We start from the raw sequence: 57671 nt of genomic DNA on the forward strand, positions 1-57671 counted from the left end.
CGAATGGTGCACTCCCGCACGACGAGCGCGTGCCGTCCCACGAGTCCGACCAGACCGGACGAAGCGCAGACGAGTCCGTTACCGCGCGCGACGCCGACTCGTCGGTCCCCCGGGATGCGGATACCGCCGTTCCCAGCGACGCCGACTCGTCGGCACTCCGCGACGCCGACTCGTCGGCACCCCGCGACGCGGATGCGGGTGCGTCGAACCGCACGGACGAGCCGGGGGTGCGACACGATAAGGCCGACGACGCCGCGGGCACACCGCGCGACGACACCGGCGATCCGGCGCGAGACGGGTCCCACTCCGGCAACTCGCGCGTGGAACATGATGGCACGCAAGAGAAATCGACTGAACAGGACGAACCGCGTCGGCGCCCGGCGGCCGATACGAACCACGACGGTACGGTGCGCAAACCGATCCGCGACGAGTCCGGCGAAGAAGGCACCCGGCACGACCGCGACGACGCGAACGGTGACCGGCCCGAAGACCAGCTGGTGCCCGGGGCCCCGCCGATGCCGGCGCAGGTCGGTGATCATCAGCCGGTGCGGTCCGGGCGGAGCGAGCAGTCCGATCACGCCGGTGCGCCCGAAGCGGCGAAACCGGCCTCCGCTCGTCCGGAGTCGACCCGCGGTCGCTGTGCCGAATTGGCGCTGAAGCTGATTCGCGATCTCACCGGCAGCAAGACGATCCGGCTACCCGAGCGGGCGGTCGGGCCGGAAGGTATGACCGCCGCGGAGGTGCAGGCCGACGCCGGTGGGCGGATGGTGAAGGTCGGCGACCACGACGCGATCGCGCGGCGCCTCTCGCGGATGCGCAAGGGGGCGTCGGCGCTGGTGGTCGACGGTTATCACGCCGGTCCGGGCCGCCGAGTCGTCGGTGCGCACGCCTACGTCATGGTCCACGAGGGCGGCGGGCGGATCGTGGTGCGCGATCCGAGTACGGGGGTGGTGACCGACCACCCGGCGCGCGTGCCTGCGGATCTGCACGACACCCACATGATCCTGTTCGACCACCGTGGGCGTCCCATCCATCCGCTCACCCCGGAACACCGCGAAGCGCTTGCGCGACAGCAGGATCCGTCCGCCGTGCGGATTCGGCAGGCGCTCGACGACAATGTCGGCCGCGTCCACGAACTGCTGCTTCGAACACCCACCGGCAGAAGGATTCTCGGCGAACTCACCGACCGCCGCTACCGGGAGCACATCGATCAGGGGTCGCACAGCGACGGCAGATCCGGGTCGTTCCGGCGCCGCGACATCACGGCGGTTCTGTACGCCGAGGGACGCGGCCAGATCGCTCAGGCACTCACTCTCGCGCACGAGAGTGTGCACGCCGAGCGGTATCTCAACGGCGAATCGCCCGCCGATCGGCCTCTCGAGCTCTCGCGCGACGACTATGTGCGCGAGATGGTGCACGAGGAGGCGATGGCCTCCGGACGCCGATTCCAGTTGGCGGCGGAGTTGCGCGAACTCGGCTACGACATCGCCGAACATCCCGCCGAGGTCGCCTACCGCCATGCCTACGAGCGCGCGCTGCGCGGACTCGAGGGCCCGGGAGCGCACGAGATCGCGCACGAGGTGGCGGTCGACCATCTGCGCGACTACCTCGAACATATCCCGCCCAACGACAGCGGCCGGACCTACGCCGATCACTACCGCGATATCTGGGATCGCGCGCACGACGGCGCCCGCACGCCGACCGACCGGAGCATCCGCTACGTGCCGGACGATCCGGTGGTCCGCGACCGCATCCGCTCGGCCGCTCTCGAACGGCATATCGCCACCGTCCGCCTGAACGAGCATGCGCAGGAGCTGGCCCACGTCGCCGATCGGGTGGCCGATCGCATTCCTTACGACCCGACGATGCGCCGGGATATGTTGCAGCACTTGATCTCCGATCAGCTGCGCACCATCGGCCGCGAACTCGGGCGCGACGGGCTGGCGCCCGAGCGCCGTGCCGAGTTGCAGCGGCTGGCCCACGATCTGCGGCGGATGTCGGATCTCGTCGATCGCCGGCACAACGCCCTGGCCGAGGTCGACCGGCTGCGGGCGAGCGCCGCGGCGGACGTCGCGCGGCGGCTGCTCGGCGACATGATCGCCGACGCCCCGGGTGCGGAATTGGTCGGCGATCACTTCGCGGTGATTCCCGGTGAGCCGGACCGGATCATGGTCGCCGCGGCGCCCGGCGATCACGAGCGGGTCATGCGGGCGGCGCCGCCCGAGATCGTAGAACGACTGGCCCGCCCGGGTGCCGAGGCCGAACACCTGAACGTCGATACCCGCCACAACGGCGAGATCCGCTACGAGCGGGTCGACCAGCCGGGGCTCGCTCGAGACGATCCCGCCGAACCCGTGGAGCCGCAGGACCTCGCGGCCCAGGCGTCCGAGGCGATCATCGGCGAGCTGCGGCGGAAGCTGGCGGAGGTGCCGGTGGGCGCCTGGGCGGTCGACACCCTGCACGCGCGGGGCGTGACCATCGAACACGACTCCGGCGGCGGTCATCGCTACGAGCCCGCCCGCAACCGGCTCACCCTCGACATCGGGGGCACCGACGGCGAACAGATGGCCGCCCTGGTGCATGCCGCCATCCATGCCGAGCGGGCGCACGAGCGCAGCACCGGCGACGGCGTGCTCGACCGCGATCGGATGTCGCGCGACGACTACGTCTCGCACATGCTGGACGAGGAAACCGACGCGCACGCAATGGAATACCACGCGCTCGCGCAGCTGCGCGAGGCGGGGCACGACATCGCGACCAGCCCGCTCGAGCGGATCTACCGCGACGCGTTCACCGCGGCTCGTGAACGGGCGGCCGCGCGGGACGATCTGCCGGGCGATGCGACGACGCGGGCCGCCGAACTGGACCGGATCGCGAACCAGGCCGGCGTCGACGCGATCCGCCCGGCCGTGGGTGATCACGCGCCCGACGGCGGTGCGAGTTACGCGCACGGTTACGGCGAAGCATGGGATTCCGCGCATCCGCCCCGGGAGGACGCGCCCACCGGGCAGCCGCCTCGCCCGCCGGCCGGTCCGCCCGAGCAGCGCGACGGGGGCGGGACAAGCTATGCCAACCACTACGGCGGCGACACCGCTTACGGCATCAAGGGGTGGGTGACCGAGAGCGGCGTGCTGCACGTCGAGGTGCGTGTCGGCCCTGATACTCCGTCCGGGCGCGAGATGTTCCGGGATCTGATGAACGAACTCGGCGACCGCGTCGAGGCGATCCAGGCCGAATGGTTCGACGGCGGGGCGCTCACCGACAATCTGGACAGTTTCAACGCGGGAGTGCAGGAGGGGCTCACGCCGCAGGAGGCCGCGCGCCGGACCTTCACCGGCACCCTCGCCGAGGAGCTGGGCTACACCGAGGTCACCTTCGGGGATCCGGATCTGCCGGGCGATTCCGGGCTCGAAGGACGGTTGGGCGAGAACACCGGCGTCACAGTGCTTTTCCGGCATCCCGAAGGGGTCGACGGCGCACCGCACGTGGACAGTCCGGAGTTGCCCGACGGTGCCGGCGGTGCGGGTCGTCCGCCCGGCGAGACGCCTACGCCGGGTGCGGCCCCCGGCGAGCCACCGCGGCGAGGTGAGGTCGTCGTGACCGTCGACGGTGAGCACGTGCGGTTGCGGCTGGTCGCCGACGGCGGCGGGCGGTGGCGGGTCGAGTCCGTGGAGCCGGTCCGGGAAGGCGAGCAGGCGGCCGGCGGTGAGGTCGAGCCGGCGAAACCCGGCCGGCTGCGTTCGCTGTGGCAGCGGTTCACCGGCGGGTACGAGGGGCACTATCCGAAATATCCGTCGGGCAGTGGTCAGGACGGCAAATATCAGACCGAGATGACCGAGGATTTCGGGCATCTGTTCGATATTCACGCGCTCGAGACCCTCGGCGACCACGACATCAGCATCAATTACGCGCGGTTGCTGAAGGAGTCGTTCACCCTCTGGATCAACCGTGAGCACGCGCCGCTGCTGAACCACCTCACCGCTCGGATGGATCTGCAAGCGGGCGAACACATTCCGATGCACGCCCGCGACGGGCGGGAGTACGCGTACTGGAACGAGGACGCGGACCCCGCCGAGGTCGCGGCGATGCACAAGTATCTGCGCGATATCGGCCTCGGTCATCTGGTCGACGAATCGCAGCCGCACGACCTACCCGGCCGTGCCGCGCCGCAACTCGGCGAACCCGAAGCGCCGCAGGGCAATCCGGCCGATGATTTGCGTGCCGCCGCCGATCGTCTGGGCGTCGATCTGTCCGATATCAGTCCGGAAACGCTGCGCCGCGCACTCGATACCGCCGAATACCAGAATCTACGCCGGGCCGCCGTCATCGAAGCCCTGCGCGACGCGGCACATCGCTACAACGCCGAGCACGCCGATATCCCGTACCGGCCGCAGTCGATCACCGACCACAATCCGCTCGGGCGCTTCCTCAAGGAAGTGATCATCGCCCAGGGTGACGATCCCGGCCTGCTGAACTGGCGTGGCGTGAACAACGGCGCCGAATCGGGCCGCGACTTCGACGTGCTGAACGTCGAGAACCCGGACGAGCGCATCGAATACGACCCCGACGACGAGTCGGGCCGCGACCAGGGCCTGCGGACGTATTTCGAGAATGCGCTGCGGCGCGACCAGATTCGCGACGAGCGCGCGACCTGGGCCGACCTGCTCGCCGCCGAATTGTCCCGGCTCGAACCGGATCAGCTCGACCGCGCATTGAACGACCTGCGCGACGGAGTGCACGAACGAGCCGGGGCGATCCGCGATTTCGCCGACCGGGTCGCGCAATTCCGGGACCGCTTCCCCGCCAGCGATGTCCGGGAATTGCCGCCGGAGCGACCGGGCGAGCCGGGCCGGTTGGTGATCCTCGACGTGCACGGCGACCACGAACAGACGCTCGCCGGCGCGCTCGATCGCCATCCCGGGCTCGCCGCGCGCCTCAACAACGGTGAGGTGCGGGCGGAGAAGTGGACCGTCGTCGTCGACGCGAACAATCAGGCGCACGTCCGTCACCTCGGCGATATCGAGGGACGGGCGATCTCGGTGGACGTCGAGGGCCGGCATCTGGACGGACTGCTGGTCCACGACGCCGACGGCAACTGGCACGTCACCCAGCCGCCCGCCGAGCCTGCCCCGGTCGCGCCGCACGCCCGCACCCCCGAGCGAATCCGTTCCGTGCGAGACGATCTCGCGCGCGAGCTCGGCCTGGACCCCGACCAGATCACATCCGAACTCATCGAACACGAACTTCGCGCCAACGACCTGCGCGCCCTCCAGATCGAGGCGCTGCTGGACCACGCGCGCAGCAGCGACGCCATCGAGACCTTCCACGATCTGGCCAACGCGCGCGACCGGCTCGCGCAGACCAGCGGTATCGACGACGCGCAACACGCGACACCCGAGCGGGTCGCCGACTCGATCGCCGACCGCGGCACCCGCAACGCGCTGCGCAAACAGCAGGTCGAGCAGCTGGTCAAGTACTACGACAAACTGGCGAGCTATCTGAAGGGGCGCGGCGAGGATCCGGCTCACCTGGTCGAGGCCCGCGACAACCTCGTGCGCGCTCTCGGCGGCGAACCGAAGGACGTCTTCCCGAAGAAGTACTCGAAGGAACTCGACTATCAGCGGAATCCACAGGGAATCGACCCCGGTGAGCTGACCTCGCTGATCCGCGGGCGGCTCCGCGACCCCGGCACCGCCGCGGCGCTCGCGGATTTCGTCCGGACCCTCGCGGACACGGACCCGTTCACGAACGGATTGCGTTTCGATCCCGGGACCGACCCGCGGGTGTTCGACGGTGAAGTGCCGATGCACGATCCGGAGGCGCTGACCCACCTGCGGGAGGTCATCGGCGACGGGCAGCGACTGTTCGGCGCGCCCGACCCGGATCAGCCGGTCGCGTCCGGATCACGGCCGAATCGCGATTGGGCCCGGCTGCTCGGCCACGACCTCACCGACGCCACGCCGGAACAGTACGTGCGGGCCTACGAGGCCTACCGCGACGGCAAGATCGAGAAGCACGAGCGGCTCACCCCGGCGCAGCGGGAGCAGGTGCAGCGCGAACTGCGCGACGAGGTGCGGCAGCGGGCCGCCGATCTGCGGGCGCTGGCGGAACTGAACGATCGTTACCACCAGGCGGTCGCCGACCTGCCGGAGAACCGGCAGGCGACCATCGATCGGATCAGCCGGGAATGGGCGGCGGCGTGGACCGAGCGCGAACGGGCCCGCAGCTATATCGAGGACCATGCCTACGAACTCCGCGTCACACCGGAGGAATTGCTGTCCGACGGCCTGAAAGACGGCTCGGCCCTGCACGATCTGTTCGGTGAACTCGGTTCGCGCACCGTCCGGGGTGAGAATCTCGCCGACTATCGACGGCGGTTCGAGGAGTTCTCGCGCAGGCACGACGCGCTGTTCGAGGCGACACGCAGATTCCACGACAACGATGTGCGGGTCGCGGATCTGGACGCGGAACTGCGCGCCGCCGTGGAACGTGATGTGGAGCTGTCCGAAGGCGACGACGGCGCGGCCGCCGCTCCGCCGCATGGACCTCCGTCGAAGCCGCCCGGTTCACCGGGCGACGGGGCGCAACCGCCGGAGCCCGAGGGCGGGGACTCGGATGGTGTGGATTCCGATGCGACCGCACCTCCGCGTATCGAATCGCCCACCGAGTGGGGCATGCGGATGCGCGCGGAGAATGCGAGCTGGGACGCGCGCATGGCGGCCCGGCATGCCGTGCGCATGCGCGAACTCGCCGACGAGATGGTCGCGCGCGATCCGGACGGTCCCGAGGGCGCCCGGTCCTGGGCCGCTCGGATGCGCGCCGATCAAGCGGAATGGGAGGCGCGGCAAGCCGCCGAGCACGCCGACTGGCTATGGAAGATCGTCGGCGACCACCGCGGGCCCGCCGATCCGTCTCCTCCGCCATCGAGCGGCGAGCCGAAACACGTTGCAGCCGAATCGAAATTGGGAACACAGGCGACAATCCCGGACGGTCCTCAGCCGGAGGGCGGAGACGCTGCGGCGCGAAAGTCGGACGCCGACGAGCCGGGGCCTGGAGACGTCGCCGCACCGAAGCAGGTGACCGACGGTGAGCCCGCACCGAAGGCAGATGACGACGGACAGATCGACGCCGCGCTTGCCCGGCAGGTTGCCGCGCACGACGAGTTGCGCCGGATCGCAGGGGAACTCGGCCTCTCCGATCACGGCAACGCGCGCGATCTGGAGGCGGCGATCCTCCGCCGGATCGAGGAGGAGTCGGCCGACCATCAGGCCACCATCGCCCGCAACGATCTGCGTCCGGACCAGTGGGCCGCCGCCCGCGATCGGGCCCAGCAGCGGCTGAACGAGCTGTACCGCCTGCGCCGCGAGACGATGCGCGCCGCCCGGGACTACCAAGCTGCCCGGATCGAAGAACGGCAACTGCGGGCCGCGAACCCCCAGCGCGCACAGGGATCCGGCGAGCGAGCGTCCGGCGACGGTCGCCGCCCTGCCACCGAACCCGGTGACGCCGACGCGCCGGATGCAGAAGGCTCCGTGGTGAGTCGTGCCGAGCAGCGGACCGCCGATGGGGAGGGTTCTGCCGCGAACCGTGACGACCGGAGCGCATCTGATGAAGGTGCTGTGGCGGCTGGTGACGAATCTGTCGCGAAGCCCGGTGCGGAGCTGCCGACTGTCAACGAGTGGTCCGCGAAAGAACGCGGAGACGAGGGCGAGGAGCCGGGTGCCGATTCCGGTGACGACGGCACGGGTGGCTCGCCCGCGAAGCCGGGTGGCGACCGGCCCGGTGGCGCGGCGCCGCAGGCGGACGCGGAACCCGCGCCCGATGCGGCCGGTGGTGGGATCGACGGTGGCGCCGGTGGTAAGCCTCCGGCGGGTGGAGGTTCCGACGAGGGCAGCCCGCCAACGGACGGCGGCGATAGCGCCGAAAACCTGCCGGTGCAACAGGATTCGGACACTTTGCCGCTTCCGCGCCGGTCGGACCCGCCCGCGCCGCACGGCGGCGAACGGCCCGCGCGTGAGGCGTGGGAGCAGAACGGTCCGCAGCGTGAGCATCGTCCGGTGACGCGTGCGTTGCGTAAGGCGCTGCGGGATCTGGCGGATGCCGGTGCCACGCGGGCCCGCGCCTGGACGCGAATGACCGCCCGTGCTCATGATCTCGGCTTGCGGCCGGAGGAGATCCGGCGCGAGATCCTGCGCGAGACGATCGCCCGCACCGCCGATGCCGCCGGCACCGCGCCCGCGATCCGGAACGAATTGCGTGATCTGCTGGGCGATCTCGACCGCGGCGCGCCCCGGCTCGAGGTGGATCGGCGCGCCGCGCGCCTGGGTGTGGCGCTGCCGTCCGACCATCAGGTCGCCGATGCGATCCGCGATCGGCTGGCACCGCCGGCCCAGCGGCGTGCCGAACTGTCCATCGAACTCAACGATCGGCGCACCGTCGACCTGGGCCGGCTCGAGCGGCTCGCCCGGGAATTCGGCGTCGATCCGGACGGGCTGTCGCGACCGGAACTGCAACGTGCGGTCCGGGATGCGGTGAACGACCATCGCGCCCCCATCTCCGAGCGGCAGCGCCGCGCGAGCGTCGAGCTGGTGGACCGGTATCGCACGGCGGCGGCGAACGAATCCGCTCGCCGGGCCGCCGCCCAGCATGCCGCAGAACGCGAAATGCTGCAGCTGCGAGCAGGTTTCGACGATCGCGGCCCGCGCATCTCCGGCGTCTCCTATCGCCGCTTCCGCTTCGACGCCCCCAACCACATGCGGGTGGACGGCGCACCGGGCGAGCGCGGCCGGTGGGTCGGTGTCGGCGCGGGCCGCGATCCGGAGCTCCGGTTGCCCGCGCGGGAGCGGGTCCGGCATGCGGCCGAGGGGTTCGACGCCGTCTACTACCGGCTCGAACTGGACCACAACGGCCGGATCTGGGTGAGTGAGCACCATCCGGTGTCGACGGAACCCGTTGCCACGCGGCCGGCTCCGGCGCGCCGTCCCGGTGACTGGATCGCCGGCGGCGAGCACGAACACGAACAGAGCACCCGGGCGTTGCGCAGACAGCTGCGCGACCTCGGCGCGGAGCTGGGCCGGCGAAACGATCAGGTGGACAAGAACTTCGCCAAGATCGTGCAGCTCGCCGAACATCTGGGCATCGACGACGCGTGGCGGATGCGGCCGCGCGAGCTGGCCGGTGCGGTGCGCGATCTGATCGTCGGGCGCCGGGCGCGGGCCGACGAACTGTGGAACCGCGCGGACATCCCACGGGCCGATCTGCGGAAGTTCTTCGAGGACCGCCGCGCCGAGGAAGCGCGAGCCGAGGAGACCGAATCGCTCGGCAAGGCCCTGCTGGGACTGTTGCGGGTGCACGATCAGACGTTGGTGGCCGCGCGTGACCGGGTGGCGGCCGACGCCGCGCTACTCGCTGCCCGCGATGTCCTGGCCGGCCACGACGGCATTCCGCTGGACGCCGGCGGACGCCCCGTGGACCCGGCGAATCCGAAACCGGAAGTGGCGCGGCTGGTTCCGGGCCGCGACGGCGCACCGGACCGGCTCGTGGTGGTGGCGCCGGGCGCCGATCCGGATCATGTCCTGGATCCCGCTGTCCGCCGCGCAGTGCTCGGTGACGACGGCGAATTCGTGTTCCGGCAGGTTCGCGTGGATGCCGACGGCCGCGTTCGGTTCGACGACATGCACCAGCCGCCATCGCAACTCGACGCGGCCGGGCGCCGGCCCGCCGAACTCGAGCAGCCGCAGCGGACCGGAACCGAGCCGCAAGCGCCTGACTCCGCCGAGCCGCATGCGGAGCGGCCCCGACCGGCGGAGACCGCGCCGGTGGCCGATCCGCAGGCCGCTCTCGACGCCAAGGTGCGCGAACGTGCTCACGTGGCAGCCGATCTCGAGTTCTGGCGCACCAAGGTCGACCATCGCGCCGACCCGTTCGGCGATGTGGATTTGAGCCGCAACCGCTGGTCGGAAACTCTGCGCCAGTTGCGCGCGGACACCGGGCGCTACGTCAGCGACAGCGCGGGCCCGGACAGTCCCGACGTCGCCCGGCACGAGCAGCTCAATCCGGAGCAGGAGCGCGAACAGACCGACCACGTGGACAAACTGGCCGAGGCGCTGGACCGGCTGTTCCATTTCGAGGACCGGCTGGACGCCATCGACCGCGAGATCCACGATCTGGAGCAGCGGGGCGCCCGCCACGACGCGTCGCAGGCCGAGGCGGTCCGCGACGAACTCGGCCGGGTGGCCGACGACCATCGCGCGGCGGTGCAGCGGGCGAAACCGTTGCGCCGCATCAGGGATGAGCTGTCGAGGCTTCTCGACGATCCCGCGCAGCGCACACCGGAGAACCTGCGCCGGCTCGCCGACGCCGAGGAAGCGGTGGAGCGCGCCGAACACCGGATCGACCACTTCAACGACGAGCGGGTCGCGCTCACCGGTGCGTGGCCCGAGGCCGTCGCCGACCACTGGCGGGCCGCAGTGGGCACGGATGAGACGCCGGCATTGCGCCGGATCAGCGAGAACGTGTGGCTGGACCACGGTCGTGCACCCGATGAGGACGGTACCGGCGCCCGCCCGGCGCGCTTCATCGTCGTCGCCGGACGGGCCGGATTCGACCATCCGGACGTGCCGGGCCGTGCCGACGATCCGGCCGGTCCGCGCCGGCCCGCCGACGATCGATTCGACGCGCCGCTGCTGGATGCGCTGGCCCGGCATCCCGATCTGGCTCCGCTGCTGAAGGATCCGGCCACCACCATCGATCGGCTGACGGTCACCGGTGAACTGGCCGGCGGCGATCGTGACGGCGCCGGTCAGATCCGCGCTCGGGTCGAGACCATGGCGCCGGTGGAGATCGAGCGCACGGGACTGCCCGCGCACGGCCGCCTGGGCGAGGACACTCTGCCGTTCGCCGGCGACACGATGGTGCGCTGGCGCGGCGCCGACGGACAGTGGCACGACACGAGAGAGGGCCAGGCCCGCGGTTTCCGTGCCTACCAGCCGGAACTGCCACGCGGCACCAAGCTGGACAAATACTGGCAGAAGGAGGTCGACGGCTGGCGGCTGCCGCCCAAGGGATGGGCGGCTTTCGGCGGTACGGACAACTCCCACATCCCGTACCGGCAGCGCGAGGAGAAGATGCCGGACGGATTCAGCGGCACACTCGGCGCCGAACCGTTCCAGAACATGGTGGAGCCGTTGGTACTTCGGCTGCTCACCGATCACTGGCCGGAACTGAGCTACGAGCAGATCCTGACGCTGAGCGAAGCCGGCCGCGCCGAACTGTGGTGGCATCAGGGACCCGGACCCAAACCGGAACCGCCGCCGGGCTGGGACGAAGAGGCCCATCACGGCATGCCGCTCGACGGCGCGCTCTACACCATCGGCAAGCGGTGGGTGCAGCTCTACGACATGGCTCGCAAACACCCGTGGGTGCTGGGTCCGCTGCAGCGCCGGCCGGAGATCGGGGAGTGGGTGCGCGGACACACCACCTGGCTGCCCGACGGCGCGTTCGATCCGGATCATCCGGTGCTGCGCAAGATCCCGGTCGTGCGCTCGTTCCGCGGCTGGAAGGGCTGGCGGGCCGGGCCCCGGATCGATCTGCAGCCGCCGCATCGACCGTGGTCGGCCGCCGATCACGTGCCGCCCCGCGACCGGGTGGAGTGGTCCACGCCGCGTCAGGACCGTGATGTCGCGCGCTGGGATGCGGTGCAGCGCTGGGCCGATCGCGTGATCGGAGGATTCGCCGACGATGCCGGCAATGCCGATGTGCACCGGATCGTCGACCTGCTGACCCGGGCTCGCGATCCGCTGCTGGACCCCGCCGATCCCGGCGGCGCCCGGCTGGAGGCGCTGAACCTGGCGCGGCATCCGGACGGCACTCCGCTCACCCGCGCGGAACTGACCGAGCGCATCCAGTTGGTCAAGGACCACCTCATGCGCAACGAGATGTGGGTCCGCGACCACGCCGATCCGACGGGCCGGATGGTCAAGAAGACCTACGACCGGCTCCCGCACGTGGCCGACGCCTGGCTGCGGCTCACCGGTGAAGGCGACGGCGACGGCCGGACCACGCCGTACAACGAAGATCTGCTGCTGCTCGACGACGCCTACGTCGAGGCCGAGTACCTCGCCGACCACGACGACGCCACCTGGCACGACGCCGACCTGGAAGCGGCCCGGCACGGGTACGACTGGGACACCAACCGGCGCCGCCTGAGCGGACATCTCGTGATCCGCGACGGCGTGCCGGTCCATCCCGACGAACTGCCGCCCGATGCGCCCGAGCACGGCCGCGACAAGACACTGCGGATGTCGCGGATTCCGTACGCGGTCGACGCACCCGCGCCCGACCCGTCGTGGCTCTCCCCGCGCGAACGCCGCGCCGCCGAGATTCTCGACGAAACCGGTGCGCGGCAACGCTTCCCGGGGTTGCCGCGGGATCCGGTCGCGGCATTGAAGGAATTGGCGGCGCGCGATGCGGGTCCGCTGCGCGCCCTGCCCGCCCCCGGTGCCCGAGACCCGCTGCTGGATCTGCTGCTGCGTGCCGGCCGCGTGGAACAGCTCGCCGACGCCGCCGACCCGGGCGAGCGCTTCGTCTGGGCCGAACGCCTCGGCGAACCCGAAGCCGCGGTCGAGCCGAGGCAACTGCCCGACACCCTCCGGCGCCTGCGCGGCGATCTCACCCGCCGATTGGACGACCTCGACGCGGCCGGGCCCGATGAGCGGGCGGGCGAGACGAATCGGGCCCGGCCCGCTCTCGGTGGTCCGGACGAAGGCGGCACGGACGAGGGGGATACGGGCGCGAGCGGTGTGAAACCGGATCGCCCGGATCGCCCTGGTTCGGATTCCGGTGGTGCGGTGGCGCCGCATCCGGGTGAGGGCCGGCCGGCATCCGGCGACGGCCCGCTGCGGCAGCCCGGGCCGATGGAACCACACGAATTGTCCTCGGGCCGAACCGAAGTCGAGCGGCTCGCGACCGAACGTGCCCGTCTCGCCGACGACCTGGGCCTGTTGCGCGCCGAACGGGACGCCGCCACCGGCAGCGAGCGGGAGCGCGCCGCACGAGCCTACGAGGAGGTACGTACCCGGGTCTTCGCCCTCACCGAGCGAATCACCGATGTGGCCGGACCCGATTTCCTCGCGGCGCAGGGTGCGCGGCCGGTGACGAACCGGGTCGGAATCATCGACGGCGACCATCCGATGGTGATCGTGGTCGGCCTGCGCTCCGACGGCTCCGGTGGGTCTCCGCACCGTGCCGTACTCGATGCCGCCGTCGTCGCTCATCCGGAACTGGCACAGGCTCTGGCCGATCCGGACGTCGAGATCCGGTACCTCCGCCTGACCGTGGATTCCCAGGGCCGGGCCTTCGTCGCCGCCTTGGAAGCGCCGCCCCAGGCGCCGCGTCCGCGGCAACCGGGCTCCGGAACCACGCCGCCCGTGACGGAATCGAATGCCCACCGCATTCCGCCCGCTCCGGACGAGACCGGTGCCGCACCGCACCGACCGGACCGCAACGAGCAGGCACCCGCCGATCCTCCGCCCGGAGAAGCCGGTGCCGAACCGGGCGGTACCGCGAAAAATGCGGCGGATTCAGCGAATACGCCGAGCCTCGCTCCCGACGGTGGGCGTCGGGAGTCCGGCGGGGCCGGTGGTGTCGACAGTGCGCCCCGCGCACCGCACGGTGCCGACGGTGCGGTCGGCGGCGAGCATCGGGAGCGTGGTGCTGCCGACGGTGTTCTCGACGAAGCGGAGAGTCGGCCGAATGAGGACGACACCGAGGCCGGTAAGGCGGGAACCGACGAAGCTCCGGAAGGCAGTCGGAGCAGGCCGGGGCATGCCGACGACGGTGGAGAGCGGCCGGTAGCACCGGTGCGTCCCGGCCTCGCTTCGGAAGGTGAAGGGAGCGAATCGGATACGGCTCGCAGATCGCCGGGCGATGCCGACGCCGGGGAATCCGGGGGCGGAACGGGTACCGCCCGGCGGGCGGGGCAGCAGCCGCCGGACGGTGGTGAGCCCGATCGTGCGGGCGGCGCGAACCCGCGTGCACGCGATCCGCGCCAGCCGTACATCACGCCGGTCCCGCACGTCCCGCACGACGCCGAATTCGAGTGGCCGGATTACACACCGAAGCGCATCGACGTCAACCTCCCGCCCGCCCCGATTCCGACCCCGCCGCCGCATCAGCCACCGCCGCATCAGCCGCCGCGAAAGCCCGGCCCGGGACAGCCCGGCGTAGGTCATCACGACCCGGACGGTGGCCATCACGACCATCACGGTCACGACCCCGATCACCACGGCGATCACCGAGGGCACGGCCCCGGGCATGATCACGGTCATCACGACCACGACGGAAATGACCACGATCACGGTGGCCACGACCATCACCACAGCGGCCGCGGCCACAACGGGGATCCTGGCCACGGTGGCCACGAGCACGACGACCACGGTCATGACCACCACCACGGCGGCCACGGCCATCACGGGGATCACGGCCACGGTGGGCACGAGCACGGCGGCCACGGTCATGACCACCACCACAGTGGCCACGGTCATCACGGGGGTCACGACCACGGCGGCCACGAGCATGGTGACCACCATCATCACGGCCACCACCACCATCTGCCGGGTTCGCAGGCCCACCCGAACATCCCGGTACCGCCGTGGCTTTCGGACGCAGTCGCCCCGGGCAATGCCGCCTCGCAACCGTTCCCGCTGCCGAGCGCGGGTACCGAGCGGAATGTGAACCCCGCTGCGACCGGGCTCAACCCGTTCGGTGCACCGCTGGGGGCGCTGCCTCATACGGCTGAACCTGCTATCCCACAGCAGGTTCCGCAGCAGCCGGCCCTTGAACCGCATGTATCCGACGGTTCACACGCAGCGATCCCGCCGGATCATGGCGTCGAGCAGGGCCCTGGCGCCGCCGACCGGTACGGCAATGGAAACCACCGCGGCACCGGATACGATCCGGGAGCCGGATACGGGAATGTCCACGACCGGCGATTCCCGGTCGATCGCCCGTTCTCCCTCGGTGATCCGGCCGTCGGCGCAACGGGAAACTCTCAGGTACAACCGGTTCCGGCTGACCAACCGCAGAACAACTTCCCGCAGAACGGTTTCCCACCGTTCGCACCACCGATGCCGAACGGCAACAACGCGGCCTCCGCCTCCACTCCGGCACGTCACCACGCGCACCCGACCGGCGCGCCGACTGCCGCACCGTCCCGAATCCTGGTGCAGGAGTTCAACGGTCATCGTTGTGCGGAGGTCGATCCGCTCACCGGGTCGCTGCACGAGTCGGCCGAGCCGATGGGCCCGTTCAGTGGGGTGTACGGCGATCTCGACGGCGTGGAGTTCGTCTTCTTCCGCACCGAGGATCGGCTGTTCCTGCGCGTCGCGGGGCAGTTGATCGATGCCGATGATCTGGCGGTCATCGTGCACTGGCAGCGCGCCGGGCGTCGGCATACCGAGTTCACCGTGACCCGGGCGGGACTGGCGGTGTGCACGGTGCGCTACCGCCAGCGCAAACCGGAACTCGACCTCGGCTTGTGGATTCGCGATGTGCTCGACAATCCCGCCCGCCGTACGCAGATCTTCGCCGAAGTCCGGGGTGTGCGGTGAAAAGCGCAGCACCGCACACTGTTACCGAGCATCGCACCGATGAGGATGTCCGCAACCGGCCGCGCCGGACGATGGACGCGAACGAGGAGAACACCGCGACGTGACCCGCCCCGATGAGCACAATCCCGATTCGCAACCGGAATCCGATCCGGATGCCACACCGGCGTCGGTCCGACCGGTCAGCACACCGGCGGCCTCCGCACCGGATCCCGCAGACGACCGGGCCGATCTCCCGTCGCACGACCAAGCGGTCTCTGCCTCCGACGACGAACCGGACGTCGGCTTCACCCTGGGTGGCGGCAAGCCCGAATCCGTCGCGGCGGCAGTGGATCCGGAGGCTCGCGCCCGGGAATTGGCGCACGGGATCGCCCGCGAATTGGCGGCGGTCGCGCCCGAGGGCTGGCACGAGCTGACCGCTGTCTTCGCCATCACGGTGGTGGTCGGCGGCGGTGAGGTCGTCTTCACCAACGACCAGGACCGCATGTTGCGCGCTGATCCGCCCGACTCCGTCCTGGAGCTGGTGCGCGAACACCGCGATCTGTCGGCGGCCTTCGCCAGCGGTCCCTGGTGGCGCCTGTTCGTCCGATTGGATCGGGCGGGACATCTCCAGGTGGACTACGACTACGGCGACGAACCGTTCCCCGACGATCAACTGCTGGCGCCGGAGGCGTATCTGGCGGATCTGCAGGCGTATCCGCGTGATCGGGTGCCGGTCTGGCTGGGCGCCTATATCGGGCACGGAGACCGGCAGTCCCGCCCGCCGGCGGTCGCGGCCCGGCAGGCTCGCGCCGATCGAGCCGCGGGTGTGGTGCCCGAGGTGTCGGATGACGACTTTCCCGATCTGTCCACACTGTGGAGCCGGTGGGCGGTGATGGCGGCCGCCTTCGTCGCCGCCGGATCACAGTGGGGACCACGCGTATTGCCCTCGCTGGGCTGGTTCGAGGGCGCCCGGCGCGGCGGCAGCACGCTGTATCTCCTGCCCGGCGGCCGGGCCGTACTCTCCGGCGGGGTGTGGGAGGCGCCGGCGCTCGATGCCGCCTACAACGGTGGCGCACCGCTGCCGGGACTGTATGCCGGTGCACCGGAATGGGTGTCGAATTCGGTGCTCAATCCGCGCTTCGGCGACGGGTTGCTGTCGTTCTGCTATTGGTTCGAGGACGGACGGTGGTATCGCGGTGAGTCGCCGTCGGCCGATCACCTCAGCGACGCGCTGCCGGGCGTGTGGACCTCGGCCACGGTCGCGCAGGTCATCCGTGGCCTGATCGACGGCGAGGCCGACGACGAATTGCGCTCCGCGGTGGACACGCTGGTCGCCGCAGCCGAGGCGAATGTGGTGACCCGCGAGACCCTGGTCGCCGTCTTCGGCGACGACGGCGGCTTCGATGTCGACGGCGCTTTCAACCAGCTCACGCTGGCCGGTGCGACGCCGACGGGTCCGGCGCCGCTACCCGAGCCCGAGGCGCTCGAGCGGGTGCGCGGTCATCTCGACGAGGCCGGGATCGCGACGGACGGATATCCGCTGGATCGTTTGCACGCGGATCGGATTTCGGTGGGCTGGATGGTGTACGTGCCCGCCGAACCCGACGAGGTGGCGATCGGGCGGGCCGTGTTCTACGTCGCCGACGACGGCGTGCTGGAACAGTCCTCGTCCTCGATCGCGCCGTCGGTGTATGTCGAGGGTTTCGAACAGCGGTTCCGGGAGCGGCGCGGCGCCCTGCGGGCCGGATGACACTCGCCGCCGGTGTTTCACCCCGCGTTCAACCGCCGTTGCCGCCGGTGTTGCTCGCAGGTCGCAGCATGTTCGAAAGATGATGCGGGACTTGCTATTCGGCATACCGGTCGGGACGGGGGACCACCTCCGGCCGGTATCGCCGACGGGGTGAACGCGCCGCGTCCGCTGGTATCGAATTCGAGGAGCACGACCGATGGCGCCCGATCCGACTACGCCCGTCGCTACGGGTAATCCGTGGCCGGCGTTGAGTGACTACACGAAGAACCACACGTCCGGCAAGGATGCGTTGAAGTTCGAGCCGGACGTGGCCCTGGAGGTGGCCGCGGCCGCGGAGAGCACGATCGCCGCGCTGAAGACGTTGCAGCTCTACACCGACGACCTCACCGCCGGCTCGCCGGTGTCGAATCTCGCGTCGGGTACCGCGCTGGGCAAGAAGTTCGGTACCGAGGCCACCGATCTGAAGACGGTCTTCGAGGACCACAAGACGATCCTCGGCCAGATGATCGACACGTTCATCGCGGCCGGCAAGGCCTACGGCAAGATGGACGGCTTCAACTCCGCGCTGCTCGACAACGTCAGCGGTAAACCGGACTACATGTGGGACGCCGACGGCCTGGATCCGATGGGTGATCCGCCGAAAGTGCCGGGGACCACCGACGATTTGAAGAATCCCGTCAACGCGATGGACAACAAGGCGGGATTGCAGTCGTTCCAGTCCTCGACCATCAGTCCCGAAGCGCCCGACTACATGAGCTGGTACGACCTGTTCCAGGTCGGCAACTACATCCGGGTGAACAAGGTGGCCGAGAATCTCGCCAACCACGCGGGCACCTGGTGGTGGATGGCGTCCGAGGTGAACAAGGTGTACTCGGATCTGCTCAACAAGATCGACTCGGTGACCGTCGACAAGTGGAGCGGGCCGGGTAAGGAGACCGCGGTGGCGGCGGTGCAGGCCTACGGCAAGAGCATCCCGGGGCTGTCCACCGCGATCAGGGGCACCGGCGATCTGCTCGTCTACAGCTCTGGGTGGTTGAACGAGACCCAGTACAGCATGCCGCCGAACAACGAAGCCGACGCGAAGACGCAGCAGCAGTGGATCCAAACCGTTCGCGAAAGTTTCCGGCGCACCTACGTCTTCGGGATGAACCAGTCCTCGTCGCACGTCCCGGTACTGCCCGCGGCCGCCGCGGCATTCGGCCAGATTCCCGCCAACCCGTACAACCCGACGGGGCAGAACCCACCGGGCAGCCAGAATCCCCCGGGCAGTCAGAACCCGCCCGGTAGTCAGAACCCACCGGGCGGCAGCACCCCACCCGGCGGCTCGACCCCGCCGGGCGGTACGACTCCGGGCGGCACACCCGACGACGCGCAGGCCAAGGCCGCGCAGCAGGCGGCGGCCCGGCAGCAGCGGGAGGCGTTGGCGCAGCAGCAGAAACAGGCCGCGGAATTCGAGAAGCAGCAGAAGGAAACCCAGCAGCAGCAACACAAGGAACAGCAGCAGCAACAGCAACAGCAGGAACAACAACAGAAGCAGCAGGAACAGCTTCAGAAGCAGCAGGAGCAGCAGCAGGCGGCCGCCCAGCAACAGCAGCAACAGCAGCAGGTCATGTCCGCTGTCCAGCAGCTGATGTCGGCCGCGCAGCAGGGCGTGCAGCAGTTGATGCAGGCGTTCCAGCAGGTTGCCCAGACCCTGACGCAGCAACAGCAGCAGGACGCGCTCGCCAAGGCCGGACTGGGTGATATTCCGGGGCTGAGTATTCCGGGTATGGACGGTTCGGATCCGCTGTCCGCCCTGGCCGGAGGCGGTGCGGGCGGCGGCGGTGGCGGTGTGCCCGGCGGCGGTGCCGGGGTGCCGGGGCTGCCCGCGCTCAGTCGCGATCTGGCGCAGGCCTCCAAGTTGTTCCCGCGGGCGAGCACGCTCAGCACGGCGCTGAGTGCCAACACCGTCGATTCCGCGACCGGCCGGGCCGGCGCCGCGCCGATGGCCGGCACTCCCGGATCGCCGGGGGCGGCCGGTGCGGGCGCGCAGAATCAGCAGGGCAAGGAGCACAAGCGGCCCGCCTATCTGGATTCGGTCGAGCATCTCGAGGACGCGCTCGGCGATGCGCCCGTGGTCGTGAAACCGGTCGTCGAGAAATGACACGCAGCTGGAGCTTCACCGATCTCGAATTCGTCGTCCTGTGGCGGCATTTCGGTGACGAGGGGCCACCGCGTCCATTCGTCTACACCACCGACATTCCGCTGGAGGACGACTTCCAGCGCGAATGCACGCGGCTGCGCGACCGGATGCTGGCGCGGCCCGACCACACCCTGTTCGACGCGGTGCGAGACTGCACCCGGCCCGATCTCGCCGTCCTGGTCACGGGCTTCGACGGCCACGACCCCCATCGCGGCGAGGGAGCGGTCCGCCTGCTGGCAGCCCGGCGCGAGGACCGCGGCTACCTGCTCACCCAACTACCCGGCCGCACCCTGTTGCACGCCGGGGGATTCACGATGGTGCAGTGCGATCCGCTGCGGCTGGCCGATATGGTCGCGGATGCGCTGCCGCCGGTCGACGCCGGCGTCTTCGGGCACATCCTGCTGCCGCCCGATCCGGAATCGCCGGCCGGAGCCGCCGAAGCGCACTACATATCGGCCGACAGCGCGGGCGGCGCCCCGCAACTGTGGGACAGCTACGACGAGCCCGCCGATGCCGCCGGGCAGCGCTTCCTCGACATCGTCCCGGAACGCTCCGGAACCATCGAAATCGCCCAGGGCGTCTCGCGTTTCGGCCCGCGTGGTCGTACGGTCCGTCATCTGGACTGGCGCGACCTGCCCGGCGACGGCCGCTACGTGATCCAGGCGGGCCCGCCGCGCACCGCCACCGGCGTGGACCGGCAGGGACTGATCGCCGCCGTCAACGCCGAGATCATCACCGTCGTCCGCGCGATCAAGGACGAGCGCGTCTGATCCCGCGGCCGGACGAGCCGAATTCCGACCGACGAACGAGGAGCACGATGTCCACCGCGACAACCAGATCGGGCGCGATAGCGGTCGAGACCACCGAACAGGGCCTGCCGCTGCGCATTTCGATCGAAGCGAGCGAATTGCGCCGCGACCCTGCCGAATTGGCCGCCGAACTGCTCCGGCTGTGCTCGCGCGCGGCCGATCGGGCCGGACTCGCACGGCGACGGCAACTCGCCGAGGCCGGAGTGAGCAGCGATCTGCTCGCCTTGACCGGACTGCCCACGGCGGAGCAGGTCGAACGGCAGGAACTGATCGACGAGCAGGAGTACGACACGGAGCCGCAGAGCTGGCTGAGGTCGGTGGAGTGGTAGCCCACGAGGCCGGAGACAACGCGAACGAGGGGGAGCAGATGGCGAATCCGCCCGACCCGAACGGTGTTTCGGTGATGGACGAGTTGGTCGCCCGCACGGAGCGGCAACTGGAACGCATGCGCGATCTCGGCGATCGGATGGCGGCTGTGCGCGCCCGCGAGACCTCACCGGACGGTGCCGTCACGGTGGAGGTGGACGGTAACGGCGCATTACTCGATCTCATTTTCTCACCGCTGGTGAATCGGCTCACCCCAGCGGAATTCGAGCAGGTGGTAGTGTCCACCGCGCGCAGCGCCGCCGCCCGGGCGTTCGCGCAACGCGGTGATCTGGTCGCCGCATTCAACGAGGAGAACGGCGCGGGTACGCGCGAGATTCACTGACGCGTAACGCGTTCTTAAGCTGCGCGCGTGCCAATCTACGTCGTCGCCTGTTGCAATTGCTCGGTAGATGTTCGATCCGCCGGTTACGCGAGCGCGAATCGGCTTACCGGGCAGGGGCTTTCAGATGGGCGAGTTGGTAGCAGTACCGGAGGCGATCCGTCGCTACGGGGACACGGCGGCCGCGATGGCCACCGAAACACTCTCCGCGGGCACCGTGAACCAGGCGGTGGCGATCGCCGCGGCCGTTCCGGTCTTCGGACTGATCGGTCAGGACTTTCTCGCGACATACGCGCTGGCGCAGGCCAATCACCTGAGTTCGGTCGTGGAGCTGGCAACCGTGCACGCCGGAACCGCGGTCACCGCGCATCAGAGTGCCGCCACCTACGCGGCGACCGACCAGGACAACGCCGACCTGCTCGGCGGAATCGGTCGCGCGTGATGGAACCGGGCCTGGACCGGTCGATCGTCGACCTGTTGCGTCAGAGCGCGATGGGGTCGATCGTGGACCGGCCGGTCAACGACGTACTGCGGGACATGGGGCTGCCGGGCCTGCCGCAGCTGCCGCCGGCCCCGCCGCTGCCGCAGCTTCCGCCGCTGCCGGTGCTCGACCTGCACGCGCTGACCAAACCGATCACGGATCTGGCCAGCAGTTTCGGAACCGGCAAACTCGGCTCGGGCGCGGATCCGACGCAGGTGCTCTCCCAGGTGTCGGCCGTCTTGCAGACCGTCGTTCAGCTGGGCATCACGGCGATACAGACGGCGATGTCGCTGTGGCAGGGCGCGGGCGCGTTGTCGGCGGCTGCCACATCGACCCAGGCGGCCGCCGACGGAACCGCGGTGGCGGGGCAGGGGGCGCAGATGTCGCTCGGCACCACCGCCGCGGCCGGCAGCGTCTTCACCGGCAATGCGCTGATGACGGGCATCACCTCGCAGTATCTGACCACGCTCGCGGCGGCGGCCCCGTTCATCGTGACCCCGCCGGGGCAGGTGTTCGTGCTGGCGATGTCGGCGCAGACGCTGGCCGAGGCGCTCGCCGTGGTCACCAAGACGCGAGTCGAATTGACCGCGCACAGCGCGAAGATGGCGCACACGGGGCAGAAGGTCAAGATCACCAATGTGCCGCACGGGGTCTCGAATGTCGCCGCGCAGCGGGTGCCGGTGCCGCAGTCGTCGCTGAAGTCCGTGGCCGGTACCACGTCCCGGCTCAGCGCTACCCCGTCCGCCATGTCGCCGGCCACGGGCGCGTCGAGTTCGGGCGGCGCCGCGAGCTCTGCGACGCAATACGTTTCGCAGGCACTGCAGATGGTGCAATCGTTGTCGGCCGTCGGCGGTGCGGGCGCGCAGGCGGCCACGAACCTCACCGGCCGCGCCGCGAAACCGATCGCGGCGCCGGTTCCGCCGTCGGGCGGAGCTCCGACGGCCACCGGATCCGGAGCCGGCGCACCCGGCGGAATCGGCGCCCCGGCCGCCGGCGCACCGGAGATGTCGTCGCCGCTGCAGGCCGCGCGCACCCCGTCGATCATGACGGAGGCGGCCGTCACCGCCGGCACCGAGTCCGCGATCGCCTCGACCGGCACGACCGGCGGTCCGGGCATGATGCCGATGACGCCCGGAGCGGGCGCCGCCGGAATGGCCCGCGCCGCTTCGGATTCCGGCAGCGCGAGCGATGCGGTGCGCGGTCAGCTCGTCACGGCCGCCCACGGTAACGACGTCGTGGGCGATATCGCCGGAGTCTCCCTTCCCGTGGTCGGCGCCGCCGATGCGGTCACCACCACCCCGGACACCGAGCCACCGGACAAAGCTCTCACCCTCTAGGAGTTCGCGATGGAATTCGATCCCGTAGTCGCGGCGCGTACCGCCGCCGATCTCGACGCACTCGCCGACCGTCTGGAGGCGGGCCTGCAGGCCGACACTCCCGCGCTGTCGGTCGCCGCACCCGGCGTCGACGAGGTGTCGCTGCGCGCGGCGACGACGCTGACCGAGGTCGGCGCGTCGTTCGACTCGTCCGGCCATCTCGGCGTCCAGGAGCTGCGCAAATTGGCCGCCACCCTCCGGGCGCAGTCGCGCGGGCTGTCCCGGATGGACAGCGACAACGCCGCCGACCTCGGCGCCACGGCCTGATCGGGGCACGACGACATGGTCGAACCGCCGGGTGACGGCTTCACCGGGGTGGTCTGGGAAGCCCGACCCACCGAGCGGCTGGCGCGGGAGCTGACGACGGGCCCGGGCTCGGTGCCGATGGCCGAGGCCGCCTCCGCCTGGGGGCGCCTGGCCGCGAATTTCGGTGCCGCCGTGCTGGATTACGACCGGATCGTCTCCGATATCCGCGGCCACTGGCAGTCCGACCGCAGTGACGAGGTCCTGGAACGTATCGCGCGGATGCGGGATTGGCTGCTCGACGCCGCGACCGCCGCCGGGCGCAATGCCACCCACGCCGCCGAACAGGCCGCGGCGTACGAGGTGGCCCGGCTGGCGATGCCGCATATCGCGGAGATCGCGGCGCTGGAACAGGCGATGCACACCGTGCAGGCCATCGGGGCCGCGATGGGCGCGCCGCTGGTCGGCGCCGCCGCCGACATCAGTGCCGATCAGGACGTCGCCAAAGCCGGTGCGGCCCGGGTGATGCGCACCTACGAGGCCGCCACCGAACCGCTCGCGATGCCGTGGCAGCAGCTCGAGCCGCCGGTGCTGGCCACCGGCGACGCCCTCGCGGGGGAGCAGGCAGCCGCCGCGGTGGCCGCCGAATCGGCGCCCGCGATGTCCGCGATCGCCGGTATGCCCGCCATGCCGAACCTGGCCGCCTTCGAGATGCCGCGCGTCCTCACCGGCACCCGCGTCCAGACCGTCGCCCGGGTCACGCAATCGACCGAATTCACCGCGTTGCAGGCCTCGCCCCCGCAGACCGGCACGGCAGCCGGTCAAGCGGTCCCCGCCGCGGCCGGTCCCGCCGGCGCGCAGTCCGAGGAGGAACGCACCGCCCGGGCCGGGGTGGCGGACGCATCCGGCGTCGGCGACTTCGAGTTCGATGCCGGATTCGCCGCCGCCCCAGCGGTCCTCGGTGGTGTCGAGGCGCCGCCCGCGACCGGAACCGCGAGTCCCGCGTAAGGAGAGTCATGGCGACCCTGACCAACGACGCCGTCCTGGCCGTCGCCGAGTTGCTCGGCGTGCAGACGTTGCCGCTGGTGCTCGCGGTCGGTCCGCGGCAGGACTCGATCGACGCCTTCACCGCCGCGCGAGCCGAGGCGTTGCGCGGGCTGCGCGGTGCCGGACTCGTGGACCGTTACGACGACGTCGACCCGGAACTCGGTGCGGCCCTGTCGATTCTGGCCCGGCCCGAATCCGAACTCGCGGCGCGGATCGTCACCGCGGCCGGTGTGCGCCGAGTGTCGGTGGTACGGCGCGGCGCGGGGCACGCGGTCGCCGTCCGTACCGGTGACGAGATCGACGTCCGCACCGTCTGGGCCGACGCGGGCGGCGCGGCGCTGGCCCGCCCGGTCCTGGACGTACTCGGTCCCGCCGAACCCGCGGATATCGCGAGCTTCAGCGCTGTCACCGACGAGCTCGCGCAGCGTCTCGACAACGCTACGGCCGCAATCGAATTCGCCGAGGCCCTGTACGGCTCGGACGTGGCCGAACGCGCGGCGATCGAATTCGGCATGGCGCTGTCGCAGTGCCACGCGCACGCCGAGATCGTCGCCTACGTCCACGCCGACGGCATCACCACCCGATCGTCCGGCGCCGTGGCGGTGTACGACACCGCCCGGGGCCGGATCGCGGCCAGCCCGGGCGCCGCATCCGACCAGCGGATGTGGACCACCTTCACGCCGGGATCCGATCATCGCGTCGCACAGGCGATTACGGCGCTGATCGGCACCTTGCCCGGGGGAAGGTGGATGCCCTAGCTCGCGAAATCCCGTGCCAGTGACCACCTGTACCACCGAACCGCATGACCGGAAAACGCCGCAATACCGGAAAACACAGAGAGGGGCCCGACGATGGCCGGACAGCAAATCAGTAACGATGCAGCGAGTACTTCGCAGGCGCAGACCGATATGGCCAACTCGGTCGATCGCATCCGCGCCACCATCGCCCGCGTGACCGAGGCGGTCGACTCCGCCAAGCGTGGCTGGCAGGGCGACGCGTTCTCGGCGTGCAACAAGGCCGCCCAGGACTGGGACGAGGAAGCGGCCAAGCTGAACCAGATCCTCAACGAGATGACCGAGGAAGTCGGCCACGGTAACAAGACCTACACCGGCCTGGAGAGCGAGAACGAGAACGAGTTCCGTCAGCTCATCTCGCAGACCGGCGGTCTGACCAACCTCGGCGTCTGAGGCGAATCCAGCACAACCGTTCCACCGCACACGTACGAAAGGTAGTGACATGCTTTACGAAAGAACAGTTCTCCAGGAGCTTTCCGACCTGCTGAACGGCTTCCACAAGGACCTGCAGTCCGAGGCGAGCAACCTGCAGGACTGCGCGGCCAAGCTGGCCCAGGCGTGGGAGGGCAACGCCGGTCTCGAGGCGTTCCAGAAGTCGAAGCAGAAGTGGGACCAGCAGTTCGGTGACATAAACGGCGACAGCGACCCCAGCACCGCCATGGGCAAGGTGTCGGCGCTGTCCAAGGCCGTCTCCGCCGCGATGAACAACGCGACCGCCGCGGACAAGGTCGTCGCCAACGGCTTCGGCGGCTGAGTCCGGCACAGCCGCAACTGTTTTCACCACGAAGGTCCCGCCCGATGTCCCAGATCGGGCGGGACCTTCGTCGTTCAGGCCGGGACCGCCGGATTCGCCCCCACGTATCGCAGTTCCTCGGGCGTGGCGACCATGTACACGCTGGTCTCCCCGCTCTCGGTGCGCACGGTGACCATATTCGCGGTCACGGGGTCCTCGATCAGCGTCACATCGGGTTCGAAGCCGTCGGTCACCGGCCCGTGCTGGCGCAGCACCATCACGGTGGCATCGGAGTGGTGCCCGCTCGGCGCGATACCGTCGAAGACCACCATGGTCGCGAACCGATACGAACTGGCCTGCTGGGAACCGGCCGACCAGGTCGCGAGCGTGAGCGCCTGCGGCATATCGACATAGCCGACCATCGGCCGCCATTCGTCATGCCGATTCGTATGCACCACAACACTCGCGCCCAATGCGATGGCGCGCAGGATCACCTGTTTGGCGACCAGCGGTGAGCCGATCACCTCGACCCGGCGCACGTGCCGGCTCACCAGCGGCAGCGCCACGCCCTGGCCCGAATTGTCGGCCCCGATGAGCTGTCCACATCCGGCGATCGGCATCGGCACCCGATCCAGCGCGTCCGGCGGTCCGAGGTAGCTGTCCAGCGGCAGCGCCGGCACTCCGGTGCCCAGCGGCAGGCTGAAAAGCAGTGCGCGCCGCTGCTTTCCGGGCAGCGGAACCAGTCCAGCGGACCGCACCCGGCACGGCGCGTCGCGAGTCGCGAAGTGTGCGGTGGCCGTCACCGCGATCGACGGATCGGTGGTCGCGGCCGCGGTGGTGTCGGGCACCCGCTGCAGCCGCACGGTGATCGTGGAGGTCACCGTCGGTGTCGACCACACCTCGGCGATGCCGCGCGAACCCAGGGCCTCGGGGGTCATGCGGTAGGTGGTGTGGTGAAAACCGTTGTGGACCAAGCTGTCCGTGGTCTCCTCGAACTCCTCCGGCGCCGCGCCGAGGGTCAGCTGGCCGACCGCCTGATTCATCTCGGTCGCCGAGAGCGCGACCGCCGACAGACCGCGCGCGGCGAGCCGGTTGGCCACCCGCCGTGTGGCCACGACCGCCGACCGCAAGGTGCCCTCCGCCCCTCCGCCCCGCCGATCCACGGCGGGCGCGTTGGCCAAGGGATCGAGCCGCAGGACGACCCAGACGGTCCGATGCGCCACGGCCGGCAGCGGTCCGAGGATGCTCTCGTAGGCGCGGGCCACCGCACCGGTGCCGGCACTGCGCGATCCGGTACTGATCACATCGATGGCGGCCAGCCGGATGTCGAACTGATCGAGACAGCGGGCGATCTCGGCGAGCGGCAGCATATCGTCGCCGAGCAGTCCGCTGGGGCTGAGCCGGGTCACCGTCCGCGGCTGGGCGTCGATCCGCAACATGGTGATGAGCCGGTCACCGTCCCAGCGCATTCCGTAACTTCCGCCTTCGGCCAGTGGAACATTGAATGGCGAATGTTGAACGGTGGTGGAACGTTTACGAAACAATTGCCAACGAAAGGTAATTTCACGCGCCAGGGATTGCGCGAGAGAGGTGCCGCGAATCGGCGTGAGCCCGACGATCGTCACCGCCGCGGCGACGACGACCGGAACCCACCACAACGGGGTGAAAACCCTGGCGACGAACGCGCCCACAGCCGCCGTGACCAGCACCGGAAGCACCAGACGCAGGGGGAGAAGGTGAAAGAGCCAGAATTCCGTCGAGCGCAATTGTGCTGCGTTCGAGCCGGTTTCGGAGGCGTCGGATGAATCGTCGTCGGACGGTGTGGCTTTATCTCCGCGCGTGGTGGAGTTCATGCGCACATAATGGACCGAACTCGTTCGGCTTCGCTAGTCTGTCGAAGCGCGGCCGGATACGGTTCGCGCACTCGAATCGGGTCATCGGAATCAGCTAGTGGGTATCGGGAGGCGGTTGTGCCGGCGCAGTTGACCACCCGTGCCCAAGTCAACGGTTACCGGTTCCTGCTCAAGCGCTACGAACACGCCCTGGTGCGGCGCGACGTGCGGATGCTGCACGATCCCATGCGCACCCAGTTCCGCTCGCTGGTGATCGGCGCCGTGCTGGGCCTGCTGGGGGTGGCCGGCGCCGCGATCCTGGCCTTCCTGCACCCGCAGGGATCCGTAAGTGATTCGAAGATCGTGATGGGCAAGGACTCCGGCGCGCTCTACGTCCTCGTGGACGGAACCCTGCATCCGGTGCTCAACCTGGCCTCGGCGCGTCTGATCACGGGCGCCGCCGCCTCCCCGTCCTCGGTCAAGGACAGCAAATTGACGCAGCCGCGCGGTCCGCTGCTGGGTATTCCCGGCGCGCCCGGCGCACTGTCCGGATCGGGTGATCCCCGGCGGTCCACCTGGACGATGTGCGACAACCTGCTGCCGCCCTCGACGGGTGGCGGCGCCGCCGCGACGGGGCCGCTCACCACGGTGATCGCCGGGCCGCTGGACAATCCGGCCGGCGGTACCCACGCGGTGCCGGTGCGCGCGGATCAGGCGCTGCTGGCCACCCACGGCGGCAAGACCTTTCTGGTCTACGACGGTAAGCGGGCCGAGATCGATCCCGGCGATTCCGTTCTGATCCGCTCACTCGGATTGCGTGACCAGCGCCCGCGCCCGATCGGCGGCGCGTTGCTCGACGCCACCGAACCTGTTCCGCCGCTGACTGTTCCGGAGATCGGCGGGCACGGCGCACCAGGCCCGGGCAGGCTGTCCGATGTGCCGGTGGGCGGTGTGATCAGGGTCCACGGCGTGGACGCCGACGAGTTGTACGTGGTCCTCACCGACGGCGTACAACGCGTCACGTCGTTCGCCGCAGGTCTGATCCGCGACGCGAATTCGCAAGGTATGAACGAGATCTCGACTGTCCCGCCCGACCGCATCGTCGGTATTCCGGTCCTGCACCGGCTGCCGATAGACGATTTCCCGCAGCAGGTTCCGGCCGTGCTCGCACCCGACGCGGATCCGGTGGCCTGCCTGTCGTGGACCCGTGCCGCCGACGACCCGCGCGCCACGGTGACGCTGCTGGCCGGCCGCGCGCTGCCGCTGCCCGCGGATGCGGAGCCGGTCGTCCCGGCGACCGCGGACGGCGCCGGTGATCGGATCGACGGCGTCTATCTGCGCCCGGGCACCGGGGAGTTCGTGCGGTCGGTCGGAGCGGAGCCGGGGGCGGTGAGCAACGGCCCGCTGTTCTACGTGGGGGACAACGGAATTCGCTACGGAATCCCGGATGCCGACACCGCCAAGGTCCTCGGAATGCCGAAGACTCCGAAGCCGGCGCCGAAACCGATCGTGGAGGCCTTGTCGGCGGGCCCGGCGCTGACCCGGCAGGACGCTCTGATGAGTCACGACAGCCTGCCGCAGTGCCCGGACGCGGGCCCGAGCGCTATGGCCTGCGCCCGCCCGATCCCACCGCCGGGCAAGAACAACTGATTGTCACCGGCCGCCCGGCCGGTAGCGATCACACCGCCGCTCAGCGCAATCCGCCGAGCACACCTTCCAGCGCCTTGGCCATGTCGGCGCCCTCGATCCGCATGAGCACGGTCTCGTCCACCGCCGACAGATCGATGGATTCGTCGGTGGCCAAACGGAATTCGCGCTCCTCCTCGGCGGCCTCGATCACATTGCGGATGAACCGGCCGTTACCGGCGAGGTCCACCGCGCGTCGCTGCTCGCCGCTCTGGTCCACCACTTGACGCTCGTAGAGTTCGCGGCATGCGGCCTGCAGGAGTTCCAGCGCATCCTCGGCGACCTCCGAATCCCGTTTGCTCGCAATGAACTGACCGATCCGGCCCAGTTCCTCGGGTGTGTAGGACTCGAACTTCACGCGCTTGGCGAAGCGGGAGGCCAGACCGTCGTTGGAGGCGAGGAAGCGGTCGATCTCGCCGTCGTATCCGGCGATGATGACGATCAGCCGATCGCGGTCGTTCTCCATCCGGGCCAGCAGGGTGTCCACCGCCTCGCGGCCGAAGGCGTCGCCACCGGACAGACCGGTCTGAACGAGTGTGTACGCCTCGTCGACGAACAGCACTCCGTCCATCGCGGAATCGATCAATTTATTCGTTTTTATCGCGGTGCTTCCCAAATGTTCACCGACGAAATCCGAACGCTTTACCTCTACCAGTCGATCGGTTTTCAACAAACCCAACCCACAGTAAATTTTCGCCACCACTCGGGCAATCGTCGTCTTACCGGTTCCTGGCGGGCCGGTGAACGCAAGGTGTTGTCCGCGTGGCGCGCTGGACATACCTTTCTCGGCGCGGATTTTCGCCAATTGCGCGGTGGCCTGGAGTTTCGCCACCTGAGTTTTCACCGCGGCCAGGCCGATCTGCTCGTCCAGCTCCGCGCGGGCGACCTCGAGCAGGCGTTTGGCCCGGTCGCCGCGCTCCTCGGTCTCGACCTGCTCGGCGGTGGGCGCGGAAGCCGGATCCCAGCGGTCGGTGCGCGCGTCGATCAGCTCCTTCGAGGTCACCGTGAGGCGGTACTTGCGATCGCGCATGGCCTGCGTGTTCGCGGCGAAGTCGGGCGCCTCCGAGAACACCTTCTCGAACAGGGCCTGGGCCTCGTCCTCACGGCCCATCTCGCGCAGGCACAACCCGCGGCAGAACCGGGCGGTGGTGGCGGCAGCCGGAATCGGGCCGTTCTCGGCGGCCTCCATCCGGCGGATCGCCTCGCCGAACAGGCCGAGCTGCGCACAGGCCGTGCCGACCATCACGTGCGCGCCCGCGGCCAGGTAGGGGTCCTGCCAGTCCGCCGAACCGGCCAGCACCGTCATCACATCCGGCCAGCGCTGCGTCGTGTAGTGCAGCAGGCCGCGAACGTACTGGCAGATCCGGTCGTCGAGGTCCTGATCGGGCTGCGACAGCAGGCCCGCGCGATGCCGGGCCAGCTCGTCGAGCACCTGCTCGGCCTCGTCGTAATCGCCGGCGGAGATGAGCTGGGTCGCCTGCGCCAGCCAGATCTCGGTGTACCCCGCCAGCGGATAGTCGATGTACTGGCCCACCACGAACCGGCCCGCCAGCTGCCGCGGCGCCAGGCCGAGCCGGCGCTGCTCGCGGTAGAGGGTGGAGCCGCTGGTCTTGTAGAGGTTGAACACCACCTCGGGGGTGATCTCCCCGGCCGCGGCCCGGCCCAGCCAGGCGTCGCACATGCCCGGATCCCATTCGGTGGCGCGCTGGAATGCGAGCTTCGCATATTCGAGATCGGGCGTGGATTCCTGGCCGTCGATAGCGATACCCAATGACAATACGCCGGCATCGAAGGCGCGTTGTGCTTGGCGGTTGCCGGTCATACGGACAGTCCCCTAAACGCGTGAATGTGCTAATTCTCGCTCAGCATACCGGCTGCCGTGACAGCCGATCTCGGTTAAGTTTGGAACGTCGCAATACAGCGACGAAAATCGTAGGGAGTTCTGTAATCCGTGACCGAGTCGTCGAGCAGCGGCGTGGGGGCCGTTGACCCGGAATTGTGCCGAGTGTCGGTGATCGGCGGAAATACTCAACTCGATGTGGGCCTGCCCGCGACCGTGCCGGTCGCGGCGTACATCACCGACCTGGTCGAGCTGATCGATTCCCGCAATCCCGACCTGACCGAACACGACGAGGGCGCGCCCGTACGCGCACAGCACTGGACGTTGGCGCGGATCGGCCGCGACCCCATCCCGCCGCACCAATCGCTCACCGACGCAGAGGTTTTCGACGGTGAGTTGCTGGTGTTGCGCTCGGTGACCGCCAAGGAGGCGCCCGCGCTCTTCGACGATGTGATCGACGCCGTCTCGCGGCTCACCGCCGAATCGGGAAACGCCTGGTCGCCGACGGCGGCGCGGCGAATGGGGCTGGGCGCCGGACTGATCGCGGTATTCGTCGCGGTCGCGGTTCTGGTGTCTGGCAAGGGCACCGGCATCTGGAACGGATTCATCGCGCTGGGCGCGGGGGTGCTCGCCGCCGGCGCCGCCGTGATCGTCGCGCGCCGCTATCCGGCCGAGCGCACGACGGCGATCGTGTTGTCGCTGTTCGCGATTGCGCTGCTGGGCGCGAGCGCGGGCCTGCTCACCCCGGGCCGGGTGGGGTCGCCACACCTGCTGTTCTCGGCGGTGGCGGCACTGGTCGTGGCGCTGGCACTGTATTCGATGACCCGCGCCGGATCGCTCGTGGTCGCCGCGGTGGTCACCGGTGCCGCGGTGCTCGCGGTCGCCGCGGCCGTACGGATGGTGTGGGACTTCGACATCGCGAAGATCGCTGTCGGCGTGCTGATCGCCGGCCTGGTGCTGATCACGATGGCTCCCCGGGCCGCCGTCGCCGCGGCGCGCCTGCCGGTTCCGCCGGTGCCGACCGCCGGCGGCGCCATCGATCCCACCGATCACGAACCCCGCCCGACGATCGCCGACATCGGCGTCATCGGCGCGACCGCACTGCCCTCGGCGGCGGGACTGGAGCGCCGCGCCCGGGCGGCCAACCAGTACCAGTCCGGAATTCTCGTGGCCGCCACGCTCGCAGCGGGTTTCGGGGCGATCCTGGGCGCCGATCCGCTGGGCGAGGCGCGCTGGCAGGGGCTGGTGCTGGCGGCGATCACCGCGGTGGTGCTGTGCCTGCGCGGTCGGGCGTACGCGGATCTCACCCAGGCGTCGACGATGATCGCGGGCGGCACCGTGGTGGCGCTGGCCGTCATCGCGGGTACCGCTGTGGCGCACGAGGATTGGCGCGCCATCGGCGCGGGCCTGGTGCTGATCGTCGCCGCGGCGGTGGTCGCCTTCGGTGTGCTCGGACCTCGCGCCGATGTGTCGCCGGTGCTGCGGCGGGCGATCGAAATCTTCGAATACCTGCTGATCATCGCCATCGTGCCGCTGTCGCTGTGGCTGATGGACGTCTACTCGGCCGCGCGGAACATCTGATCGGGCGATGACTGTGCTGCGCTACGGAAACGATTGTCCGATAGCGGGTTTCGTTCGCCGGGCCGCTCGCGGGCTGCGCGTGGCCGCTGCCGCGGCGGTACTCGGCGCGTCGCTGTTCGGGGGCGGTCCCGCGACCGCGGTCGCCCCGCCGGCGATCGACGAGGGCGCTCTCGGGCAGGCGCTGGCCGTCAACGCCAAGAACGGTCCGCCGGACCAGACCGAGAAGCGTGCGGTCTGCGCCGAACCGTATCTGACCGGCGCGATTCCGCGGGATCCGCCACTGCCGCAGCGCATTCTCGATCTGGACCGAGCCTGGAAGTTCAGTCGCGGCGCCGGGCAGAAGGTCGCTGTGATCGATACCGGTGTGAACCGCCATCCACGCCTGCCGGACCTGCAGCCCGGTGGCGACTTCGTCACCGCCGGCGACGGCACCGAGGATTGCGACGGTCACGGCACCCTGGTCGCAGGCTTGATCGCCGCACGTCCGAACCCCTCCGACGCCTTCTCCGGGGTCGCCCCGGAGGCACAGATCCTGGCCATCCGGCAGCTGAGCCTGCAGTACGAGGCGAAGAACCGCAACAACGACGAGACCGGCAAGGTCGCCGCCGGCGGATACGGTGATGTACTGACGATGGCGGCCGCCGTGGTGCGCGCGGTCGACATGGGCGCCACGGTGATCAACATCTCCGAAGTGTCCTGCACCCCAGCGGGTTCCGAAACCGCTGACGGCGCACTGGGCGCGGCGGTGAAATACGCCGCCGACCGCAATGTCGTCGTGGTCGCCGCGGCCGGCAATCTCGACCAGGCCGCCTGCTCGGCGCAGAACGACACCAGCGGCTGGAACGGAGTGCGCACCGTCATCAGCCCGGCCTGGTTCTCCCCGTACGTGCTCTCGGTCGCCTCGACCGATCCGGACGGAGCGACCTCGCCGTTCTCGATCCACGGCCCGTGGGTGGGTGTCGCCGCACCCGGCCGCTCGATCATCTCGCTCGACAGCAAGCCGGGCGGAACCGGCCTGGTCGACACCGAACACGGCGACGAGGGGCCGCTGACCATCGACGGCACCAGCTTCTCGGCGGCGTTCGTCTCGGGCCTGGCGGCCCTGGTGCGCAGCAGATTTCCGGATCTGAGCGCGGCGCAGGTGATCGATCGGATCGAGCGGACCGCGCACAATCCCGGTGCGGGCCGTGACGATCGGGTCGGATTCGGGCTCATCGATCCGCTGGCGGCCCTCACCGCGCAGCTGCCGCCGCCACCCGGACAGGCGGCGCAGGTGCCGCGTGCCATCGCACCGCCCGACCCGGACCGCCGCCCCGACCCACTGCCGCGCCGGGTGGCGATCATCGGCTCCGGCACACTGCTGGCGTTGCTGGTCGTCGGCTGGGCCGCCGCCCTGCCGTATCGGCGCAGGCGGCCCGAAGCCGCCGCCGACGATCCGGCCACCGGATACCTTTCCGCCACCCCGGCTCCCACCGGGACCGACTCGGCTCGAGGAGAGTAGGCATGTCCACCGACGGATTCGTGCGCCGACCGCGGATCGCCCCGCCGCGGGCACCGGGCGGCGAGGTGGCGCTGACCGCCCCGCCGGAGATTCCGCGGCCGGTGCCTCCCGCGCTGCTGATGCGACTCATGCCCGTGGTCATGGTGGTCGCGGTGGTCGGCATGATCGCGATGATGGTGATGATGGGGCGCAATCTGCTCGCCAACCCCTTCATGCTGATGTTCCCGATGATGATGCTGATGTCGATGGTCGGCATGATGGCGGGCATGCGCGGCTCGGGCGGCCCCAAGCGCGCCGCCGAACTGAACGAGGAACGCAAGGATTACTTCCGCTACCTCGACCAGGTCCGCCGCGATGTCCGCAAAACCGGTGGCGCACAGCTGCAATCGCTGATCTGGAGCCATCCGGAACCCGCCGACCTGCGGGCCGTGGCCGGTACCCGCCGGATGTGGGAGCGCCGCCCCAACGACCCGGACTTCGGGCATGTGCGCGTCGGCGTCGGCAGTCACCGGCTGGCCACCAAACTGGCCCGGCCGGAGACCGGTCCGCTCGAGGACCTCGAACCGGTGTCCACGGTGGCGCTGCGTCGCTTCGTGCGTACCCATTCGGTGGTGCACGGCCTGCCCACGGCGCTGTCGTTGCGGGCGTTCCCGGCGATCAACATCGAGGGCCGCCCGGACGAGACGCGCATGCTGGTGCGCGCCATGCTGATGGAATACGTGACCTTCCACGGACCCGACCACGCCGCGGTCGCGATCATCTGCGCCGACCCGGATGCCGAGGCCTGGTCGTGGGCGAAATGGCTTCCGCACCTGCAACATCCCGTCGACCGCGACGGCATGGGGGCAGCTCGGATGATGTACCGGTCGCTGGCCGAATTGGAGACCTCCATGGCGGCCGAACTGCTCGAGCGCGGCCGGTTCATGCGCAACGCGCAGCCCACCGCCGGGCGCATCCACCTGCTGGTCATCATCGACGACGGCTACGTCAGCGGAACCGAGCGGATCGTCAGCGACGCCGGACTGGATTCGGTGACCGTGCTCGACCTGACCGCGCCGCAGGCCGGGCTCGCGGTGCGCCGCGGCCTGCAACTGGTGGTCGCCGACGGTACCGTCGCCGCGAGATCCGCCGCGGGCGTGGAGCAGTTCGCCACCTGCGACCCGGTGTCCATCGCCGAAGCGCAGACCCTGGCGCGGGCGCTGGCTCGTTACCGGGTCGCCACCGCGGCCCAGATCGTGAGCCTCGGCGACGAATCGCGAGCCGTGCCCGGCCTGATGGAACTGCTGAAGATTCCCGACGCCGCGCAGATCGATCCGGCGTCGGTGTGGCGCCCGCGCAACGATCGCGAGCGGCTGCGGGTGCCGATCGGCATCACTCCCGACGGCACGCCGGTCGAGATCGACATCAAGGAGTCGGCCGAGAACGGTATGGGACCGCACGGATTGTGCATCGGCGCAACGGGTTCGGGTAAGTCCGAATTCCTGCGCACCCTGGTGCTGTCCATGGTGACGACCCACTCGCCGGATCAGCTGAACATGGTGCTGGTCGACTTCAAGGGCGGCGCGACCTTCCTCGGACTGGAATCGCTGGCGCACGTCGCCGCGGTGATCACGAACCTGGAGGAGGAGATCGCCCTCGTCGATCGAATGAAGGACGCGCTGTCGGGTGAGATGACCCGGCGCCAGGAACTGCTCCGCTCGGCGGGCAACTTCGCCAACGTCACCGAATACGAGCGAGCCCGCGCGGCCGGCGCGGCGCTCGACCCATTGCCCGCGCTGTTCATCATCGTCGACGAGTTCTCCGAACTGCTCTCGCAGAAGCCGGATTTCGCGGATCTGTTCGTCATGATCGGCCGCTTGGGCCGCTCGCTGCGCGTGCACCTGCTGCTGGCCTCGCAGCGGCTCGAGGAGAACAAACTGCGCGGCCTCGACTCGCACCTGTCCTACCGGATCGGCCTGCGCACCTTCTCCGCCAACGAATCACGCGCGGTCCTCGGCATCACCGACGCCTACCACCTGCCGAGTGTGCCGGGTTCGGGCTACCTCAAGAGCGACGCCGACGATCCGCTGCGGTTCAACGCCTGCTACGTCTCCGGCGCCTACGAATCACCCGCGGGCAATGCGCCCGGACGCACCGGCGGCGGGCAGCGTGGCGGCGGACAGGAGCCGGTGGTCTTCACCGCGGCGCCGGTGCCGGTGCGCACACCGGTGGCCGTCGCTCCGGCGCGCGGACCGCTGGGCCGGCCCGAACTTCCGCCGCCGCCCGGATCGCCGGAGGCGGAGCGGGAACTATCCGGCACACCCGCCGACACGGTGCCCAAGACGCTGCTCAACGTGGTGGTGGACCGGTTGCGCGGTCACGGCCGCCCGGCGCACGAGGTGTGGCTGCCGCCGCTGGACGAATCACCGTCGGTGGACATGTTGCTGCCCGATCCGGACTGGCGCTCGCCGGTGAACCGGCATGGCCGGCTGTGGTGGCCGATCGGTGTCATCGACAAGCCGTACGAGCAGCGCCGCGATGTGCTGATCGTGGATCTGTCGGCCGGACAGGGCAATCTGGCCGTCGTCGGCGGTCCGCAGTCCGGTAAGTCGACCACCCTGCGGTCGATCATCATGGCGGCCGCGGCCACCCACACGCCGGAGCAGGTGCAGTTCTACTGCCTGGACTTCGGTGGCGGCACGCTGGCGGGTCTGGCCGACATCCCGCACGTCGGCTCGGTGGCCGGGCGCATGGACATCGACCGGGTGCGCCGCACGGTCGCCGAGATGGTGACCCTGCTGCATCAGCGCGAGGAGCGCTTCCGCGAACTGGGCATCGAGTCGATCCACGAGTTCCGGCGCCGCAAAGCCGAACTGGCGCAGCGGAGTCCGGCCGAGCGGGCGGCGGACCCACTGTCGCAGGATCTGTTCGGTGACGTGTTCCTGGTGGTCGACGGCTGGGCGACCATCCGTGCCGAATTCGACGTGCTGGAGCCGGCCTTCAACGCGCTGGCCGCGCAGGGCCTGTCCTACGGCATCCACCTGATGATCGGCGCCACCCGCTGGGGCGAGATCCGGCCGGCGGTCAAGGATCTCGTCGGCACCCGGCTGGAACTGCGTCTCGGTGACCCGAGCGACTCCGAAATGGACCGGCGCACGGCCGTTCTGGTGCCGGTGGGTCGTCCCGGCCGCGGTCTGACCCCCGAGAAGCTGCACATGTTGATCGCCCTGCCGCGGTTGGACTCCAACTCCGATCCGGCGACTCTGTCCGACGGTATCGCGCTGGCGCGCAGCCAGTTCGCCGAACTCTACGGCGACCGGCGCGCACCGGCGGTCCGGATGCTGCCACTGCGGGTGCCGCGCGAACAGGTGCTCGCCGAGGCGGCGGAACAGGGCATCGAATGCAGCGCCACCCGGGTGGTGGTCGGTCTGGGCGAGAACGAATTGGCGCCGCTGGTCATGGATTTCGACGCGCAGCCGCATCTGATGGCCTTCGCGGATGTGGAGTGCGGCAAGACCACGCTGCTGCGCAACATCGTGCTCGGCATCACCGAGAATTCGACGGCCGAACAGGCGCGCGTCATCCTGATCGACTACCGGCGCACCATGCTCGGCGTGCTGGAGGGGCAGCAGCTCGCCGGCTATTCCACCTCGGGGCAGACGTCGTTCGACATGATCAAGGAGGTCGCCGCCTATCTGCGGCAACGGATTCCGGGTTCGGACATCACCCCGCAGCAGCTGCGGGACCGCAGCTGGTGGACCGGGCCGGAGATCTACATCGTGGTCGACGACTACGACATGGTCGCCACCGGTGCGGGCAACCCGCTCGAACCGCTGCTGGAATTCATTCCGCAGGCCCGCGATATCGGTATGCACCTGATCGTGGCACGGCGCTCCGGCGGCGCCTCCCGGGCGCTGTACGACAAGGTGCTGGGCATGCTGAAGGACCTCTCGGTGGACGCGCTGCTGATGTCGGCGCCCAAGGACGAGGGCAAACTGCTCGGCGATGTGCGGTCGGCCAAGCTCGCACCCGGCCGGGGCACGCTCGTATCCCGTGCCCGCGAGAACGAGATGGTGCAGGTGAGCTATCTGCCGCCGGTCTGAGTCAGCGCACCGGATCGCCCCGGTCCGCGTGCAGATGGCGTCGCACGATCGGTTCCGGTAGGCCCCAGCTGTCGGCGCGGCGCTCGAACAGCGCCGCCGAGGGTCCGCTGACCGCCGGATTCGCGATGCGCGCCAGCCGGAATCCCACCGAGCGGTAGTACCGGTGCAGCTCGGTATTCCTGGTCCAGGCGTCCAATCGCACCCAATTGCGTTGCCGGACAAGGGCCAGCCCGGCGGCGTGGGTGAGCAGTGCGCGGCCGACACCGGATCCGGCGAAGCGCAGATCGACGATCATGTAGTGCACGATCACCGCGTCGGTGATCTCCCGCCGCGACCACAGCCCGGGATCCGCGCGGTCGTTCACGGTGACGGTTCCCGCGAATTCGCCGCCGACCTCCGCGACCCAGGTCTCCCCGGCCGAGACCGACCATCCGACCGCGTGGGCGAACCGTTCGATCGGCAGCCCGCGGCCCTGCCGGGTCCACTGGTCCGAGCCGCGTGCCGCAAGCCAGGCCGTGCGTTGGAGCCGTAGTCGGCAGATGGTGCCGAGGTCGGCCGAGCGGGCCTGGCGGATGCGGATGTTCATGGCGATCCGGGTACCAGTGAGTTACCGAAGGAATGGGAGTTGCCCGGCGGATGCGGCGCCCCCAGGGTTTTGCGGATCAGGGCGGTGCCCTCGTCGTCACCGAGTTCGTAGGCCAGCCGGTTGCGTGCGGCCGGCGACCGCTGGCGGGTGACCCGCATGATGCGGGTGCTGCTGGCGCCGATGCGCAGATGATCGAGCAGCATGGTGCCGGCTCCGACACCCAGGACAGCGGCCTCGTCGGCACTCGCAGGGCGGGCCACGACCGTATCCCGATGGGCGGTTTCGGGATAGCCACGTGCGGCCAGCCGCCGCGTCGTGCCCTCCGGAATGTCGTGCGGAGAATCGATTCCGGTGAGTTCGGCGAGGTCACGCGGGTAGTAGCTGACCTCCCACGACCACGGTTCGTTGTCGAGGTACTGCACCACGGTGCGCGAGACGACCCAGGAGTCCTTCGGCACGCCTAGCCAGTGCGCGACTTCCGTTCCGGCCGGTTCCATCCGGGCGCTGAACTGCTTGGCCGGTTCACGCCCGGCGGCGCGCGCGATCTCGGAGAAGACGTCGTGCGCCGACTTGGGGCGGTCGCGTCGAATATGGTTGGTCACCACGGATTCCAGGACCTCCTGGCTGCGCACGATCGTGCCCCGGGAAGTCGCTGTGAACAGCAGGTTTTCGGCGACGAGCACCTGAATCGCGTTGCGCGCGGTGGTGATCGAGACATGCATCTGGTCGGCCAGCTCGTTGTGGCTGGGCAGGCGATCACCAGGTTTGTACGTGCCGTCGCGGATCGCCTCCCGTAGGACGTCGGCGATTCGCTGGTACCTCGGACCGGCGGCCATCTCGCTCCTCGGTTGTATCTTCAACGACCGGAAGTCTACTCTGCTGGTTGGCAGGGCAGTGTGACCCTTGACACACACATTCAGAGGTTTATTGTAATGAACGTCCTGACCATTGGTTGTACGGCGACGACGGCGAGGCAACGTGGCTGGTTTGGAGACGTCCCCGATGGTGGTCGTGGCATGGCCCGACACACCACATACACCGACGGCCGTCGATTTCCTGACGACCGAAGTTCTGCCGAGTTCGGATCTGTTGTTGCGCGCGTGCCGGGGGCACCGCGTCATCGGCGGCCCGATCCTGTGGTTCGCGCGCGACCTGGCGGTGCTGTTCGAACGCCAGCTCGGCCGCGGCGGTTCCGCCCCGGATCCGGACTCCGCGCTGATGATCGAAATCGGCAGACGGCGAATGGAATTGGTGATGGCGATCGACGACTGGATCGTCCGCGCCGTCCCGCAGCAGAACTCCGACGCTACCTTGCACACCGAAACGATCGGCGCCGTCATCGACCGGCTGGCCGAGGCGTCGGTGCGCGCGCACCACGCGTTGATGACCCTCGACGCGAACGACGAAGTGCTGCACGCTGCCTGGCATCATCTCGCCGAATTGGCCGACGGCTACGACGATCTGGTGCGTGAGGTCCTCACCGGACGGCGTCGCCTGCCGACCTGGTGAGTAGGTCTAGTAGCTCAGCGATCGGCACGAGCCCGCCATCCGCGGTGCGCGGCTGTGCCGCGACCGATCCGCCGGCAGTGGCGCCGGATTCAGCCGGGTCACCCGCCGCGGTCGTGAACCATCGGCCAGTTCGGTGAAGCGAATCGTGTTCCAGCCGAACGGCATCAGGTGGACCAGTTCACCGCGTTCCGCCAAGCGCTCGGTGAGTTCGGATACGATGTCCAGCGCATCCGCCAGGCCGGTGAGTACGTCCTCGTGTGCGCCGCGTCGATCGCTTCGCGCCCACGGCGCCACACCTTCGACCACGATGTAGCCGACGTCGTCGTGTGCCGCAATGGTTTTCACGACCTCTACCGCCGCCGGAAGTGCCGCGGCGTCACCCGGCTCGACCGCGACCTGCAGGACGAGGCAGTCCACGAACAACTTTCGGGCGCGCACCGCTGCCGGATCCAGCGCGACCGCGCACGGACCCGCCGAGGTGACCTCGTATTCGAAGAGGTGACACACACTGCTCACGATGCGCATCGTGCACCTCTGTTCGCCCACATCGTCATACGGCAACACTAGGCGGCGGATGTGCGCATTATCAGTGTCGTATCCGACGCATTCAGTACTGTTTGCGACATGGATGTGGCGGTATTCGTCGTGGACGGTGTCGGCGACCTCGGTCTCGCCGCCGTGCTGGAGGTCTTCAACACGGCGAACTCGCTCGTCGACGATCCGGAGCTGGAGCCCGAACCGTGGCGAGTGCACACCGTCGCGCTCGGCGGCAGTGTCCGCTCCGGCCACGGCCATCTGATCCCGACCACACCGCTGGCCGAGGTGCCCGGCGACATCGGCCCGATCATCGTGCCCGCCGTCCTCGCGATGGACGCGGACGCGGTGGTCGACCTGATCGCCGCACCCGCCAACCGGCCGGTGCTGGAACGCATTTCGCAGGCACACATCGCGGGAACTCCGTTGGCCGCCGCGTGCACCGGAACCTTCTTCCTCGCCGAGGCCGGGGTGCTCGACGGGCTGCCCGCGACGACGAGCTGGTGGCTGGGCCCGGCCTTCCGCCGCCGCTATCCGAACGTCGACCTGGACGAGGGACGCATCCTGTGCCGCTCCGGTCACATCGCGACGGCCGCGGCGGCCCTGGCCCATCTCGACCTCGCGTTGGCCACGGTGGCCGGTCGCAGTCCCGCTCAAGCCGAACGCGCGGCCCGGATGCTGTTGGCCGGCAGCGGAGGCGAGCAACGCGACTACATCGTTCCCCAGGTGATCGCGCGCGGGAATTCACTGGTCGCGGCCTTCGAACGCTGGGTGCGCGGACATATCGCCGAGCAGTTCCTGATCACCGACGCCGCTCGCGAACTCGGCGTCACCGTGCGCAGCCTGCAGCGCGCGACACAGGCCGAAATCGGGATGTCACCACGGGATTTCGTGAACGAAATCCGCCTCGAGCGTGCCACCCGGCTATTGCGCACCACCAATGCCACCGTGGAGACGGTCGCCGCGCGCGTCGGCTATCTCAATGCCGGCACCCTGCGCGGACTGTTCCGGCGCCGCCGCGGCCGCAGCATCGCCGAGGTCCGGGCGACCCCGATGGCCTGGCAGGACCGCAGTGCTCGATAACCGCGGTGCTCAGTAACCGCCGAACCGCCGATGGTCGGTGGCGAAATCGTCGGCCACCGTCGCCGCCAGTTCCACCAGCGCGCGCTTGGTGTTCTTGTGCAGCCGGGCCAGGTCGATCTCGGCGCCCTCGGCCAGATGCGGGTCGTAGGGGATGACGTGCACGGCGCGGCACCGGGCCAGGAAGTACTCGCGCAGATGCTGAATCGCCACATTCGGTGAGCCCTCGCGCGGCAGGTTGATCACCACGACGGCATTGCGCACCAGGTGATCGTGCCCGTGCAGCGAGAGCCAGTCCAGCGTCGCCGCCGCGCTGCGGGCGCCGTCGATCGCCGACGACGAGATCAGCACCAGCGAATGCGCCAGATCCAGCACACCCGCCATCGCCGAATGCATCAGTCCGGTACCGCAATCGGTGAGGATGATGTTGTAGAACCGCTGCAGCACGCGCAGCACCTGGCGGTACTCGTCCTCGCTGAACGATTCCGACGCCGCCGGATCACGTTCGCTGGCCAGCACTTCCAACCGGCTGGTGGCCTGCGAGGTGTGCCGGCGCACGTCGCCGTAACTGCGAATCTGCTGATCCAGCAACAGGTCCCGCACCGTGGAGCGGGTCTGCAGCGGCACCCGCTGCGACAGCGTGCCGAAGTCCGGGTTGGCGTCGACGGCGATCACGCGGTCACCGCGGATGGAGGCGAAGATCGAGCCGATGCCCATGGTGGTGGTGGTCTTGCCGACACCGCCTTTCAGGGACAGGGTGGCGATGCGGTAGTCGCCGCGCACCGGCTGCCGGATGCGCGCCACCAGTTCCTGCAGGCGCAGCTCCTCCGCGGACATACCCGGATTGATGGCACCACCCGACATGTGGTGCACCGCGCGCCGCCAACCCGAGCCGGGGGCTTTCTTCGCCCGGCGCATCGGGACATCTTCCAGGGAGGGCGTCACGCCGTTCGGTGGGTACTGGTGCGGCGGCTGACCCTGCTGGTACTGCTGATACTGCGCCTGCGGATGGGGAGCCTGCTGCTGGACCTGCGGGTTGGGGGCGTGCTGATACTGCTCGGGCGAAGCGGCCTGCTGCCCCGGCATATACGGATTCGGCTGGGCGTACTGCTGCGGCTGGGAATACTGATCCGCCTGTCGTGCGGCCCACTGCTGTTCGGGACCGGTCGCCGGCCCCGGCACCTGTGGCGGCGGTTGTGGTGCGCTGTGCCACTGCGCGTCCGGGGCCGGCTGGGGGATCCGAGGCTGCGACACGCCCTGGGGACCGGCGACCATCGTCGATTCGGCATTCGGCGCCTGCGGCATCGGGCCGGAATGTGCTGGGTGCGTACCGAATTCCGCAGCGGGCGGCTGCTGGTACTGCGGCGCCGCGCCGTACTGCGGACTCGCGGCGTCGGGCGTCTGCGGCCGCGCTTCGGACTGCGCGGGTGCCGCGTCGGTGCCGTTCCACACGGCGCCACCCATGTCCGGCCCGGGCCGCACGGCGGGATCGTGTGCCGCCACCGGCTCTGAGGCGAGCCGATGTCGCCCGCTCCACTGCTGCCCCGCCGAAGCGACCGCACCGCTATCCGCGTTACCGGCGCCGTAGAACCCGACACCGCCGACCACCGACGACGCACCCGAATCACTCTCCGGCGCATGGGTTCCCACCGTCGGCGGGTGAAGAGGCCGCGTACCGGAAGCCGAATCGCCACCGGCCGCGAAGGCATCCCACGTGCCGCCACCCTGCCCCGTATCGTCCGCTGGGACGGGCAGATCCGCGCCAGGGGTATCGGATACGGCGGTCTCGCCGGGTGCGCCCGAATCCCCGGTCGGCCGATGCGCGGACGCCCCGGCAGCATCGTCGCGCCGGGGTGCGGATTCGCCCGGCGCGGGCGAGTGCTCCGTTGCGCCGCCGAGCCAGGCGGGCGCCTCCTCCGCGACGCCGGAAGTCCCGGTGCCCGCGGTCGGCGGCATATCGGCAGCGGCGGGGCGTGCGTCCGTCGCCTGCTTCGGCAGGCCCGGTGCGTCGGCCGTCGGTGCGACCGGAGAGCCGAGTGGTGAAATCTGCTGCCCCACAGCGCTGTTCGCGTGCGACGCGTTCTCGTACCCTTCCGGCACGCCCAGCCGTGGCGGCGGTCCGGGACGGGTGGGCGGCGCCGGGTCCGGCCACTCGGGCAGCGGCGGCGGAGTCGGAGCCGACTGCTGGGGCGGTGGGGGTAGGTCGGGTCGCCGCGTCACCCGCACGGTCATCTCCGCATCCACGCCGTCGGCGGCCGGAAGCGGAGTGCTCGACATCTGCTGCGGTGCAGGCGGAATCGGCGGGCGGGCGGAAGCCTGCGGTGGTGCGGGAGGGAACTCGCCGGACAGCGGCTCGGAGGGAAGGGGGCCGGGCGACTGATTCGGAGGTGGCGTAGTCGGTTCCGGCGGCACCGGAGCGGGATTCGGCTGTGCGGTAGCGGGCGGCCGGCCGAAGTCGTGGCGCGGCGTCGACGGCGCCGAATTCCACGGCCCCGGTGGCTGCGTCGGGGGCTGCTGCGGCTGCGTCGGTGGTTGCGGCTGTACCGGCGGCTGCGGGAATTGATTCTGTTGCTGCGCACGGAAGTCGGCCGGGATCACGCCCTGGACGCCGTCCGGACGGTAGCCCTCAGGCGTCTGCTGCTGCCACGGCAAGGACTCGGAGCCCTGAGAACCGTTGCCGCGCAACGACTCCGGCCCCGGCTGCGCATCGCCCTGCGGCCGGGCGGTGTCGGGCGGCCCCCACGAGGGCGAACCCTCACCGGCGGCCGGCTCGGCGTCTGCCTTGTCCTTGCGGCGGGATTTCCGCCACTTCCGGTCGGACTCCTTCTTGTCGGACTCCGCCCGGTCGTCGGATTTGCGGGAGAACAACCGCCGCGGACCGTTGTCCTCCGGGATGTACTCCTCGTGCGGAAGGTTCTCGACCGGCGCTTCGTACCCCGTTTGCGTGACGTCGCTCTCCGACAGCCACGGGGGCAGCATGGGCAGATCGTTGTTGTTGCGACTCACGGCAGTACCTCACCGCGGTTCGTGGTCGGGGCCTCGCCGAGGATCGTGCCGATCGGGTTCGAGGGCGCTGCGTCCGTAATTCGCTCGCTGCGCACGCTCACGGGTGTCCCCCTGGGATCTGCTGGACCGATTTCCTGGACAGCCGGTAGTTTACGCGAGGGCTATCGGCCGTGACGGGCGTCCTACCCACAGCCGACGAGCCGGTCGGACGACGCGCCGCGACGCCTGCCGGCGGGTTCGGTTGCCCCTTATTTGCGAGGTCGGGAGCGTATCGAAATGGCAATCACCGCGGGTGATGATCCCCGCGCGGCCCGGTTGGACGAACTTCCCGTCCGGCCGGTTCATCGCAAGCTCGTCGCCCTGGTCGGCCTGGGCCTGTTCTTCGATCTCTACGAACTGTTCCTCGCCGGCACCATCACCGGTGTGCTGAAGCAGCAACTCGCGCTGTCGACCTATCAGCTGAGCGGCATCCTCGCCTCGGCCTTCGTCGGCCAGTTCCTCGGTGCCCTGGTCATCGGCCGGCTCTCGGACCTCTTCGGCCGCCGCCGGATGTTCATGATCAATATCGGGGTCTACGCCGGGTTCACCCTGCTCGGCGCGTTCAGCCCCAACGTCTGGTTCCTGATGGCGACCCGCGTGCTCGCCGGACTCGGCATCGGCGCGGAGATGACCGTCTCCGACACCTATCTGTCGGAGGTGATGCCGCCGCAGGTCCGCGGCCGGATGATCGCCATCGCCTACACCATCGGCTTCTGCGCGGTGCCGACCGTCGGATTCCTGGCCCGGTGGCTGGTGCCGCTGGAACCGTTCGGCACCGACGGCTGGCGCTGGCTGTTCGTCTTCGGCGGCTTCGGCGCCGCGCTGGTGTTCGTCGCCCGTCGGCACATGCCCGAATCGCCGCACTGGCAGGCCCAGCACGCCAAGGCCGCGACAACCGGGGCGAAGGTGTCGTTCACCGAAATCCTGCGCGGCGCCAACCGCGGGCGCACCCTGCTGTTCTCCGCGGTGATGATCCTGCAGGTCTTCGGCTATTACGGCTTCGGCACGCTGGCGGTGCTGGTGTTGCAGCACAAGGGGTTCACGGTGGTGAACTCCCTCGGCTATCTGACCGTCACCTACCTCGGCTATCCGCTGGGTTCGCTGCTGTCGATTCCGCTGATCGAGCGCGTCGAGCGCAAATATCTGGTGATGGCGTCGGCCGCGCTGATGGCGCTGTTCGGCCTGATCTTCGGATTCGCCACGAGCGTGCCGCTGATCCTGCTGTCGGGCGGCCTGTTCACCCTGGCCAGCAACGTCTTCTCCAATGCCCTGCACACGTATCTGCCGGAATCGTTTCCCACGACCGTGCGCGGCACCGCCTCGGGTACGGCCTATTCTCTGTCGAAACTGAGCACCGCCATCCAGCCGTTCCTGCTGCTTCCGTTGCTGGACAGCCACGGTCCGGGCACGGTGTTCACGGTCATCACGATCGCGCTGGTGCTGATGCTCGGCTTGATCGCGGCGTGGGGCCCGCTCACCGGGCGCGGCCCGCTCGCCGACCACTAGCGACGGCGCGGAGGGACCGCATTTGGCCGGATCGTGGACGCACGGGTAAGCTTGGTCGGCGGTGCACCTGCCCGACGTCTGTGTTCATGCGAATGCGTGTAGTTTCTGTGACTGCATGTCCGCATGTGACTACGAAGAGTATGGCACCGGGTCGACTGGAGTGCACCGGTAACTGCAGTGACAAGCTAGCCGAAGAGTTGAGACCACACAGGGTTTCAACGTAAGCGGGATCGCGGAGGATATGGCGAAGAAAGACGGGGCCATCGAGGTCGAGGGTCGAGTTATCGAGCCACTGCCGAATGCGATGTTCCGCATCGAGCTGGAGAACGGTCACAAGGTTCTCGCGCACATCAGCGGCAAGATGCGTCAGCACTACATCCGCATCCTGCCCGAGGACCGCGTGGTCGTGGAGCTTTCTCCCTACGACCTGTCCCGCGGTCGCATCGTCTACCGCTACAAGTGAGTTTTCCGGGGAGCGATCCCCGGAGGGAGTTCGGGAGTCGAGGCTCCGGAGCTCTCGCGGCATTTCGTGGCTCCGGCCTCGGGATCTGCGACAAAAGACTTCCCCAGTCGTACGACTGGGGAACACCTGTGTTCACACCCCTGTGAACCACAACCAGATTGGACGGACGTGAAGGTTCAGCCGAGCGTCAAGAAGATCTGCGAGAAGTGCAAGGTGATCCGCCGTAACGGCCGGGTCATGGTGATCTGCGACAACCTGCGTCACAAGCAGCGTCAGGGCTGACCTGGACTGCACCCCGACGCAGGGGTTCACCAGCCAAGCACCGAACGCAGTTCGGATTGGCACAGAAAAGAAGACCTCCCAGCGCCAGTCGCCGTCGGCGAGCTCGCCGCCTCGGAAACGAGCGGAGAGCGGACGGACGACCTACCCCCGGAACGGAGGCCGGGGCCCCATTCGAGGGGACGGACAGGGAGCAGACCTCCGCAACAGTTAAGGAAGCTGCCACATGGCACGTCTGATGGGCGTCGATCTCCCGCGCGAGAAGCGCATGGAGATCGCACTGACCTACATTTTCGGGATCGGGCGCACCCGTGCGCACGAGATCCTGGCCGCCACCGGCGTCAGCCCCGACCTGCGGTCGAAGGATCTCACCGACGACGACGTCACCCGGTTGCGCGATTACATCGAGGCGTCGGAATTCAAGGTCGAAGGTGACCTGCGCCGTGAGGTGCAGGCCGACATCCGCCGCAAGATCGAGATCGGCTGCTACCAGGGCATCCGCCATCGCCGCCACCTGCCGGTGCGCGGACAGCGGACCAAGACCAATGCGCGCACGCGTAAGGGTCCGAAGAAGACCGTCGCCGGCAAGAAGAAGTAGGGATAGCTGAATGCCTCCTAAGAGTCGGGCCTCGGGCCCCAAGAAGTCCCAGAAGGCGCGTCGCCGGGACAAGAAGAACGTCCCGCACGGCCACGCGCACATCAAGTCCACGTTCAACAACACGATCGTCTCGATCACCGACCCCGAGGGCAACGTGATCTCGTGGGCGTCGTCGGGCCACGTCGGCTTCAAGGGTTCGCGTAAGTCGACCCCGTTCGCCGCGCAGCTCGCCGCCGAGAACGCCGCCCGCAAGGCGCAGGAGAACGGCGTCAAGAAGGTCGACGTGTTCGTCAAGGGTCCGGGTTCGGGCCGTGAGACCGCGATCCGCTCGCTGCAGGCCGCCGGCCTCGAGGTGGGCACGATCTCCGACGTCACCCCGCAGCCGCACAACGGCTGCCGTCCGCCCAAGCGGCGTCGCGTCTAGCGGGAAAGGATTTAGCGAAAAATGGCTCGTTATACAGGCCCCATCACCCGCAAGTCGCGTCGTCTGCGTGTCGACCTCGTCGGAGGCGACCAGGCGTTCGAGCGTCGCCCCTACCCGCCCGGCCAGCACGGCCGCGCGCGGATCAAGGAGAGCGAGTACCTGCTCCAGCTGCAGGAGAAGCAGAAGGCCCGCTTCACCTACGGCGTCATGGAGAAGCAGTTCCGCCGCTACTACGAAGAGGCGAACCGTCGCAAGGGTAAGACCGGCGACAACATGCTGCAGCTGCTCGAGTCGCGTCTGGACAACGTCGTGTACCGCGCCGGTCTGGCGCGCACCCGTCGCCAGGCCCGCCAGCTGGTCTCGCACGGCCACTTCCTGGTGAACAACCGCAAGGTCGACGTCCCCAGCTTCCAGGTCTCCCAGTACGACATCATCGATGTCAAGGAGAAGTCGCTGCCGACGCTGCCGTTCCAGGTCGCCCGTGAGACCCAGGGCGATCGCCCGATCCCGGGCTGGCTGCAGGTCGTTCCGAACCGGCTGCGGATCCTGGTCCACCAGCTCCCGGAACGCGCGCAGATCGATGTGCCGCTGAACGAACAGCTCATCGTCGAGTACTACTCGAAGTAAGCCGTTCGTGCTGCTGGTGGATGAGCACCGTACCCGTCGTGCTCATCCACACCCCAGTTCGTGGGCGTCAAATAGCGGGCGCCCCTGAAGGAGGAGATCCTCATGCTGATTTCACAGCGACCCACACTGGCCGAAGAGGTACTGGCCGAGAACCGCTCGAAGTTCACCATCGAACCCCTCGAGCCGGGCTTCGGTTACACCCTCGGCAATTCGCTGCGCCGTACCCTGCTGTCCTCGATTCCGGGGGCCGCGGTGACCAGCATCCGCATCGACGGCGTGCTGCACGAGTTCACCACCGTCCCGGGTGTGAAGGAAGACGTCACCGACATCATCCTGAACCTCAAGGGCCTGGTCGTGTCGTCCGAAGAGGACGAGCCGGTCACCATGTACGTGCGCAAGCAGGGCCCGGGCACCGTCACCGCCGGTGACATCGTTCCCCCGGCCGGTGTGACCGTGCACAACCCGGACATGCACATCGCCACCCTGAACGACAAGGGCAAGCTGGAGATCGAGCTCGTCGTCGAGCGCGGTCGCGGTTACGTCCCGGCGGTGCAGAACAAGGCCTCGGGTGCGGAAATCGGCCGGATCCCGGTGGATTCGATCTACTCGCCGGTGCTGAAGGTGACCTACAAGGTCGAGGCCACCCGTGTCGAGCAGCGCACCGACTTCGACCGGCTCATCCTGGACGTCGAGACCAAGAACTCGATCTCCCCGCGGGATGCGCTGGCGTCGGCCGGTAAGACCCTGGTCGAGCTGTTCGGCCTGGCGCGCGAGCTGAACGTGGAGGCCGAGGGTATCGAGATCGGGCCGAGCCCGGCCGAGGCGGATCACATCGCCTCGTTCGCGCTGCCGATCGAGGACCTGGACCTCACCGTGCGTTCGTACAACTGCCTCAAGCGCGAGGGTGTACACACCGTCGGCGAGCTGGTTGCGCGGACCGAATCGGATCTGCTGGACATCCGCAACTTCGGCCAGAAGTCCATCGACGAGGTCAAGGTCAAGCTGCATTCGCTCGGCCTGTCGTTGAAGGACAGCCCGGCCTCCTTCGATCCGTCGAGCGTCGTCGGTTACGACGCCGCCACCGGAACCTGGAGTGACAGCGGCTCCTTCGGCGATGCAGACAACGGCGAGCAGGACTACGCCGAGACCGAACAGCTCTAGGCCTTCCGGGGTGGCAGCCCCGCTCGGCCTTTCCTAAGGAGAACAACCAATGCCCAAGCCCAAGAAGGGTGCTCGCTTCGGCGGGTCGGCGTCGCACCAGAAGGCGATCTTCGCCAATCTGGCCACGGCGCTCTTCGAGCACGGTCGGATCACGACCACCGAGGCCAAGGCCAAGGCGCTGCGCCCCTACGCCGAGAAGCTGGTCACCAAGGCCAAGGCCGGTACGCTGGCCGATCGCCGCGAGGTGCTCAAGGTCATCCGCAACAAGGATGTCCTGCACGAGCTCTTCGCGAACATCGGACCGTCGTTCGAGGGCCGCGAGGGTGGCTACACCCGCATCATCAAGACCGTTCCCCGCAAGGGTGACAACGCGCCGATGGCGATCATCGAGCTGGTCCGGGAGAAGACCGTGACCAACGAGGCCGATCGCGCTCGCCGGGTCGCCGCCCAGCAGGCCAAGACCGAGGACAAGGCCGACGAGGCCACCGAGGCGAAGGCCGACGAGGCTGCTGAGGCGAAGGCCGACGAGGCTGCTGAGGCGAAGGCCGACGAGGCTACCGAGGCGGAGTCCACCGAGGCTCCCGCCGAGGACAAGGCGGAATGAGTTGGTCCCCGCCACGTGCGGGGACCTCTCGATCTGCGTCGGGAATTCACGAGTGAGCCCGCCGTCCCCTCCGGGTCGGCGGGCTTCGCTCATGTTAACCAGGAAATGGCTGTGACCATGCAGGATCCGGCGGCAACCTCGGTTGCGGTTCGAGTACGGCTCGATATCGCCTACGACGGCACCGATTTCACCGGCTGGGCCCGCCAGCCCGGCCTGCGGACCGTGCAGGGTGTGCTCGAGGAGTCGCTGAGCAAGGTCCTGCGCGAACCGATTCAGCTGACGGTGGCCGGCCGGACCGACGCCGGTGTCCACGCCGAGGGGCAAGTCGCGCATTTCGACACGACCGCGCTGCCCGACTACGACAAGTTGCTGCACCGGCTGGCGCGCTTCCTGCCGAAGGATGTCCGCGTCACCGGGATCCGCTCGGCGCTACCGGAATTCGACGCCCGCTTCTCCGCGATCCGCCGCCACTACGCGTATCGGCTCACCACCGCGCCCTATGGGGCGCCGCCGCTGCTGGCCCGCAGCGTGGTCGCCTGCCGTCCCGGCGTCGATCTCGACGCCATGCGTGAGGCATCGCGAAAGCTGTTGGGACTGCACGATTTCGCCGCATTCTGCCGCCGGCGCGAAGGTGCGACGACGGTCCGCGAATTGCAGCGCTTCGATTGGGTGACGACACCGATCGGTGGTCCCGGCCAGGCTGGTTCCGACCGCGAAGCCGCCATGCTCACCGCCTATGTCAGCGCCGACGCCTTCTGCTGGTCCATGGTGCGCAGTCTGGTGGGCGCGGTGCTCGCGGTGGGGGAGGGGCGCCGCACTCCCGAGTGGGTGGAAAGCCTTCTCGCGGAACGGGAACGGTCGAGTTCGATCACCGTGGCCCCCGCCCACGGATTGAGTCTGATTGCCGTCGACTACCCCGCGGATGCCGACCTCGCCGCCCGCAATGCCGAAACCCGGGAGATGCGCACGATCCCCGAGTCGGACGGCTGCTGCGGTAGCTGACAGCGCGACCTGTCCCCGAGACGGCCGACGGCCCCGCGGCGTCCACGGGGCCGTACGAGTCGCTATTCGAGGGTTGTGCGTGTCTCACCTCCTTCGCGCTGCGACGAACCTCGATTCCGCCCGCGCGTCCGGCCACCTTGTACCGGTGAGTGGTGTTGTGCGGCTTGCGCACTCAGCTGTTCGCCGATGGCGCGGGCGCATCCCGGTCGCGGCGGGTCAGCTCTCGGATCGGCCGGCCTCGATGGTCTTCGGGCCACGGCCCATGCCGCCGATCTCGATGCGCCGCGGCTTGGCCTTCTCGGCGATCGGCAGGGTCACCGACAGCACGCCGTCGTTGTAGGTGGCACTGATGTTGTCGGTATCGATGCCTTCGCCGAGCGACAGCTGGCGCATGTACGTTCCCGCGAATCGTTCCGACGCGATCCATTGCACGTGCTCGTCACCGGGCAGGCTCCGCTGCGCCTTCAGCGTCAGGGTGCCGTTGTCCACGCTCACGTCGACCGAACCGGGATCGACACCCGGGAGATCGGCATTGAGGACGTAGTGGTCACCGGCCTTGAACAGGTCCATCGGCATGAAACGCGGCGCGCGTGTGGTTCCGGCGGCATCCCCCAGGAGCTGCCGGGCAACGGTGTCGATGTCGTGGAACGGGTCGAACCTCAGCACAGGAATCACCTCCATATCCAGTGGTGACGCCCGCCTCGGCGGCGAGCGCCGGAAGCTGTCCGATGCCAAATTTAGCACTCTCGTCGTGTGAGTGCCAGATTGTGCGACGGGAATTTTTCCGGCGCCGGGTGGAATAGTCGCCCGCGCAACGGAGTTCGCAACGACTATGACAGAGGGTGCGCGAACCACGAATATCGGCAAATTCGGCGTCTGGCGGTACTACGCCGGCTTCGAACCGGGGCAGGCTCGTGAGCTGGAGGGTCTCGGGTACAGCACGTTGTGGCTGGGCGGCTCGCCCCCGGCGGAGCTACCGGCCGTGGAGGCGTTGCTCGAGGAGACCGAGACGCTGACGGTCGGCACCAGCATCGTCAATATCTGGTCCGCGCCCGCCGAACAGGTGGCCGAATCGTTCCACCGCATCGACCGGCGCTTCCCGGGCCGCTTCATCCTCGGCTTCGGCGCCGGGCATCCCGAGCAGGATTCCGATTTCCGCAAGCCCTACGACGCGCTCGTCGACTATGTCGATGTGCTCGACGCCAACGGCGTCCCGAAGCAGCAGCTCGCGCTCGCGGCGCTCGGGCCGCGGGTGCTGAAGCTGGCCGCCGACCGCACCGCGGGAGCGCTGCCGTACCTCGTGACCGCCGAACACACCCGGCAGGCCCGCGAAATTCTGGGTCCGGACGCGCTGCTCGTGCCCGAACACAAGATCTCGTTCAGCACCGACCCGGTCCAGGCGCGCCTGACCGCTCGCCCGCGCACGGAGTTCTACCTGAACCTGCGTAATTACGTGGCGAATCTGCGCCGGCTCGGCTTCGGCGACGAGGACCTGACGCCGCCCGGCAGCGACCGGCTGATCGACGCGCTGGCACTGCACGGCTCGGCCGAGCAGATCGCCGACGCGCTGGTCGAGCATTTGAAGGCCGGCGCCGATCAGGTGGCCATCCAGGTCACCGACGAGGATCACATCGGGGTGCTGCGCGCGCTGGCCCCGGCGCTCGCCGCGCGCGTCTGATCGTCTCCCTCGCGACCGCCGCGGCCATGGTCAGCGGCGGTCGTGGGGGATCCCGCCGATGCTCAGGAGCGGACCAACCGCGCGATGGCGTCGGTGGCCTCCTTGATCTTCGCCTCGGCCTCGGGGCCGCCCTGGACAGCCGCGTCGACCACGCAGTGACTGATGTGGTCCTCCAGCAGGCCCATGGCCACCGCCTGCAGCGCTTTGGTCATGGCCGAAACCTGCGTCAGGATGTCGATGCAGTACTTCTCCTCTTCGACCATGCGCTGCAGGCCACGCGCCTGCCCCTCGATCCGGCGCAGCCGCTTGAGGTAGTCGTCCTTGGCGGTGATGTAGCCGTGGGTGGCGTGGTCGTGCCCGGGCTGCGCGGCCGCCTCGGCCGTTCGAACCGTGTTGATCTGATCCTCGCTCACCGACTGTTCCTCGCTCCCGCCCTGGTAGTTCATACCCCCCTAGGGTACATTATCGGAGGGGTACTGTCAGGGTAGCCGGTGCTGGGTGAGGCGGCGGGGGCCGCCGCCGCGGCGTACGCGAGAATTGCGGTTATGAGTTCGGATCCCCGCCCCGCGCTGGCCATCATCGGCGGTAGCGGCTTCTACGATTTCTTCGGCGACGACGCGACCACACTCGAGATAGAGACACCCTATGGTGTGCCGAGCGCGCCGATCACGGTCGGAGAGGTCGAGGGCCGCCAGGTCGCCTTCCTGCCGCGGCACGGGCGCAAGCACGAATATTCCCCGCACACGGTGCCGTATCAGGCCAATATGTGGGCGCTGCGGTCGATCGGCGTGCGGCGGATCTTCGCGCCGTGTGCGGTCGGCAGCCTGCGGGCGGACTGGGGGCCGGGCACTGTGGCCGTTCCCGACCAACTGGTGGACCGGACCTCCGGCCGCGCGCAGACCTACTTCGACAACGGCGGTATCCACGTCTCCTTCGCCGATCCGTACTGCGACGACCTGCGCTCGGTCGCGACGCGGGCGGCGGTGCCCGAACTGCCGATGCGGTCGGCCGCCACCATGGTCGTGGTGCAGGGCCCGCGCTTCTCCACCCGGGCCGAGAGCCGCTGGTTCGCCGGACAGGGGTGGGAACTGGTGAACATGACCGGATACCCGGAAGCCGTGCTCGCTCGCGAACTCGAAATGTGTTATGCCGCTATCGCTTTGGTGACCGACCTCGATGCGGGCCTGGAGGCCGGGGAGGGCGTCAGCGCGGCCGCCGTCTTCGCCGAATTCGAGCGCAACCTGGTGCCGTTCAAGACCTTGGTGCGCCGCGCGGTCGCCGGTGTCGAGGGTACCGAGACCTGCGATCACTGCACGGTGCATGCCGGGGTGGCGCTGCCGTTCGAACTGCCCTGACGGATCGACCGGCGCACCGCGTCGAACGCTACCGGGTACCTGCCTCGCGCAGATCGATCCGGGCGAGCGCGAAATGCGGCGTGCCGGTTCCGTCCGGACCGTGGGGCAGCGGTGAGACCTCCACGTCCACGGTGATCCACCCCCCGGCCGTATCCGCCAGCCGCAGATTCGGCAGCGTCCACGACGGCGCGCCGGCCCGGATCGCCGTGCGCGCGGCGGTAATTCGCTCCCGGTCGCCGGGATGTGGCAGCGTGCGTTCGTCGGTGTCGCCGGACCAGTCGAGCCCCGGCACCGGCGGGCTGATCCACCGGATCACCCGGACCCGCTCGGTGTCGACCACCGCCAGATACATTCCCGGATTGCGGCCGACCAGTGTCTCGACCGTCACCGCCTCGAACGACTTGGGCTGGGGCGGAACGCTTTCGGTGACATCGGCCAGAATGCCGCGCCACAGGTAGGGATCGGATGCGGAGTTGCGCGTCGCCATCATCAACGTGCGCAGCCCGTCCGGCGTGCGCACGCAGATGTCGCCGCACCAGCGTGATCCGGGCGCGGCGCGTGCCACGATCGCGGCCAGGTCCAGGGCATCGTCGAAACGCTCGACGTGTTCGAAGGATTCGGCCCCGATCCAGACGCTGCGCTTGCGATCGAATGCCGGGCCCAGACCCGCGGACCGCACTTCCGTGCGCCGGGTGTGGGCGTCGAGCAGATGGGTGGCGACCGGCGGCGGCGCGGGTGGGTCGCCCGGACCCACCCACATCTGCACCGCGTGTACCCGCTCGTCGGGCCCGGTCAGCGCGATCGCGCGGGCGCGGTATCCGGACCAGGCGTGACGGGATTTCGGCAGCTGCCGCTCGACGGTCCCACCGCTCGCGGCGGCGGCGGTGAGGATCGGCATCAACCGGGAGGGCACGGTGCGGGCCAACGACTTCCAGCGCCGCGGTGCGGTGTCGACGGCGAGCACCGACCAGGTGGGCGGAACGTCCAGTGTTTCGATCAGCAACCAATGTCCGAGAATCACGAATTTCGCCCCCTTCTGATCGATCCGCGGTGCCCGGTCGGTCGCAGCCGTCCGATATGGCGCTCGAAGATTTTTCGCCCGGGCCACAGGGTATCGGTGCGGCGGGCACGCTCGGCGAGCAGGCCGTCGGTGTGGCGAGAGGGCGCCGACTAGGCTGACGCCATGGACGATCCGCTGCGGTTGGAGGTCATCGTCGCCAGTGTGCGGCCCGAGCGGTTCGCGCCCGTGGTGGCGGACTGGTTCCTCCGCACGGCCCGCGCGGATGCCGGCCTCGACGTCGGCGTCATCGATCTGGCACACACTCCGCTGCCCACCGACCTGACGACGACGCCGCAGGTGGAGGCGTTCCGGGAGCGGATCGGCGCCGCGGACGGATTCATCGCGGTGACCTCCGAGTACAACCACGGCTATCCCGCCTCGCTGAAGACGGCGCTCGACAGCGCCAAACGCGAGTGGCGGGCCAAGCCCATCGGCTTCGTCGGTTACGGCGGACTGTCGGGCGGCCTGCGAGCGATCGAGCAATTGCGCCAGGTCGTCGCGGAGATCCACATGGTCTCGCTGCGCGAGAGCGTGAGTTTTCACGAGGCCAAACGCAAATTCGACGCGGACGGCAACACCGCCGACGGCGCCGCGGTCGACGCCGCGCAGCGGCTTCTGCGGCAATGGGCGTGGTGGGCACGTCATCTGCGCACGGCGCGCAGAACCGACCCGTATCCGGGGTGAGCCGGTTCAGGCGTGCCGTCGGTCTGTGTGCCGGTCGAGGAGTCCGCGAAACTAGTTGTGCGACTGCGCCATTCGCTGTCGGGGATCCTGCTGCGGCATCGGGCGGCGGCCCCGCGGACTGCCGATGTAGGTCGTTTCCCGGGGAATCGAGACCAGCGTCAGATCGACCTGGGTGGTTCCGGTCCGCATCACCACATGGTTGCCGATCGCGCCCGGCTGGTGGATGGACAGATCCGGGTTGGTGGCCGGCCAGCCCATCGGATCACCGGTGACGTAGATCGTGGTCACGCCGGCGTGCGGTGCGGGCGCGAGCACACCGTCGACCACGGCCGCGGTGAATCCGGCGTCGCTCTGATGGGTTTCCACCGCGATGGTGAGCCGCTCGGGATTGCCGATCGTGGTGACCAGCTGCTCCCACGCGTGCGGGCGATCGGTACGGATGAGGATGCGCTCGCCGACGGCCAGCGCCCGGAACACCAGCTGCTGCGCCAGATACAGCTCGCCCGCCACGTAGACGGTCGAAATGCCCTGTCCGACAAGGCGAACGGCGACGCCGTTACCGTCCTCGTCGGAGCCGATCAGCTGACCGCAGCCCGACGAGGGCAGATGCAGGACGCCGACGACGTCGATCGGGTACTGGCTCATCGGGACGGTGTCGTCCACGCCCGGGATGGCGATCGGCAGGTGGGCGAGCAGGCTCTGGCGATGCCGGCCGCTCAGCGACACCATGCCCTTGCGCTTGGTCTTCTCCGGCAGCTCCCGGGCGGTCAATCGCCAGGCCGCGCCGATGTTCACCGTCTCGGGCGAACTTCCCGGCCGCAGCCGGACCGCGACCGTGGTGCCCCGCGACGGCGCGACCCACAGCTGTGCCAGCAGATCCGAGCCCAGCTGCTTGGGATCGACTGCCGCGCCGATGTTCACGCTGTTGCCCAGTTCCGCGTAGCGCCAGCGGTGGGTCAGCGCCCGCGGGTCGACCCCGGCGCTGATCTGCCACACGGCCTTGCGAATCTCGGGCGCGGTGAGCACGCGGGACGCGCAGTCGGCGTCCTCGAGCGCGCGCACGATGCGCTGGGTCGCGATGGTGACCGCCCGGCCCGCGCCCTCCGTACCGCCGCCGCGCCGCGCCGCGGCCTCCGGACAGGCCAGTGCGTCGAAACTGATTGCGAGCCAGACGGTTCGGTGCGCCGTCGCGGGCAGCGGGCCGAGCAGCGATTCGTAGATCGGCCCCGCGGGCGTGCCGGAGCGG

Annotated in this window: 41 protein-coding genes (1 of these 41 running past the window's edge); 31 read left to right on the forward strand and 10 right to left on the reverse strand. The window is 69.2% G+C overall.

Going from position 1 to position 57671, the window contains the following annotated elements:
* The first annotated feature begins 227 nt into the window (after window positions 1-227).
* From RJ03_RS04250 to RJ03_RS04310, 13 genes are all read left to right on the forward strand, one after another.
* Entirely contained in the window at window positions 228-15608 is a 15381-nt protein-coding gene (locus RJ03_RS04250) for a DUF6782 family putative metallopeptidase (protein WP_157163330.1), read from the forward strand.
* 100 nt (window positions 15609-15708) lie between these two features.
* A complete protein-coding gene (locus RJ03_RS04255) occupies window positions 15709-17337 on the forward strand; it encodes a hypothetical protein (RefSeq protein WP_036498231.1) in 1629 nt (542 codons plus the stop codon).
* Window positions 17338-17533: 196 nt separating this feature from the next.
* On the forward strand, window positions 17534-19480 hold the full coding sequence (locus RJ03_RS36920; protein ID WP_036498232.1) for a hypothetical protein: 1947 nt from the start codon (window positions 17534-17536) through the stop codon (window positions 19478-19480).
* Complete coding sequence (locus RJ03_RS04265; RefSeq protein ID WP_051024297.1) at window positions 19477-20289, forward strand: ESX secretion-associated protein EspG; 813 nt, start codon at window positions 19477-19479, stop codon at window positions 20287-20289. Before RJ03_RS36920 ends, RJ03_RS04265 begins: the two co-directional genes overlap by 4 nt.
* Before the next feature lie 47 nt (window positions 20290-20336).
* The gene (locus tag RJ03_RS04270; RefSeq protein WP_036498233.1) at window positions 20337-20657 is read left to right on the forward strand and encodes a hypothetical protein; all 321 of its coding nucleotides are present in this window, start codon (window positions 20337-20339) and stop codon (window positions 20655-20657) included.
* The gene (locus RJ03_RS04275; RefSeq protein WP_232329255.1) at window positions 20651-21037 is read left to right on the forward strand and encodes a YbaB/EbfC family nucleoid-associated protein; all 387 of its coding nucleotides are present in this window, start codon (window positions 20651-20653) and stop codon (window positions 21035-21037) included. Before RJ03_RS04270 ends, RJ03_RS04275 begins: the two co-directional genes overlap by 7 nt.
* A gap of 124 nt (window positions 21038-21161) precedes the next feature.
* Complete coding sequence (locus RJ03_RS04280) at window positions 21162-21476, forward strand: type VII secretion target (protein WP_036498234.1); 315 nt, start codon at window positions 21162-21164, stop codon at window positions 21474-21476.
* Entirely contained in the window at window positions 21473-22852 is a 1380-nt protein-coding gene (locus RJ03_RS37930; protein ID WP_174372254.1) for a hypothetical protein, read from the forward strand. The genes RJ03_RS04280 and RJ03_RS37930 overlap by 4 nt, the downstream gene beginning before the upstream one ends.
* 9 nt (window positions 22853-22861) lie before the next feature.
* Window positions 22862-23158: a PE family protein gene (locus RJ03_RS04290; RefSeq protein WP_036498236.1), complete on the forward strand. Its 297-nt coding sequence runs from the start codon at window positions 22862-22864 to the stop codon at window positions 23156-23158.
* A gap of 15 nt (window positions 23159-23173) precedes the next feature.
* Window positions 23174-24142 carry a PPE domain-containing protein gene (locus RJ03_RS04295; protein ID WP_036498237.1) on the forward strand — a complete coding sequence of 323 codons (969 nt, stop codon included), beginning with the start codon at window positions 23174-23176 and terminating at the stop codon, window positions 24140-24142.
* A gap of 8 nt (window positions 24143-24150) precedes the next feature.
* Window positions 24151-24939: an ESX secretion-associated protein EspG gene (locus tag RJ03_RS04300; protein WP_036498238.1), complete on the forward strand. Its 789-nt coding sequence runs from the start codon at window positions 24151-24153 to the stop codon at window positions 24937-24939.
* A 93-nt stretch (window positions 24940-25032) separates the two neighbouring features.
* Window positions 25033-25368, forward strand: coding sequence for a WXG100 family type VII secretion target (locus RJ03_RS04305; RefSeq protein ID WP_030513428.1), 336 nt, complete (start codon window positions 25033-25035; stop codon window positions 25366-25368).
* A gap of 49 nt (window positions 25369-25417) precedes the next feature.
* On the forward strand, window positions 25418-25729 hold the full coding sequence (locus RJ03_RS04310; protein ID WP_036498239.1) for a WXG100 family type VII secretion target: 312 nt from the start codon (window positions 25418-25420) through the stop codon (window positions 25727-25729).
* A 74-nt stretch (window positions 25730-25803) separates the two neighbouring features.
* On the opposite strand, the gene eccE (RJ03_RS04315) is transcribed toward RJ03_RS04310, so the two are convergent.
* Entirely contained in the window at window positions 25804-27561 is a 1758-nt protein-coding gene (eccE, locus tag RJ03_RS04315) for a type VII secretion protein EccE (protein WP_051024299.1), read from the reverse strand.
* Between the two features lie 117 nt (window positions 27562-27678).
* Between eccE (RJ03_RS04315) and eccB the strand changes: the two genes are divergently transcribed.
* Window positions 27679-29190, forward strand: a complete 1512-nt coding sequence (gene eccB / locus RJ03_RS04320) for a type VII secretion protein EccB (RefSeq protein ID WP_036498240.1) — start codon at window positions 27679-27681, stop codon at window positions 29188-29190.
* 40 nt (window positions 29191-29230) lie between these two features.
* Here the strand turns inward: eccB and eccA are convergent, their stop codons facing one another.
* Window positions 29231-31048, reverse strand: a complete 1818-nt coding sequence (gene eccA / locus RJ03_RS04325; RefSeq protein WP_036498241.1) for a type VII secretion AAA-ATPase EccA — start codon at window positions 31046-31048, stop codon at window positions 29231-29233.
* Between the two features lie 129 nt (window positions 31049-31177).
* Here eccA and eccD point away from each other — a divergent pair, with 129 nt between their 5' ends.
* From eccD to RJ03_RS04340, 3 genes are read left to right on the forward strand one after another with little or no spacing between them, the layout of a single operon-like run.
* A complete protein-coding gene (eccD, locus tag RJ03_RS04330) occupies window positions 31178-32647 on the forward strand; it encodes a type VII secretion integral membrane protein EccD (RefSeq protein ID WP_036498242.1) in 1470 nt (489 codons plus the stop codon).
* 7 nt (window positions 32648-32654) lie between these two features.
* Window positions 32655-34148 (forward strand): type VII secretion-associated serine protease mycosin, encoded by a 1494-nt coding sequence (mycP, locus tag RJ03_RS04335; protein ID WP_083870593.1) that lies wholly within the window; start codon window positions 32655-32657, stop codon window positions 34146-34148.
* A gap of 2 nt (window positions 34149-34150) precedes the next feature.
* Complete coding sequence (locus RJ03_RS04340; RefSeq protein ID WP_036498243.1) at window positions 34151-38230, forward strand: type VII secretion protein EccC; 4080 nt, start codon at window positions 34151-34153, stop codon at window positions 38228-38230.
* A 1-nt stretch (window position 38231) separates the two neighbouring features.
* Here the strand turns inward: RJ03_RS04340 and RJ03_RS04345 are convergent, their stop codons facing one another.
* Together RJ03_RS04345 and RJ03_RS04350 are read right to left on the reverse strand one after the other, a co-directional pair.
* Window positions 38232-38816 carry a GNAT family N-acetyltransferase gene (locus tag RJ03_RS04345; protein ID WP_051024305.1) on the reverse strand — a complete coding sequence of 195 codons (585 nt, stop codon included), beginning with the start codon at window positions 38814-38816 and terminating at the stop codon, window positions 38232-38234.
* Window positions 38813-39652 carry a GntR family transcriptional regulator gene (locus RJ03_RS04350; RefSeq protein ID WP_051024307.1) on the reverse strand — a complete coding sequence of 280 codons (840 nt, stop codon included), beginning with the start codon at window positions 39650-39652 and terminating at the stop codon, window positions 38813-38815. The genes RJ03_RS04345 and RJ03_RS04350 overlap by 4 nt, the downstream gene beginning before the upstream one ends.
* 151 nt (window positions 39653-39803) lie before the next feature.
* On the opposite strand from RJ03_RS04350, the gene RJ03_RS04355 reads away from it, so the two are divergent.
* Window positions 39804-40325 (forward strand): DUF4254 domain-containing protein, encoded by a 522-nt coding sequence (locus RJ03_RS04355; protein WP_245552179.1) that lies wholly within the window; start codon window positions 39804-39806, stop codon window positions 40323-40325.
* Window positions 40326-40331: 6 nt separating this feature from the next.
* On the opposite strand, the gene RJ03_RS04360 is transcribed toward RJ03_RS04355, so the two are convergent.
* Window positions 40332-40841 (reverse strand): hypothetical protein, encoded by a 510-nt coding sequence (locus tag RJ03_RS04360; RefSeq protein ID WP_157121668.1) that lies wholly within the window; start codon window positions 40839-40841, stop codon window positions 40332-40334.
* Between the two features lie 108 nt (window positions 40842-40949).
* On the opposite strand from RJ03_RS04360, the gene RJ03_RS04365 reads away from it, so the two are divergent.
* Entirely contained in the window at window positions 40950-41942 is a 993-nt protein-coding gene (locus RJ03_RS04365; protein WP_036498245.1) for a GlxA family transcriptional regulator, read from the forward strand.
* A 9-nt stretch (window positions 41943-41951) separates the two neighbouring features.
* On the opposite strand, the gene RJ03_RS38925 is transcribed toward RJ03_RS04365, so the two are convergent.
* Window positions 41952-44945, reverse strand: coding sequence for a nucleotide-binding protein (locus RJ03_RS38925; RefSeq protein ID WP_306304664.1), 2994 nt, complete (start codon window positions 44943-44945; stop codon window positions 41952-41954).
* A gap of 276 nt (window positions 44946-45221) precedes the next feature.
* On the opposite strand from RJ03_RS38925, the gene RJ03_RS04380 reads away from it, so the two are divergent.
* The 9 genes from RJ03_RS04380 to truA all read left to right on the forward strand — a co-directional run bounded on the left by RJ03_RS04380 (window position 45222) and on the right by truA (window position 51648).
* Complete coding sequence (locus RJ03_RS04380) at window positions 45222-46490, forward strand: MFS transporter (RefSeq protein ID WP_036498247.1); 1269 nt, start codon at window positions 45222-45224, stop codon at window positions 46488-46490.
* A gap of 241 nt (window positions 46491-46731) precedes the next feature.
* Window positions 46732-46953: a translation initiation factor IF-1 gene (infA, locus tag RJ03_RS04385; protein WP_003886926.1), complete on the forward strand. Its 222-nt coding sequence runs from the start codon at window positions 46732-46734 to the stop codon at window positions 46951-46953.
* 168 nt (window positions 46954-47121) lie between these two features.
* Window positions 47122-47235: a 50S ribosomal protein L36 gene (gene rpmJ / locus RJ03_RS04390; protein ID WP_025347279.1), complete on the forward strand. Its 114-nt coding sequence runs from the start codon at window positions 47122-47124 to the stop codon at window positions 47233-47235.
* 223 nt (window positions 47236-47458) lie between these two features.
* Complete coding sequence (rpsM, locus tag RJ03_RS04395) at window positions 47459-47830, forward strand: 30S ribosomal protein S13 (RefSeq protein WP_036498248.1); 372 nt, start codon at window positions 47459-47461, stop codon at window positions 47828-47830.
* A gap of 10 nt (window positions 47831-47840) precedes the next feature.
* Window positions 47841-48254, forward strand: a complete 414-nt coding sequence (rpsK, locus tag RJ03_RS04400; RefSeq protein ID WP_025347281.1) for a 30S ribosomal protein S11 — start codon at window positions 47841-47843, stop codon at window positions 48252-48254.
* Window positions 48255-48275: 21 nt separating this feature from the next.
* A complete protein-coding gene (gene rpsD / locus RJ03_RS04405) occupies window positions 48276-48881 on the forward strand; it encodes a 30S ribosomal protein S4 (protein WP_030513444.1) in 606 nt (201 codons plus the stop codon).
* A gap of 102 nt (window positions 48882-48983) precedes the next feature.
* Window positions 48984-50042, forward strand: coding sequence for a DNA-directed RNA polymerase subunit alpha (locus tag RJ03_RS04410; protein WP_030513445.1), 1059 nt, complete (start codon window positions 48984-48986; stop codon window positions 50040-50042).
* A 49-nt stretch (window positions 50043-50091) separates the two neighbouring features.
* Window positions 50092-50646: a 50S ribosomal protein L17 gene (gene rplQ, locus RJ03_RS04415; protein WP_036498249.1), complete on the forward strand. Its 555-nt coding sequence runs from the start codon at window positions 50092-50094 to the stop codon at window positions 50644-50646.
* A gap of 105 nt (window positions 50647-50751) precedes the next feature.
* Window positions 50752-51648 (forward strand): tRNA pseudouridine(38-40) synthase TruA, encoded by an 897-nt coding sequence (gene truA, locus RJ03_RS04420; protein WP_051024311.1) that lies wholly within the window; start codon window positions 50752-50754, stop codon window positions 51646-51648.
* Between the two features lie 216 nt (window positions 51649-51864).
* On the opposite strand, the gene RJ03_RS04425 is transcribed toward truA, so the two are convergent.
* The gene (locus tag RJ03_RS04425) at window positions 51865-52314 is read right to left on the reverse strand and encodes an Hsp20/alpha crystallin family protein (RefSeq protein ID WP_036498273.1); all 450 of its coding nucleotides are present in this window, start codon (window positions 52312-52314) and stop codon (window positions 51865-51867) included.
* A 166-nt stretch (window positions 52315-52480) separates the two neighbouring features.
* Here RJ03_RS04425 and RJ03_RS04430 point away from each other — a divergent pair, with 166 nt between their 5' ends.
* Complete coding sequence (locus RJ03_RS04430) at window positions 52481-53326, forward strand: LLM class F420-dependent oxidoreductase (protein ID WP_036498250.1); 846 nt, start codon at window positions 52481-52483, stop codon at window positions 53324-53326.
* A 62-nt stretch (window positions 53327-53388) separates the two neighbouring features.
* Here the strand turns inward: RJ03_RS04430 and RJ03_RS04435 are convergent, their stop codons facing one another.
* Window positions 53389-53772 (reverse strand): metal-sensitive transcriptional regulator, encoded by a 384-nt coding sequence (locus tag RJ03_RS04435; protein ID WP_245552180.1) that lies wholly within the window; start codon window positions 53770-53772, stop codon window positions 53389-53391.
* A gap of 99 nt (window positions 53773-53871) precedes the next feature.
* Between RJ03_RS04435 and RJ03_RS04440 the strand changes: the two genes are divergently transcribed.
* Window positions 53872-54681 carry an S-methyl-5'-thioadenosine phosphorylase gene (locus RJ03_RS04440; RefSeq protein WP_036498275.1) on the forward strand — a complete coding sequence of 270 codons (810 nt, stop codon included), beginning with the start codon at window positions 53872-53874 and terminating at the stop codon, window positions 54679-54681.
* A gap of 28 nt (window positions 54682-54709) precedes the next feature.
* Here the strand turns inward: RJ03_RS04440 and RJ03_RS04445 are convergent, their stop codons facing one another.
* Window positions 54710-55702 (reverse strand): GAF domain-containing protein, encoded by a 993-nt coding sequence (locus RJ03_RS04445; RefSeq protein WP_036498251.1) that lies wholly within the window; start codon window positions 55700-55702, stop codon window positions 54710-54712.
* Window positions 55703-55864: 162 nt separating this feature from the next.
* On the opposite strand from RJ03_RS04445, the gene RJ03_RS04450 reads away from it, so the two are divergent.
* Window positions 55865-56425: an NADPH-dependent FMN reductase gene (locus RJ03_RS04450; RefSeq protein ID WP_036498252.1), complete on the forward strand. Its 561-nt coding sequence runs from the start codon at window positions 55865-55867 to the stop codon at window positions 56423-56425.
* Between the two features lie 51 nt (window positions 56426-56476).
* Here the strand turns inward: RJ03_RS04450 and eccE (RJ03_RS04455) are convergent, their stop codons facing one another.
* A protein-coding gene (gene eccE, locus RJ03_RS04455; RefSeq protein WP_051024313.1) for a type VII secretion protein EccE crosses the window boundary here: on the reverse strand, window positions 56477-57671 show its 3' portion. Its footprint extends 482 nt past the window's final position; the window shows 1195 of its 1677 coding nt (coding positions 483-1677); its start codon lies off the right edge, out of view — the gene reads right to left on this strand; the stop codon is at window positions 56477-56479.

Origin of the sequence: Nocardia aobensis NBRC 100429 (assembly GCF_000308375.1) — a bacterium.
In the GTDB taxonomy this organism is placed as follows: domain Bacteria; phylum Actinomycetota; class Actinomycetes; order Mycobacteriales; family Mycobacteriaceae; genus Nocardia; species Nocardia aobensis.

Bases quoted from the DNA above. Each gene is read 5' to 3' on its own strand.
- RJ03_RS36920 (WP_036498232.1), top strand. From the start codon at position 17,534: ATGGCGCCCGATCCGACTACGCCCGTCGCTACGGGTAATCCGTGGCCG.
- RJ03_RS04265 (WP_051024297.1), top strand. From the start codon at position 19,477: ATGACACGCAGCTGGAGCTTCACCGATCTCGAATTCGTCGTCCTGTGG.
- RJ03_RS04270 (WP_036498233.1), top strand. From the start codon at position 20,337: ATGTCCACCGCGACAACCAGATCGGGCGCGATAGCGGTCGAGACCACC.
- RJ03_RS04280 (WP_036498234.1), top strand. From the start codon at position 21,162: ATGGGCGAGTTGGTAGCAGTACCGGAGGCGATCCGTCGCTACGGGGAC.
- RJ03_RS04290 (WP_036498236.1), top strand. From the start codon at position 22,862: ATGGAATTCGATCCCGTAGTCGCGGCGCGTACCGCCGCCGATCTCGAC.
- RJ03_RS04295 (WP_036498237.1), top strand. From the start codon at position 23,174: ATGGTCGAACCGCCGGGTGACGGCTTCACCGGGGTGGTCTGGGAAGCC.
- RJ03_RS04300 (WP_036498238.1), top strand. From the start codon at position 24,151: ATGGCGACCCTGACCAACGACGCCGTCCTGGCCGTCGCCGAGTTGCTC.
- RJ03_RS04305 (WP_030513428.1), top strand. From the start codon at position 25,033: ATGGCCGGACAGCAAATCAGTAACGATGCAGCGAGTACTTCGCAGGCG.
- RJ03_RS04310 (WP_036498239.1), top strand. From the start codon at position 25,418: ATGCTTTACGAAAGAACAGTTCTCCAGGAGCTTTCCGACCTGCTGAAC.
- eccE (WP_051024299.1), bottom strand. From the start codon at position 27,561: ATGAACTCCACCACGCGCGGAGATAAAGCCACACCGTCCGACGACGAT.
- eccA (WP_036498241.1), bottom strand. From the start codon at position 31,048: ATGACCGGCAACCGCCAAGCACAACGCGCCTTCGATGCCGGCGTATTG.
- mycP (WP_083870593.1), top strand. From the start codon at position 32,655: ATGACTGTGCTGCGCTACGGAAACGATTGTCCGATAGCGGGTTTCGTT.
- RJ03_RS04340 (WP_036498243.1), top strand. From the start codon at position 34,151: ATGTCCACCGACGGATTCGTGCGCCGACCGCGGATCGCCCCGCCGCGG.
- RJ03_RS04345 (WP_051024305.1), bottom strand. From the start codon at position 38,816: ATGAACATCCGCATCCGCCAGGCCCGCTCGGCCGACCTCGGCACCATC.
- RJ03_RS04350 (WP_051024307.1), bottom strand. From the start codon at position 39,652: ATGGCCGCCGGTCCGAGGTACCAGCGAATCGCCGACGTCCTACGGGAG.
- RJ03_RS04365 (WP_036498245.1), top strand. From the start codon at position 40,950: ATGGATGTGGCGGTATTCGTCGTGGACGGTGTCGGCGACCTCGGTCTC.
- RJ03_RS04380 (WP_036498247.1), top strand. From the start codon at position 45,222: ATGGCAATCACCGCGGGTGATGATCCCCGCGCGGCCCGGTTGGACGAA.
- infA (WP_003886926.1), top strand. From the start codon at position 46,732: ATGGCGAAGAAAGACGGGGCCATCGAGGTCGAGGGTCGAGTTATCGAG.
- rpsM (WP_036498248.1), top strand. From the start codon at position 47,459: ATGGCACGTCTGATGGGCGTCGATCTCCCGCGCGAGAAGCGCATGGAG.
- rpsK (WP_025347281.1), top strand. From the start codon at position 47,841: ATGCCTCCTAAGAGTCGGGCCTCGGGCCCCAAGAAGTCCCAGAAGGCG.
- rpsD (WP_030513444.1), top strand. From the start codon at position 48,276: ATGGCTCGTTATACAGGCCCCATCACCCGCAAGTCGCGTCGTCTGCGT.
- RJ03_RS04410 (WP_030513445.1), top strand. From the start codon at position 48,984: ATGCTGATTTCACAGCGACCCACACTGGCCGAAGAGGTACTGGCCGAG.
- rplQ (WP_036498249.1), top strand. From the start codon at position 50,092: ATGCCCAAGCCCAAGAAGGGTGCTCGCTTCGGCGGGTCGGCGTCGCAC.
- truA (WP_051024311.1), top strand. From the start codon at position 50,752: ATGGCTGTGACCATGCAGGATCCGGCGGCAACCTCGGTTGCGGTTCGA.
- RJ03_RS04430 (WP_036498250.1), top strand. From the start codon at position 52,481: ATGACAGAGGGTGCGCGAACCACGAATATCGGCAAATTCGGCGTCTGG.
- RJ03_RS04435 (WP_245552180.1), bottom strand. From the start codon at position 53,772: ATGAACTACCAGGGCGGGAGCGAGGAACAGTCGGTGAGCGAGGATCAG.
- RJ03_RS04440 (WP_036498275.1), top strand. From the start codon at position 53,872: ATGAGTTCGGATCCCCGCCCCGCGCTGGCCATCATCGGCGGTAGCGGC.
- RJ03_RS04450 (WP_036498252.1), top strand. From the start codon at position 55,865: ATGGACGATCCGCTGCGGTTGGAGGTCATCGTCGCCAGTGTGCGGCCC.